This window comes from Rathayibacter sp. Leaf296 (assembly GCF_001423045.1).
GTDB lineage: Bacteria > Actinomycetota > Actinomycetes > Actinomycetales > Microbacteriaceae > Rathayibacter > Rathayibacter caricis.
In genome coordinates this window covers 1,579,735-1,635,743 of the sequence record NZ_LMNR01000001.1, presented here as the reverse complement: position 1 = coordinate 1,635,743, position 56,009 = coordinate 1,579,735, and the positions used below count along the sequence as shown (strand labels likewise).

The following is a 56,009-nucleotide window of genomic DNA, read 5'->3' as shown; positions in this document are numbered from 1 at the left end:
AGGACGAAGCCGCCCTTCGCGGAACCGTCGAGCTTCGTGATGACGAGCCCCGTCACTCCGGCGTGCTCGATGAACGCCTCGGCCTGACTGAGCCCGTTCTGACCGGTCGTCGCGTCGAGCACGAGCAGGATCTCGGAGATCGGCGCCTGCTTCTCGATGACGCGCTTGATCTTGCCGAGCTCGTCCATCAGCCCGCCCTTGGTGTGCAGGCGTCCGGCGGTGTCGATGATGACCATCTCGATGCCGTTGTCCTTCGCGAACTGCACGGTCTGGAACGCGACCGAGGCGGGGTCCTGGCGCTCCTGCTGCGGGCGCACGATCTGCGCGTCGGCGCGCTGTGCCCAGGTGGCGAGCTGGTCGACGGCGGCGGCGCGGAACGTGTCGGCGGCTCCGACGACGACGCTGCGGTCGTAGTTGCGGAGGAACTTGGCGAACTTGCCGATGGTCGTGGTCTTGCCCACGCCGTTGACGCCGACGACGAGGATCACGGCCGGGCGCTCGCTGAGCTTGAGGGTCGTGTCGTACTTCGACAGCCGCTCCTCCATCGACTCGCGGAGCATGCGCTGCAGGTCGCGCGGATCGGTCGTGCTGTACCGCTCGACCTTCGCCCGGAGGTCCTCGACGATCTCCTCGGTGATGTCGGGGCCGAAGTCGGCGGTGATGAGCGCCGTCTCGAGGTCGTCCCACGTCTGGTCGTCGATCGTGCGCTTCTCGAACAGGCCGCGCAGTGCGCGACCGAGCGACCAGGAGGTGCGTTCAGCCATGTGCTCCAGGGTACCGGCGGCGGCTCCGCCCCACGGCCCGCGCCGAGGGAACCCCGAACCGTCGAGGGAACCAGTCGCAGCGGGCTCCCTCGACTGTCGGGGGTTCCCTCGCGGACGGGGCGAGGGTCAGTCGGCGGGGGCCGCGACGCGCTGGCCGACGACGGCCGAGACTCCGTCCTGGCGCATCGAGACGCCGTAGAGGGCGTCGGCGATCTCCATGGTGCGCTTCTGGTGCGTGATGACGATGAGCTGGCTGGAGGTCCGCAGGTCCTGGAAGATCGACAGCAGACGGCCGAGGTTCGCGTCGTCCAGCGCCGCCTCGACCTCGTCCATGATGTAGAACGGGCTCGGCCGCGACTTGAAGATCGCGACCATGAACGCCACCGCCGCGAGCGAGCGCTCGCCGCCCGAGAGCAGCGACAGCCGCTCGATCTTCTTGCCCGCGGGGCGCACCGCCACCTCGATCCCGGTCGTGAGCAGGCTGTCGGGGTCCGTCAGGCGGATGCTGCCCGTGCCGCCGGGGAACAGCACCGGGAACACGTCGGCGAAGGCCGCCTGGGTGTCGGCGAAGGCCGAGGCGAAGACCGTCTGCATGGTCTCGTCGAGCTCCTCGATGATGAGGAGCAGATCGCGGCGGGTGTCGGTGAGGTCGGTGAGCTGCTCGGTCAGGAACGCGTGCCGCTGCTCCAGCGCCGCGAACTCCTCGAGGGCCAGCGGATTGACGCGGCCGAGCTGCGCGAGCTGCTTCTCGGCCTTCTCGAGCCGGCGGCGCTGCTCCTCCCGCACGAAGGGGCGCGTCGGCGCGTCCTCCTGCTCGCTCGTCTCGTCCGGCACGCTGACGAGCGGGCCGTACTCGGCGACGAGCACGTCCTCGACGAGTCCCAGCTCGGATCCGGCGCGCTCGAGCAGCCCGGAGAGCTGCAGGCGCTTCTCGTAGATCTGCAGCTCGAGCCCGTGCACGGTCTCGGTGACCGACTGCAGCCGCTCGCGCAGGGCCGACTCCTGGCGGCGCAGCCCCTGCAGCTCCTCGTCCTGCTGCGAGCGGGCGGCCTCGGCCTGCACGAGCTCGGCGCGCGCCTGCTGCACCGAGCGGTCGACGGAGGCGAGGACCGCGGGGATCGCGGAGGTCACGTCGGCCGCCGCGTCGTGCTGCCGACGGCGGATCACGGCGCGCCGTGCGGCCTCGTCGGCCGCGGCGCGGTCGGCGGCGAGCTGACGCTCGAGCGACTCGCCCCGGGACTGCTCGGCGCGCACGCGCTCCTTGGCGGTCTCGACTCCGAGCCGCGCCTCGATCTCGTGCTCGCGGGCGGCGTCGACCGCCTGCTGCAGCGCGTCCCTGCCGCTCACGTCGAGGATCGGCCGCGGACGCGAGCGCGCGGTGTCGAGCTCGCTCTTCGCCGTGGCCGCCGCGCGCTCGGCGTCGCCGACGCGCTCCGCGGCGATGGCGAGCGCCTTCTGCCCGCGGCCGGACTCGGCCACCGCGGCCTCGTGCTGGGCGCGGACGCGGCCGAGGCGCTCGGTGTGCGCGGCCCGGGCGGAGTCGTGCTCGCGCAGGGCGGCGAGGGCGAGTCGCGACTGCTCCTTGGCGCCCTTCAGGGCTCCGCTCTGCTCGGCGAGGTCGAAGCGGAGGCGGTCGATGCGTCCCACGATCTCCTCCAGGGCGGAGTCGGCCGCGTCGCGCTCCGAGACGAGCTCGATCCGGCTGCGCTGCCCGCCGGAGCCGCCGCTCACGACGAGATCCGAGAGCGCGGCTCCGTCGCGGGTGACGACGGTGATCGGGTGCGCGTGCCCGGCCAGGGCGGGCCAGACCGCGCGCGCTGCGGCGAGGTCGTCGACGACGACGACCTGCTCGAGCAGGGCGAGGACGGCGGGCGGACCGGTGACGAGGTCGCGGGCGCGCAGCGCCGGGTCCGGCAGGGTCAGCTCGAGCTGCGGCCGCGAGGCGCCGCCCACCAGCAGCTCGACCCGCCCGAGGTCGCGGCGGACGGCCTCGTCGAGCGCGGCCTCGGCCTGCTCGGAGGTGCCGGCGAGAACCGCGTCAGCGAAGGTACCGAGTGCGGCGGCGACCGCGGCCTCGTACCCGGGCCGCACCTGGATCCGCTCGGCGACCCGGCCGTCGACACCGTCGAGGCGCGCGGCGAGCAGCTCGGACGAGCCGTCCGAGACGTCGAGGGCCAGCGAGAGGGCGCTGGTGCGCGCCGCGAGACCGTCGCGCTCGCGCTCGTGGGCGTGCAGCTCCTCCCGCAGGCGCTCGATCTCGCCCTCGGCCTCGAAGACCGCGGACTGCGCCAGCTCGTAGCTCTCGTCGAGCGACCCGTCGGTGCCGCCGCCCGCCTCGCGGATCTCGTCCTCCAGTGCGTCGAGCTGGCGCTCCGCGGCATCCCGGCGCTGCACGGCGGAGTCGAGGGTGTTCTGCGCGCGGAGCACCTCGCCCCGGACGGCCGCGAGCCGCGACGCCGCCGAATCGGCCTTCCCGGTGAGCTGCGAGATCTCGAGGTCGTGCCGCGAGACGAGGGCGGACTGCGCCGCGATCTCGTCGTCGAGCGCGTCGAGCACCTGCCGCGCGCGGACGGTGCCCTTCTGCGAGGCGGCCCACGCCGCCTCCGCGTCGAGCACGCCCTGCCTCAAGCGCTCGAGCTCCTCCCGCGCCTCGGTGATGTCCCGCGGGGTGACGCGGGGCTGCACCTGCGGCTGCTCCGACTCCGCGTCGAGCAGCGCCAGGCGCTGGCCGGCGAGCGCCTGCAGGTTGCGCAGCCGCTCCTGCACCGACTCCAACTCGAACGTCGTGCGGCGCGCGTCGTCGACGGCGTCGCCCACCCGCTCGGACTCGATGCGCGCCATCCGCAGGGTCGCCTGTTCGAGCTTCTCCTGCAGCACGATGCGCTCGCCGTGCCGCTCGCTCTCGGAGCGCGCGAAGCCGTCGAGGGCGGTGCGGAGGGTCACGACGTCGTCGGCGAGCAGGCGCGCGCGGGCGTCGCGGACCACCGCTGCGATCGTCTGCGCCTGGCGGGCCACTTCGGCCTGGCGGCCGAGCGGCTTCAGCTGCCGCCGGATCTCGCCCGCGAGGTCCGACAGACGGGTGAGGTTCGTCTGCATCGCCTCGAGCTTGCGGAGCGTCTTCTCCTTCCGCCGGCGGTGCTTGAGGATCCCGGCGGCCTCCTCGATGAAGCCGCGCCGCTCCTCCGGGGTCGCGTGCAGCACGGCGTCGAGCTGCCCCTGCCCGACGATGACGTGCATCTCCCGGCCCAGACCGGAGTCGCTCAGCAGCTCCTGCACGTCGAGCAGGCGGCAGGAGCGCCCGTTGATCGCGTACTCGCTGCCGCCGTTGCGGAAGAGCGTCCGGGTGATCGTCACCTCGGTGTACTCGATCGGCAGGGCGCCGTCGGTGTTGTCGATGGTGAGCGCGACCTCGGCCCGGCCGAGCGGACCGCGGGTGGACGTCCCGGCGAAGATGACGTCCTCCATCTTGCCGCCGCGGAGGGTCTTCGCGCCCTGCTCCCCCATCACCCAGGCGAGCGCGTCGACGACGTTGCTCTTGCCCGAGCCGTTCGGGCCGACGACGCACGTGACGCCCGGCTCGAAGGCGAACGTGGTCGGCTGAGCGAAGGACTTGAACCCCTTGAGGGTCAGGCTCTTCAGATGCACCCGCCGGCCTCGCTCCTGTCGAAAAACGCTCCCCACGGTACTGGACGACCATCGCCGATCCGCGGAGGCGGCCATCCGGCTCCGCGTGGCGTGCACACTGGGGAGGTGACACCTCCGCTCTCCCCCGTGACGCTCCCGGTCGAACCGGGGCCCCCGCTCGACGCCGCGGAGCGGGAGCGCTTCGCCCGGCAGATCCGGCTCTCCCCGATCGGCGAGCTCGGGCAGCGGCGCCTGCGGAACGCAGCGGTGCTCGTGCTCGGGGCGGGCGGCATCGGCTCGCCGGTGATCACGGCGCTCGCCGCGGCAGGAGTCGGGCGGCTCGGCGTCGTCGACGCCGACGTGGTCGAACCGTCCAACCTATCGCGGCAGACCGCCCACGACGATTCGTCGGTGGGCCTCTCGAAGGCGGAGTCGGCGGTCGCGACCGCCCGGCGGCTCTCGCCCGGGATCGACGCCCGCGCCTTCCCGGTGGCGTTCACCGCGGCCAACGCCGATGCGCTCGTCGACGGCTGGGACGTGGTCGTCGACGGCTTCGACACGTTCGGCTCCCGCTACCTCGCCTCAGACGCGACGACGCGCGCGGGAGTGCCGCACGTCTGGGGTTCTGCGCTCGGCTTCGACGGCCAGCTCTCCACGTTCTGGTCGCACGCTCCCTGCGGCGGAGTGACACTGCGCGCACTGCATCCGGAGGCCGAGGACGCTGCGGACAGCTGCGCGACAGTGGGCGTGCTCGGTTCGCTCTGCGCGACGATCGGCTCGGCCATGGCGAGCGAGGTCGTGAAGCTCGTGACGGGTGTCGGCACTCCGCTGTTCGGACGGATCGTCGTGCACGACGCGCTCGACGGGTCGTGGTCGGAGCTTCCGCTCGAGCGGCGGGTGCCGGAGCTCCCCCAACGGATCGGAGTCGCCGGGGCGATCACCGCCGACGAGCTCCGCTCCCGGCTGGCGGCGCACGAGCCGCTGACGGTCGTGGACCTGCGCGAGGACTCGGAGGACCGCTCCGTGTCGGTGCCGGGTGCTGTGCGGATGCCGATGTCGGGCTTCGACCCGGCGCTGCTGCCCGCCGGCCCGCTCGTGCTGCACTGCGCGTCGGGAGTGCGCTCGCGGATCGCGGCCGACCGGGCGGCGGCCGTCGGCATCAGCGTCGACTCGCTGGTCGGCGGGGCCGCGGCGCTGCGGGTCTGAGGCTCAGCCGCCCGCGAAGGGCGGCAGCACGTCCACCGAGGAACTCGCGGCCAGCGGAGTCGCGCGATCGGTCGTCGAGACTCCGTCGACCAGGTAGCTGCAGCGGCCGAGCACCGCGGCGGACTCCGGCGAGTCCTCCACGAGGCGCGCCTCGAGTGCTGCGACGTCGGGCAGCTCGTCGAACTCGTCCGAGGCGCGCCCCAGCGCGGCCTTCGCCGCGGCGAAGTAGCGGACCCGCACGCTCATCCGCCGATCGCGCTCATCGTGCGCTCGGGCTGCACGAACCCGACGCGGTTCATCTCGTGCCCGGCGGGCTTCGCCCACATCGCGCCGCGCCAGAGCTGGGCCACGTGGTGGTCGTCGACGCCGGCGCGCATCGGGCCGAGCAGGTCGGTCTCCTCGTTCGAGAAGAGGCAGCTGCGCACGCCGCCCTCGGCGGTCAGGCGGGTGCGGCGGCAATCGGCGCAGAACGCCTCCGTCACGGACGCGATGATGCCGACCTGGCCCAGGAGCGGACCGCCCTCGCGATCGCGCACGTCGAACAGCTCGGCGGGCGCGCCGTCGCGGGGGGCCGCGTGCGGGCTCAGCACGAACCGCTCCGAGAGCAGCTCCCGGATCCGCGCGGCCGTGATCATGGTCTCCCGGTCCCACCCGTGGTCGGCGTCGAGGGCCATCTGCTCGATGAAGCGCAGCTGGTGGCCTCCGGCGAGCGCCCAGGCGAGCAGCTCGGGCGCCTCGTGGTCGTTGATCCCCGGCAGGAGCACCGCGTTGATCTTGGTCTGCGCGAGGCCCGCGGGCGCCAGGGCGTCGATGCCGGCGAGCACACGGTCGAGGAACGGGCGTCGGGTCACCTTCGCGAAGGTCTCGGCGCAGATGGAGTCGAGCGAGACGTTCACGCGGTCCAGGCCCGCCTCGGCGAGCGCCGTCGCCCGGCCCGAGAGGCCGATGGCGTTGGTGGTCAGCGAGATCTCGGGGCGGGGCTCGAGGGCCGCGACGCCGCGGATGATCTCGACGAGGTCCTTGCGCAGCAGCGGCTCGCCTCCGGTGAAGCGGATCTGCCGGACGCCGAACTGCTCCACCGCGATGCGCGCGAGGCGCACGATCTCGTCGCGGGTCAGCAGGGCGGCGGGAGGGAGGAACGGGAGTCCCTCGGCCGGCATGCAGTAGGTGCAGCGCAGGTTGCACTTGTCGGTCAGCGAGATGCGGAGGTCGTCGGCCGCACGTCCGTGGGTGTCGACGAGCAACGGGGTCTCGGGCCGGTCGGCCGGGAGCTCCGCCCCCCGCTGTCGAGGTCGGATGCCGGGCATCCCGAGTACGGTGCTCATCCGGTCAGACTACGCGGCGGAACCGTGTGCGACCCGGCAAGATAGGGAACCCGCCCACCCCTCGTGGGGGACCCGCCGAGAGGACCCGATGACCTCGATCGACATCCACGCCGCCCGGGTGCGCGCTCTGCTGGCCCCGCTCGCGACGCGCGGTGCCCGCGAGGCCCTGTCGCTCGATCCGAGGAGCGTGGCGGCGGATCCGGGTGCCTACGACCGGCGCGTCCTCGCCCGCACCGTGCACTCGCCGCTGGACCTCCCCCGCTTCGACAACTCGCAGATGGACGGCTACGCCGTGCGGGCGGCGGACCTGGACGAGGCGTCCGCCGACGCTCCGGTCGTCCTACCGGTCGCTGCGCCGGTCCCCGCCGGCGAGAGCGCGCCGCGGCACTCCCCCGGCACCGCCGTGCCGATCATGACCGGCTCGCCCCTCCCGGTCGGCGCCGACGCCGTCGTGCCGATCGAGCGGGTCGACCCGCCGCGCTTCCCCGACGCGTCGGCGACCGGCGCCCGCGTCGCGTTCGCGGCCCCCGTCACTCCGACGACCTTCGTGCGCGCGCGGGGCAGCGATTCCGCGGCGGGCTCCGTCGCGCTGGCGGCCGGCACCGTGCTCCGCGCCGCGCACTACGGTCTGCTCGCCTCGCTCGGTCTCGTCGAGGTCGAGGTGCTGCCCAGGATCCGGGTGCTGATCGTGCCGACCGGCAACGAGATCCGGCCGGCGGGGACGGAGCTCGAGGCCGCCCAGATCTACGACGCGAACGGCGCGCTGCTCGCCGAGGCGGTCCGCGAGGCGGGCGCGCTGCCCGTGGTGGCCCCCTGCGACAGCGACCGCGCCGAGGACCTGCTGGCGATCCTCCGCTCGCGGGCGGGCGACGCCGACCTGGCGATCACGGTCGGCGGAGTGAGTGCCGGCGCCTACGAGGTGGTGCGCGACGCTCTCGGTCCCGCGGGGTCCGAGTTCGGGCACGTCGCCATGCAGCCGGGCGGCCCGCAGGGCCTGGGCCTGGTCGCGGTGTCGCCGGACGCGCACCTGCCGATCGTCTCGCTCCCGGGCAACCCGGTGAGCGCCCTCGTCTCGTTCGAGGTGTTCCTGCGCCCGGTCCTCCGCTCGCTGGCGGGCCGCTCGCCGGCCGAGCGGCCGCGGCTCCGGGCCCGGCTCGGCACCGCGCTCGACTCGCCCGCCCACCTGCACCAGTTCCGGCGGGGAGCTCTCGATGACGAGGGCCTCGTGCACCCGGTGGGAGGCCCGAGCTCGCACCTGCTCGCGTCGTACGCGCGCTCGAACGTCCTCATCCACGTCCCGGTCGGGACCGAGCACGCCGCGACCGGCGACACGGTCGAGATCTGGAGGATCGATGACTGAGAACCTGACCCACGTCCGAGGCGACGGGGCCGTGCACATGGTCGACGTCGGAGCGAAGGACGTCACCTCGCGGACCGCCGTCGCCGAGGGCGTCGTCGTCACGACCCCCGAGGTCGTGCGGCTGCTGCAGCAGGGCGAGCTGCCCAAGGGCGAGGCGCTCGGTGTCGCGCGCATCGCCGGGATCATGGGCGCCAAAGCCACCTCGACCCTGATCCCGCTCTGCCACCCGCTCGCGCTCGACGGGGTCGACATCGACCTCGAGACGCTCGAGGACCGGGTGCGGATCGAGGCGCGGGTGCGCACGAGCGGGCGCACCGGGGTCGAGATGGAGGCGCTCACCGCCGTCAGCGTCGCGGCGCTGACCGTCTACGACATGATCAAGGCCGTCGATCGCGGCGCCGTCATCTCCGGCATCCGCGTACTGGCGAAGGACGGCGGGAGGAGCGGATCGTGGAGCAGGGAGTGACGCGCCGCGCCGTCGCGGTCGTGGCCTCCACCCGCGCCGCGTCCGGCGTGTACGAGGACCGCACGGGCCCGGCGCTGCTGGCCTGGTTCGAGAGCCGCGGCTGGAGCGGCGAGGTGGTCGTGGTGGCCGACGGGGACGCGGTGGGCGAGGCGATCGGCGACGCGCTCACCTCCGGCGCCGACGTGATCGTGACGACGGGCGGCACCGGCGTGGCGCCGAGCGACGTCACTCCGGAGCAGACCGCACCGCTGCTCGAGCGGACCCTGCCGGGCCTCGCCGAGGCGATCCGCGCCCGCGGAGCGGCCAAGGTGCCGACCGCGGTGCTGAGCCGCGGGACCGCGGGGGTCGCCGGTCGCAGCGTCGTGGTGAACCTGCCCGGCTCGCCGGGCGGCGTGCGCGACGGCATCGACGTCCTCGATCCGGTGATCGGGCACCTCCTCGACCAGCTGGGAGGCGGCGACCATGTCCGATGACGGCGTCGCCCTCGCCCGCATCGCCCGCGAGGCGATCACGGTCGACGAGTGCGAGCAGGCGGTCGACTCCCCCGCCCACGGCGCGGTCGTCACCTTCGCGGGCGTCGTGCGCGATCACGACGAGGGCCGCGGAGTGCTCCGGCTGGTCTACGAGGCGCATCCGGACGCGCCTGCCGCGCTGGCCGACTCCGCCCGCCGGATCGCCGAGCGCTTCCCCGAGGTGCGCGTGGCCGCAGTGCACCGGGTCGGCGACCTGGTCGTCGGCGATCTCGCGCTCTCCTGCGCGGTCGCCTCCGCGCACCGCGCCGCCGCCTTCGAGGCCTGCGCGGCGCTCGTCGACGACATCAAGGCGTCCGTGCCGATCTGGAAGGAGCAGTCGTTCGTCGACGGCAGCTCGGAGTGGGTGGCGTCGCTGGGCTGAGCCCCTGGCGGATCCGCCAGGGCGCGGCTCCGGACGCCGGTGGAGCGCCGAGCGCGGGTAACACGGGTGTCACACGCGTGCTGTTCACTGGAGGAGCGCGCATCCCGCGGGCACCGGCGAGAGGCGGAGCATGGACCTCAGCACGATCCAGCGCGTGCGCGTGGTGCGCGAGCGCGGCGAGCTGGCGGCGATGGGACCGCGCACGGCGGTCATCGGAGGCGGCTCCTGGGTCTTCTCTCTCCCTCACGACCACCTCGACGAGCTGCTCGACCTGCAGGGCTTCGGCTGGGAGTCGCTGCGCTCGAGCGCGGACGGGCTCTCGGTCGCCGCGACGTGCACCTTCGCCGAGCTCGCGGCGATGCCGGACGCGGGCCGCACCGCCCACCGCCTCTTCTTCCAGTGCTGCACGGCGCTGCTCGGCTCGTTCAAGATCTGGAACGTCGCGACCGTCGGCGGCAACATCGCGAACGCGCTGCCGGCCGGGCCGATGATCAGCCTCGCGGCGGCGCTCGACGCCCGCGCGCTCGTCTGGCGGGCCGACGGCTCCGACGATCTCGTGCCGGTGGCCGAGCTCGTCACCGGGAACATGGCGACGCTGCTCGAGCACGGCGACGTGATCCGCTCGATCGAGTTCCCGGCGCACGCCCTGGACGCCCGCACCGCGTACCGCAAGACCGCCCTCTCGCCGCTGGGCCGCTCCGGAGCGGTCGTCATCGGCCGGCTCGACCGCGACGGCGCGGTCGTGCTCGCGGTGACGGCCGCGACGATCCGGCCCGAGGTGCTGCGCTTCCCCCGGCTGCCGTCCGCCTCCGAGCTGACTGCGGCCATCGACGGGATCGTCACCTGGTTCACCGATCCGCACGGAGCGGCGGACTGGCGGCACGCGGTCGTCGGAGTCCTCGCGGAGGAGATCCGCGAGGAGCTCGCCCGGACCGAGCCCGACGGAGGCGTCGCATGAGATTCACCGTGAACGGCGAGCAGGTCGACGCGACCCCGCGCCCCGGTCAGGTCCTCCGGACCCTGCTGCGCGACCACGAGCATTTCGAGGTGAAGAAGGGCTGCGACGCCGGCGACTGCGGCGCGTGCTCGGTGCTCGTCGACGGGACGCCCTTCCACTCCTGCCTCTACCCCGCGCACCGCGTCGAGGGCCGCTCGGTCACGACCGCCGCGGGGCTGGGCACCCCGGAGGAGCCGGGCCCGGTGCAGCAGGCGTTCGTCGACTCCGGCGCGTTCCAGTGCGGCTTCTGCACCGCCGGGATGGTCGTCACGGCCACCGCGATCCAGGGAGCCGACCCCGCCGACGTGCCGCGCCTGATGAAGGGCAACCTCTGCCGCTGCACGGGGTACCGGGCGATCGGCGAGGCGATCGCGAGCTGCGATCACGAGCATCCGACCGGGCTCACCCCCGTGCGCCGCACCGGCAGGCCCACTGCCGACGAGTCGCGGGTCGGCCGCTCGCTCGGCGCCCCCGCGGGCCGGCGCATCGTCTCGGGGCAGGAGCCGTACACACTCGACGTCGCCGTCCCGGGGCTCCTGCACCTGAAGGTCCTGCAGAGCCCGCACGCCCACGCGCGGATCGTGTCGATGGACACCCGCGCCGCGCGGGAGCTGCCCGGCGTGGTCGCCGTGCTGACCGCCGACGACGTGCCCGACGTGCTCTACTCCACCGCCCGGCACGAGTCGCGGCTCGACGATCCCGACGACACCCGGATGCTCGACACCGTCGTGCGGTTCCGCGGACAGCGGGTGGCGGTCGTCGTCGCGGAGTCGGTCGCGCAGGCCGAGATCGCCTGCCGCGCGATCGAGGTCGAGTACGAGGTGCTGCCGGCCGTCTTCGATCCGGAGGAGGCCCGCGCGCCCGGCGCGCCCCTCCTGCACGGCGAGAAGGACCCGATCGCGTCGCGCATCGCGAAGCCGGAGTCGAACGTCGTCGCGGAGCTGCACGGCGAGTACGGCGACGTCGAGGCCGGCTTCGCCGAGGCGGACGTCGTCGTCGGCGGCACCTGGACGACCTCGCGCGTCGCCCACACCGCGCTCGAGACGCACGGCACGATCGGCTGGCTCGAGGGCGACGAGCTGGTGCTGCGCACCTCGACGCAGGTCCCGTTCCTCGTCCGCGACGAGATCGCGCGCCTGTTCGACCGCGATCCCTCCAGCGTCCGCGTCTTCACGGCGCGGGTCGGCGGGGGCTTCGGCGGCAAGCAGGAGATCCTGACGGAGGACGTCGTCGCCCTCGCCGTCCTCGCGACCGGGCGCCCGGTGCAGTTCGAGTTCACCCGCTCCGACGAGTTCACCATGGCGCCGTGCCGGCACCCCATGCGGGTCGGCGTGCGCCTCGGCGCGCGGCGCGACGGCCGGTTGACCGCCCTGAGCGTCGACGTGCTGTCCGACACCGGCGCCTACGGCAACCACGGTCCCGGAGTGATGTTCCACGGCACCTCGGAGTCGATCGCCGTGTACAACGTGCCGAGCAAGCGGGTGGACGCGCAGGCCGTCTACACGAACAACATCCCGTCGGGCGCCTTCCGCGGCTACGGCCTGGGCCAGGTGATCTTCGGCATCGAGTCGGCGATGGACGAGCTCGCGCGCGAGCTCGGGATCGACCCGTTCGAGCTGCGGCGGATCAACGCGGTGCGCCCCGGCGATCCGCTCGTCGTCACGCACGTCGAGGGCGACGACATCGGCTTCGCCTCGTACGGGCTCGACCAGTGCCTGGATCTGACCGAGCAGGCGCTCGCGCGCGGGAACGGAGTCGCAGCACCCGAGGGTGAGGACTGGCGCGTCGGCGAGGGGATGGCCGTCGCGATGATCGCGACGATCCCTCCGCGCGGACACTTCTCGGAGGCGACGGTCACCGTCGACGCCGACGGGATCCTGACGGTCGGCGTCGGCACGTCCGAGTTCGGCAACGGCACGACGACGGTGCACACCCAGCTCGTCGCGAGCGCGTTCGGCGCCTCGGCAGACCGGGTGCGCATCCGGCAGTCGGACACGGCCGCCGCGCGCTACGACACCGGCGCCTTCGGGAGCGCGGGCACGGTGGTGGCGGGCAAGGCCGTCTACTCGGCCGCCGTGCGGCTGCTCGCCGACCTGCGCTCGCTCGCCAAGCGGATCACGGGGCACGACGACTTCGAGCCCGACGACTCCGGGCTCCTCGCGCCCGACGGCACGCGCGTCACGTTCGACGACCTGGTGCGCGCCGCCGGCGGTCCGATCACCGCGACCGGAACCGAGGACGGAGCGAAGCGCTCGCTCGCCTTCAACGTCCACGGCTTCCGCGTCGCGGTGCACGTGCCGACGGGAGAGGTGCGGATCCTGCAGTCGGTGCAGGCGGCCGACGCCGGCTACGTGCTGAACCCCGACCAGTGCCGCGGCCAGGTCGAGGGCGGCTCGGCGCAGGCGATCGGCTCGGCGCTGTACGAGGAGGTGATCCTCGACGGCGAGGGCACGGTGACGACGGCGATCCTGCGGAACTACCACATTCCGCAGATGGCGGACGTGCCCGTGACCGAGGTCTTCTTCGCCGACACGGCGGACGACCTCGGGCCGTTCGGGGCGAAGTCGATGAGCGAGGCGCCGTACAACCCGGTGGCTCCCGCGCTCGCGAACGCGGTGCGCGACGCGGTCGGCGTGCGTCCGTTCGCGCTGCCGGTGTCGCGCGACCGCGTCTGGCGGATGCTGCACCCGGACGCGGCGCCGGTCCGCACGGTGGACGCGCAGGCCCCGCAGGGCTGAGCCCGCCCCCGCGGAGGCGGCGTACCGAGACCCACCGCTCCCGAACGAGGTGGATCTCGATACGCCCGCTCCGCGGGCTACTCGATCAGCAGGCACGGGTCGCCGCCGCTAGTGGCACACCGCCCTGCTGGTCGAGTAGCCGCCGCAGGCGGCGTATCGAGACCCACCTGCTCCCGGCGGACGGGGATCTCGATACGCCCGCTCCGCGGGCTACTCGATCAGCAAGCACGGCCCGATCAGCAGGCACGGGCAGCCGCCGCGGGGCTCGATCAGCAAGTGGGCGCGGTCAGACGCGGGCCGCGAGGTCCGCGCTCGCGCGGGCGACCTCGCGGGCGATCGCGTCCTCATCGGCGTTCACGAGGCGGCCCTCCGAGACCGTCGGGCGGCCGTTGATCAGCAGGAGCGAGAGGGGCGGCTGAGAGCCGAGAGCGAGGGCGGCGACCGGGTCCGCGATGCCCGAGTGCTCGATCCCGTCGACCTTCCAGAGCGCGAGGTCGCCGAGCTTGCCGACCTCGATCGAGCCGATCTCGTCCTGCCGGCCGAGGACCCTCGCGCCTCCGATCGTGGCGATCGAGAGCGCCTGACGGGCGCTCATCCGATCGGCGCCCGCGCGCAGCCGGTTCATCAGCACGGCCTCACGGATCTCGATGCCCAGCTGCCCCGACTCGTTGGAGGCGGCTCCGTCGACCCCGAGACCGACCGGCACCCCGGCCGCCAGCAGCTGCGGCACGGGGGCGATGCCCGCGGCGAGCCGGCCGTTCGAGGACGGGCAGTGCGCCACTCCGGTGCCGGTCGCGGCGAACTTGGCGATCGCGTCGTCGTCGAGGTGCACGCAGTGCGCCATCCACACGTCGTCGCCGAGCCAGCCGAGCGACTCGAGGTAGTCGGTGGGCGACATCCCGAACGCCTCGCGGGTGTAGGCGTCCTCCTCGATCGTCTCGGATCCGTGGGTGTGCAGCCGGACGCCCAGCTGCCGGGCGAGCACGGCCGACTCGCGCAGCAGATCCGGAGTGACCGAGAACGGCGAGCACGGGGCGATCGCGACGCGCACCATCGAGTCGAACGAGGCGTCGTGGTAGCGCTCGACGGCCGCTCCGCTCGCCTCGAGTGCTGCCGCGGTCGTCTCGACGGCGAAGTCCGGCGGCAGCCCGCCCTGCGACTCGCCGAGGTCCATCGACCCGCGCGTCGCGTGCAGCCGCACTCCGAGGGTCGACGCCGCGTCGACGATGCCGCCGACGATGTCGCCCGAGCCGCGCGGGAAGACGTAGTGGTGATCGCCGACCGTCGTGCAGCCGGAGCGGGCGAGCACGCCCATCGCGCCGAGCGAGGCCGACCGGGTGAGGTCGGCGTCGATGCGGGACCAGGCCGGGTAGAGCGCCACGAGCCAGTCGAAGAGGATCGAGTCCTGCGCCCAGCCGCGGGTCAGCCACTGGTACAGGTGGTGGTGCGTGTTGATCAGGCCGGGGGTCAGCAGGTGGCCGCGTCCGTCGACGCGGGTGATCGCCACCGGCTCCTGCGCGGGCAGCCCGGTCGGCGCGCGGCCCTCGACGGCCCAGGCAGGAGCCTCCCCGGCCCCGACGGCGACGATCCGCGGGCCGTCGACCACGACGTGTCCGCTCGGATGCTCGGTGCCCGCGGCGTCGACGGTCGCGACGTGGGCTCCGGTGATGATGTGGCGCTGCATCCCCCGAGCATGCCAGCGGAGTGTTTCGCTCCCGTTTCCCGTGGTGGGAGGACCGGTCAGGCGGTCTCCGCGTGGATCGGACCGGCGCCGGCGCGCAGCGGCGCTCCCGAGGCGCCTGCCCGCGTCGCCAGCACCTCGGCCAGGATCGACACCGCGGTCTCCTCCGGTGTCGAGGCGCCGATGTCGAGGCCGATCGGCGAGTGCAGCCGCGCGAGAGCCTCCTCAGCCACCCCCGCCTCGCGGAGGAGGGCCAGCCGCCGCTCGTGAGTCCGGCGGGACCCCATCGCGCCCACGTAGCCCACAGGCAGTGTCAGGGCGAGCTCCAGCAGGGGGATGTCGAACTTCTCGTCGTGGGTGAGCACCGCGACGACCGTCCGCTCGTCCACCGCCGTCTCCGCGAGGTAGTCGGAGGGCCACTCCACGACGACCTCGTCGGCGGCGGGGAAGCGCTCGGCCGTCGCGAACACCGGGCGGGCGTCGCACACGGTGACGCGGTAGCCGAGCAGCGATCCCGCGGCGCACAGGGCGGCCGAGAAGTCGACGGCGCCGAAGACGAGCAGGCGCGGCTTCTCGGCGCTCACGATGAGGGCGACCTCGAGCTCGCGGCCCCGGCAGTCGATCTCGATCGTGGCCGAGCGGCCCGAGTGGAGCCGTGCCTCGCGCTCGGCGAGGATCCGGCGCACCGTGGCGTCGTCGAGGGAGGGGCCGACCACGTCCTGCGCGCGGGTGGCGCCGGTCAGCACCAGGCCGACGAGCTCCTCCGGCCCGCCGACGATCATCGCCAGAGCAGCGGGGCGGCCGGCACGCGCGGCCCGCAGCTCGGCGAGCACGGCCCCGGAGCCGGCGTCGATCGCGTGGCCGAAGACCCGCAGCTGCCCGCCGCAGGAGAGGCCGGCCGAGAACGCGGCCTCGTCGTCGAAGCCGAAGTGGTCGGCCGCCCAGGCGCCCGTGCCGAGCACCTCCTGCGCGAGCGCGTAGGCCTGCGCCTCGACGCAGCCGCCCGAGATCGAGCCGATCGCGGCTCCGCTCCCGTCGACCGCCATCGACGAGCCGAGAGCGCGCGGAGCCGACCCGAACACGTGCGTGACGGTCACCACCGCGAGCCGCTCGCCCGCGTCGACGCGCTGCAGGATCGGGACGGCGAGCTCGAGCATGGCGGCCTCCTCAGGCAGCGGGTGGGAGGCGGCGCTGCCGGGGCGCGGGGTCGGCCGGGAGGGCTCGTCCGCACGAAACATGCCGAGTATAAGGTCGATCCATGCCTTCGGACTCCCCCTCCCTCGACCTCGTGATCCGCTCCTCCGCCGTGCTGACGGAGCACGGGTTCCAGTCGGCCAGCGTGGCCGTGGCCGAGGGGCTGATCGTCGCGGTGAGCGCGATCGACGCACCGTGGGAGGCGCGCGAGGTCGTCGAGCTGCCCGCCGGCCAGGTGCTGATCCCGGGAATCGTCGACACGCACGTGCACGTGAACGAGCCGGGCCGCACGGAGTGGGAGGGGTTCGCGTCCGCCACCCGCGCCGCCGCCGCCGGGGGCGTCACCACGATCCTGGACATGCCGCTCAACTCGATCCCGCCGACGACCACCGTCGCCGGTCTCGAGGCGAAGCGCGCCGCCGCCGGTCCGCAGTCGCTGGTCGACGTGGGCTTCTGGGGCGGGGCGGTCCCCGGCAACCTCGGCTCCCTCCGCGAGCTGCACGACGCGGGCGTCTTCGGCTTCAAGTGCTTCCTGTCGCCCAGCGGTGTGGACGAGTTCCCGCACCTCTCGACCGATCAGCTCTTCGAGGCGATGCACGAGATCGCCGCGTTCGACGGCCTGCTGATCGTGCACGCCGAGGACCCGGACGAGCTCGACGCGCACACGAACGACGGAGGCACCTCCTACGACGCGTTCGTCGCCTCCCGCCCCGACGCCTCCGAGAGCAGCGCGATCCTGCACGTGATCGAGGCGGTCCGCGAGACCGGCGGGCGCGCGCACATCCTGCACCTCTCCTCCGCGAAGGCCCTGCCGCTGCTGCGCGAGGCGAAGGCGGAGGGGCTGCGCATCACCGCGGAGACCTGCCCGCACTACCTGACCTTCGACGCCGAGACGATCCCCGACGGCGGCACGCAGTACAAGTGCTGCCCGCCCATCCGGGACGAGCGCAACCGCGAGCTGCTGTGGAAGGGCCTGCTCGACGGCACGATCGACATCATCGCCTCCGACCACTCCCCCGCCACGAAGGAGCTGAAGTTCGCGCACGACGGCGACTTCGGCCGCGCCTGGGGCGGCATCTCGGGCCTCGAGCTCAGCTTCCGCGCCGTCTGGACCGGAGCCCGCGAGCGGGGGATCCCGCTCGAGCAGGTCGTGGCGTGGATGTCGACGGGAACGGCGGCGTTCGCGGGCCTCGGCCAGAAGGGCCTGCTGCGGGCGGGCGCCGACGCCGATCTGGTGGCGTTCGATCCGGAGGCGCAGTCGCGCGTCGACGTCGAAGCCCTTGCGCACAAGAACAAGGTGTCGGCCTACGACGGCCGGACGGTGCGCGGAGCCGTCACCGGGACCTGGGTCGGCGGCCGGCGGATCGACGCGGCTACGGAGTCACCGGTCGGCCGTCTGCTCGACCGCCCCTGATCACCGTGTTCCGGTCGCGTTTCGGGCGTGTGAACGCCCGCGGGTCCGAGGCGGGATCCGGGCGGATCGCACAAGACTGGGCCGCGAGGAGCGCGTGATGCTGAACGCTCCGACGAAGCGGCGCCGTGCCCCGGAGCGGCATCCTGGCAGACGGGCACCCGCCGCCGCCCATCCTCGAACGCGAACAGGAGCGGACATGTCGATCATCCTCGGAGACCACCAGTACGGGAAGGCCGAGAACCGCGTCGTCAGGATCTACCGCGACTCGCCGCGCCACGAGATCCACGACGTCAACGTCTCCACCGCGCTGCGCGGCGACTTCGAGGCCGCGCACCTCGAGGGCGACCAGTCCGCGGTGCTGCCGACCGACACGCAGAAGCAGACCGCCTACTCCTTCGCCAAGGAGAAGGGGCTGCGCTCGATCGAGGCGTACGGTCTCGAGCTCGCCCGGCACTTCGTCGACGGTTACGCGCCCGTCCACGGCGCGCGCGTCGAGATCGAGGAGTTCGCGTGGGAGCGCGTGCTCGTCGACGGGCAGGAGCACGACCACACCTGGGTCAGGAAGGGTCAGGAGGTGCGCACCGCCTCGGTGACGGTCGAGGGCGTCGGCGACGACCAGCGGATCTGGATCACCGGCGGCTTCAAGGACCTCACGATCCTCAAGTCGACGGGGTCGGAGTTCCACGGATTCCTGACCGACCCCTACACGGTGCTGCAGCCGACGAACGACCGCGTGATGGCCACCTCGCTGGTGGCGAGGTGGCGCTTCGCGCTCACTCCGGACGAGCTCGCCGCGATGGACTGGGAGGCGGTCTACTCCGGCGTGAAGGCCCTGATGATCAGCCGCTTCGCCACCGTGCACTCGCTGGCGCTGCAGCAGACGCTGTTCGAGATGGGCAAGGCGGTGCTGGAGGAGTTCCCGCAGATCGTCGAGATGCGCCTGTCCGCCCCGAACAAGCACCACTTCGTCTACGACCTCTCGCCGTTCGGAGTGACGAACGACAACGAGGTCTTCCACGCGGCCGACCGCCCGTACGGACTCATCCAGGCCAGTGTCGTGCGCGACGACGCCCCCGACGCCGGCCCGGCCTGGTACGCCTACACGGGACTGGTGTGACCGCCGCCGTCCACCGCGGGCACCTCCTGCACATCGCCGGCCGGCCCGCGCTCGAGCAGGCGCGCGCGTCCCTCGTGTCGATCCCGGACGGCGCGCTCGTCGTGAACGACGCGGGCGTCATCGCCTGGACCGGCCGCTACGCCGACCTGCCCGACGCGTACGGCGCCCTGCCGGTGACGGGCGACTCCTCCGCGATCCTCGTGCCCGGGTTCGTCGACGCGCACGTGCACTTCCCGCAGACGTACTCGCTCGACGGCTACGGCGGCGGGCAGCTGCTCGAGTGGCTCGACGGCACGATCTTCCCGGCGGAGGCGCGCCTCGCCGACGTGGCGTTCGCCACCCGCATCGCCCGCGACTTCACCCGCCGCCGGATCGCCGCCGGCACGACCGCGGCGATGGTCTTCGGATCCGCGTTCCCGCACGCGCAGGACGCCCTGTTCGAGCGCAGCCGGGACGCGGGCCTGCGCCTGGTCTCGGGACGCGGCGTGCAGACCGTCGGACCCGACTCCGCGGCGCCGCTGCTCACCGGCGAGGCCGAGGCGATCGACCTGGTCTCCGACGAGATCGAACGCTGGCACGCCGTCGACACCGGCGATCCCGCGACGGCGCTCCTGCAGGTCGCGATCGTGCCGCGGTTCTCCCTCTCCGTCACTCCGACGACCCTCGGCGCCCTCGGCGACCTGTACGACGACGTGCGCGGCCGCGGCGTGTACGTGCACACGCACCTGAACGAGAACGACCGTCCGGGCGACGGAGAGATCGCCGCGGTGCTCGCCTCGTTCGGCACTCGCAGCTACCTCGACACCTACGACGGGCTGTTCCTCCCGGGATCCGCACGCGGCGGCTCGTCGCTGCTGGGTCGGCGCACGATCCTCGCGCACGCGGTGCACTGTCAGGACGCGGAGCTGCACCGGATGGCCGAGACGGGCACCTCCATCGCTCACTGCCCGACGTCGCAGCAGTTCCTCGGCTCGGGCACGATGCCCTGGCGGCGCACCGTCGCGAGCGGAGTGACCGTGGCGCTCGGGAGCGACGTGGGGGCCGGCGACGAGTGGCTCCTGCCGCGCGTCGCGAACGACGCGTTCAAGGTGCACCTGTCCGAGCCCGGCGACGCGTCGGTGGCGCTGCACCCGGCCGAGCTGCTGTTCTCGGCGACCCTCGCGGGCGCCCGCGCGCTCGACATGGAGGACCGCTTCGGCAACCTCGACGTCGGCAAGGACGCCGACTTCCTCCGGATCGAGCCGTTGCGCTGGGAGCCGCTGGCGGACGTGCTCGCGCACGGGATCCGCGCCGACGACGAGGAGACGGCGACGGCGCAGCTGCTCTTCGCCCTGCTGATGGGGATCCGCGAGCCGGCGATCGCGGCGGTGCACGTGCAGGGCCGCGAGGTGCGAGCTCCGGAGTAGCGCGGGCGCGCTCAGCGCAGCTGCAGCGCCAGGAACAGGTCCGCGCGGTCCGACGTGTTCGAGAGGTCCCGCTGCGTCAGCTCCTCGACCCGCGCGATCCGGTACCGCACCGTGTTGAGGTGCAGGTGCGTCTGCTCCGCCGTGCGCACCCACGACCCGCCCGACTCCAGGAACGCCGCGAGGGTCGCGACCAGCGCGGAGTTGTAGCGCGCGTCGTGCTCGATCAGGCGGCCCAGCACGAGCTCCACGAACACCGTGCGCAGGTGGTCCGGCACCGCGGTCAGCAGCTGCACCGCGGAGGTCACCTCGCCCGCGTCGTTGATGCGCACGCGGGAGCCGTCGCCGGGGACGCCCGGCAGCAGCATCCCGTAGCGCGCCGACCGCAGCGCTCCGCCCAGTGCCGCGAGCGAGGTCGCCGCGCTGGTGCCCACCCGCAGGACCTGGCCGTCGAGTCCCGGTCCCACGCGCCGCAGGGCGGCGGTCACGACGGCCAGCGGATCCGCTCCGGTCGGGATCGCGTCGGTCGCGTCGACCGGCAGCACCGCCACCACGCGCCCCTGCGCGTCGCGACCCACGACCGCCCGACCCAGGTGCGAGGCGGCGTCGGTCAGCAGCCGGCGGGCGAGATCCGCGGAGGAGTCGTCGTCGAAGCCCGCGGCGATCACCGCGCAGCGCCCGACCCCGCCGAGCCCCAGCTGACGGAGGTAGACGGCCGTCTCGGGCTGCTCGCTGTCCTCCTCCACCAACTCGAGCAGCCGGTCGGCGAGCGCGGTGTCGGCGAGCGTCTCGGCGTCGCGCTGCAGCCGGTAGAGCCCGACCACTCCGGTGAGCTCGGTGACGGCGTCGAGCAGGGACGGGTGCCATCCGTTCCAGTCGCCGGCGACCACGACGAACCAGGCCGTGGCGCGGTGCTCGTCGGCGCCGGTGACGGCGAAGACCGACAGGGTCCCGCCGTGCGCGTCGGGCACCGTGACCGGGTTCTGCCGCGCGGTCAGTCCGGCGTGGACCACGCGCTCGATCTCGGTCAGTCCGAGCGGCTCGGCCGCCGCGGCCGCGCGCCCGGTCCCGGTGAGGACGCGGACCGGCCGGCCGAGCTCGCTCGACGTCCGCGCGATCAGCTCGTCGAGCAGCTGCCCGCGGTAGACGTCGGTCAGCAGCTGGCGCTGGCGCGCGAGCCCCGCCGTGAGCCGGGCCACCCGGTCGCCCGCCAGGGCGTTCGAAAGGTGCGCCGTGATCGATGCGAACGAGACGTCCGCCGGCACCGCGAAGAGCGCGACTCCGTGCGCACGGCACGCCTCGATCACGTCGTCGGGCACGAAGCCGTAGAGGCCCTCGCCCGCGAGCAGTGCCACCGCTCCGGAGGCGGCGACCGCCGAGACGAACGCGTCGCTGTCCTCGGGGGTGCGGCGCCACATCATGCCGGTCAGCACGAGCTGGTCGCGGGCGAGGTAGCGGCGCGGGTCGAGCAGGTCGGTGGTGAAGGTCCAGTTCACGGGCCGCGCGAGCGCCTCGGAAGTGGTGTACACGGCCCGGATCCGCAGCTGCGGCGCGTCGAGGACGTCCTGGAGCTGCACGCTCAGCTCCCCCGGTAGGTCGAGTAGGCGAACGGGCTGAGCAGCAGCGGCACGTGGTAGTGGGCGCCCTCGTCGGCGAGCCGGAACGCGATGACGACCTCGGGGTAGAACGACTCCACGTCGCCGAAGTAGGCGGCGGTGTCGAAGACGACGCGGTAGACGCCGGCCGGCAGCGCCTCCGGGCCGAACGCGGAGACCCGCCCGTCGGCGTCGGTGCGCGCGTCGGCGAGGCGCTCCCAAGCGGAGTCGGCGCGCGCCTCGAGCACGACGGGCACCCCCTCGGCCGGCCGGCCCCGCACGGCGTCGAGCACGTGGGTCGTGACGTGGCTGGCGTGCGCGCTCATCGGGCGGCCCCCTCGATGACGGCGCCCGACTCGGAGCCGAGGGCGCGCACGCGCAGCACCGTGATCTCGCGGAGCTGATCGGCGACGATCGTCCGCTCGGCGGCGTCGTCGAGAGTGAGTCGCCGTTCGAGCTCGGCGACGATCTCGGCCCGCGAGCGCCCGGCCGCGCGGATCAGGAACACACGGTCGAACCGCTCCTCGTAGGCGCGGTTGCCGGCGATCAGGCGCTCGGCGAGGTCCTCGTCGCTCGACGCGCTCGCGGCCTGCTCGGCGGCCGAGAAGGCGGAGGCGCGCCCTGAGGCGGCGTGCCGCTCGCCGATCCGCGGGTGGTCGGCGAGGGCGGCGTCGATCTCGTCCGTCGTCAGCGTGCGCGCGACGCGGTCCGCGGCCTCGGCGAGCTCCTCCGTCGAGGCGTAGGGCGCTCCGTGGGCGACCTCGTCGGCCCACCGGGGCACGGCGAGGCAGGCGAGCAGGGCGTCCCGGAGCGGGGCGGGGGCGGGAGTGGTCATGGTCTCTCCTCGTCAGGCGGCGGGGTGGGGCACGATGGTGGGATGGATGCGGCCGTCGTCACCGGGATCGTCCTCGCGGCGGGCGCGGGGCGTCGCGCGGGCGGCCCGAAGGCTCTGCGGCGGGATGCGGACGGCACTCCGTGGGTCGAGCTCGCCGTGCGGCGGCTGCGGGCGATCGGCTGCGGCCGGGTGCTGGTGGTCCTGGGGGCCGGAGCCGACGACGCGCGCCGTCTCGTTCCTCCGCAGGCCGGGATCGTGGTCGCCGAGGACTGGGAGGACGGGATGTCCGCGTCGCTCTGCGCAGGACTCGCGGCCGCGACCGGAGTAGCCGCCCTGGTGACGCTCGTGGACCTGCCGGAGGAGCCCGCCGCGGTCGGCGCGCGCGTCGTCGCGGCGGCTCCCCCGGGTCCGGAGGCACTCGCTCGAGCCGTGCACGACGGCCGGCCCGGTCATCCCGTGCTGATCGGACGCGCGCACTGGGCGGCGATCCGCGCGGAGGTCCACGGCGACTCCGGAGCGCGCGACCACCTCGAGGAGCACGGAGCCCTGGCCGTCGAGTGCGGCGACCTCGCCGACGGCCGCGATCACGACGGCCCCGCCTGAGCGAGAGCGTCGCGCAGCGCGCGCCAGGCCAGCGTGGCGCAGACCGAGCGCACCGGATTCGCGGCCACCGCGAGCAGGGCCGCCTCGTCGCCGAGCACCGGATCCGCGACCCGCAGGCTCATCGAGGTCAGCAGCGCACCGACGCGACCGGCCAGTGCCTCCGCCCCGAGACCGTCGAGCTCGTCGACGAGCATCGACGCGGAGCCCTGCGACAGCTCGCAGCCCCGCCCCGTCCAGCGCAGCGACAGGCCGCCGTCGACACGGACGACGCGCAGCGCGAGCCGGTCGCCGCAGGTCGGCGTGAGCAGCTCGACGCGTCCGAGCACGTCCTCGGACGCGTCCTCGCCGACCCGCCCGACCGGGTGACGGGCGTGCAGCCGGATCAGATCGGCGGCCTCGACCGCGTTCACGCCCGGTCCTCGATCTCGGACAGCTCCGCGTAGACGGTGCTGATCCCGGCGATCCGCTCGCGGGCGTCGCGCGGACGCGCCCCGAGCACCCCCGAGGCGAGCAGTGCGACGGCGCTCATCGCCGCGGCGTAGCTGTCGAACGCCGAGTCGCTGTCGACGGGGCACTCGAGCCAGACCGCCGCCCGATCGGCGAACCGGCGGGCCTGCGCATCGGCGAGCAGCACGATCGGCACCCCGCGCGCGGCGAGCACGTCGAGGAGCGCGGCGAAGGAGGAGGGGCGCCGGCGGAAGCCGACCAGCACCACGACGTCCTCGGCGCCGAGCCCCACGACCTCCTCGCCGAGCGACTGGCCGGGCTGCGGCGCCACGCGCACGCGAGCGCGGGCCTGAGCGAGCTGCTGGCGCAGGTGCAGCGCCACCGGGTAGCTGTTGCGCATCCCGACGACCACGACCTCGCGGGCGTCCGAGACGAGGCGCACGGCGGCGTCCAGCCGTCCGTCGCCGAGCGACGCGGCGAGCCGCTGCAGATTGGCGCGCTCGCTCTCGAGGTGCGCTGCGATCGGGTCGTCGGCGGTCGAGGCGGGGCCGACCGGGACGCCCGAGCTGCGCAGAGCGCGGGCGTGCTCGCGCACCTCCTGCGAGTTCGAGAACCCGAGGCGCCGGAACAGCCTCGACACCGTGGCCTTGGACACTCCGCTGTGCTGCGCGAGCTCGGTCGCCGTGTAGATCGCCAGATCGCCGAGGTGGTCGAGGATGAAGTCGGCCGCCCGCTGCTCCTGCCGCGAGAGCGAGGCGTAGCCCGCGTCGATGCGATGCCCGATGCTGGGCGGCGCCTCGGCGTCGGAGGGGGCGGCCCCGGTCACGCGCGCGACCTCGCGAACACGTGCACCGCCGCCTCGAAGGCGTCCAGCGCCACGGCCACGTCGGCCTCGGTGACGTTCTCCTCCGGGTGGTGGCTGACGCCGCCCTCGCAGCGGAGGAACAGCATCGCGTACTCGGTGAGCTCGGCGATCGCCATCGCGTCGTGGCCGGCCTTCGAGAAGAGCACCATCGGCTCCTCGTCGCCGGTCGCGCGGATGCCCTCGCGGATCACGTCCTGCAGCCGGTCGGAGGCGACGACGGCGGGGGCGCCGTGGGTCTCCTCGACGGTCAGCGAGAGGCGTCGGCGGCGCGCCGTCTCGGACATCGCGTGCTGGATCTCGTCCCAGACGCGGTCGCGCACGTCGTCGAACTCGGCGCGCAGATCGAGGCTGAAGTCGACCCGGCCCGGGATCACGTTGACCGCGCCGGGGAACGCCTCGAGGCGCCCGACCGTCGCGATGCAGTCGTTGTCGCGGGCGATCCGCTCGACCGCGAGCACCGCCTCCGCGGCCCCGGTCAGCGCGTCGCGGCGGCGGTCGAACGGCACTCCGCCCGCGTGCCCGGCCTTGCCGGTGAGCGTGAGGGCGAACCGCCGGGCGCCGGCGATGGAGGAGACGACGCCGAGGGCGCGGTCGGCCTCCTCGAGGTAGGGGCCCTGCTCGATGTGCGCCTCGAGGTAGCCGAGCAGGTCGTCGGCTGCGCGGGCGGCGGTCGAGATGCGGGAGGGGTCGAGCCCGAACTCGTGGAAAGCCTCGACGAGAGTGATGCCCTGCGCGTCCTCGAGCTCCCACCAGTGCTCGTCCCAGGTGCCGGCGACGGCGCGCGATCCGAGCAGTGCGGTGCCGAAGCGGGTGCCCTCCTCGTCGCCGAACGCCACGACCTCGATCGCGAACGGCAGGCGGACGCCGGCGGCGTTCAGCCGCGAGACGACTCCGATCGCGAGCATCACGCCCAGGATCCCGTCGTAGCGCCCCGCGTCGATCACGGTGTCGAGGTGGGACCCCAGCATCAGGGCGGGCTGCCCGGCACTCGCGCCCTCGTAGCGGCCGCACTGGTTGCCGGCGGCGTCCTGCCACGTCCGCATGCCCGCCTCCTCCATCCAGGCGGCCGCCATCGCGTTGACACGGGCGTGCTCCGGAGAGAGGTAGACGCGCTCGATCGCCCCGCGCGTGCTCGAGACCGCCGCGAGCAGGTCGCAGCGCTCCATGATCAGGGCGGCGTCGACGGCGCTCACGCCGCGCTCCCGTAGACGCCGTAGGCGCCGTCCACCCCGCCGCCCGGAGAGACGGAGGCGCCCGCGCGTCGCAGGACCGCCTCGAGCGCGGCGAGCGTGGTCAGGACCGTGTCGGTGCGGGCGTTGTAGCCCATGGTGCCGATGCGCCACACCTTGCCGTGCAGCGGCCCGAACGACGTGCCGATCTCGATGCCGAAGTCCTCGAGCATCGCACCGCGCACCGCGTCGCCGTTCACTCCCTCCGGGATCCGGACCGCGACGACGTTGCTCATCTTGTGGGAGACGTCGCCGAACACCTCGAGCCCGAGGCCCTGCACGCCGGCGAGCATCGCCGCCCCGTGCACCCGGTGCCGGGCGATCGTGTTCTCGAGGCCCTCCTCGACGATGATCCGGGCGCACTCGCGCGCCCCGTAGAGCATCGTGGTCGCCTCGGTGTGGTGGTTGAGCCGGCGCGGACCCCAGTAGTCGAAGACCATGCCGAGGTCGAAGTAGTTGGAGCGGACGGGGTGCGCGCTGACCGCGTCGCCCTCGTCGCGGATTCCCGCCTCGATGCTCTTGCGCGACTCGATCACGGCGACGGCGCGCTCCGAGAAGGTCACGGGCGCCGAGCCGGAGGGACCGCCGAGGCACTTCTGCAGCCCCGCCGAGACCGCGTCGAGCCCCAGCTCGTCGGCGCCGAACGGGTTGCCCGCGAGGGACGCGGTGACGTCGGTGTAGAAGAGCACGCCGTGCTTCTCACAGATCGCGCCGAGCTCCTCGAGCGGCTGCGCCATCGTCGTGGAGGTGTCTCCGTGCACGACCGCGAGCACCTTCGGGCGGACCCTCTCGATCGCCTCGGCGATCACCGACACGGGGAACACCTGCCCCCACTCCGCCTCGATCACGTGCACCTCGGCGCCGCAGCGCTCGGCGATCTCGCGGAGGAGGTGGCCGAACCGGCCGAAGACCGGCACGAGCACGCGGTCGCCCGGCTCGAGCATCGAGACGAGGGCGGCCTCGATGCCCGCGCGGCTGGTGCCGTCGACGAGCATCGTCTTCTCGTTCTCCGTGACGAAGACGCGGCGGTAGAGCTCCTGCGTCTCGGTCATGTACGCGGTCATGGAGGGGTCGTACTGGCCGACCAGCTGCGCCGACATGGCGCGCAGCACGCGGGGGTCCGCGTTGATCGGACCGGGGCCCATCAGGAGCCGCGGGGGCGGGTCGATCGGCAGGAACGTCGAGATCGCGGGCGCGGTCGGAATGGGAACCACCTCTTCACGGACGGGGAACGCAGGCGGAAGACCTGTTTCAGTCGGTCATTCTACGGAACAGACGTTTCACCCGTGTTTCGGGGAGCCGAACGCGGCCGCCCTCTCGAGGAGGGCGAGGTCCGCGCCGCGCGGGCCGACCAGGCACAGTCCCACCGGAGCATCGGCGACCGAGAGCAGCGGCGCCGACAGAGCCGGGTAGCCGCCGATCCCCGCGACGCAGGTCATGCTCAGCGTCGCCGTGCGCACCGCGTCGATCCGCTCCGCTGAGGCGTCCAGCGGTGGGGCGGGCGAGGAGGCGGACGGGAGGAGCATCACCCGGTCGCCGAGAGCCGAGTCGAGGGCGGCGCGGTAGCCGTCGAGGCGCTCCCGCGCGGCGGCGACCGTCGCCGCATCCAGCCGGGACGCCGCGTCGAAGCGCCCCTGCACGTCCGGAGCGAGGGCTCCCGGATGCGCCGACACCCACTCGCCGTCGGCGGCCCACGCCTCCGCCGCCTGCACGGTACGGAAGTCGGCGAACATCTCGGCCACGGGCGGCAGAACGACGCTCTCGGGCTCCTCGAGCGCCCCGGAGGCGACCAGCGCGTCGACGCGGCGCGCGAACGCCTCCTGCACCGCCGGGTCGGCCGTCGCGAGCAGTGCGGGCGCCGTGACGACTCCACGATCCGGAAGACGCTGCTCGGCTCGCGCGAGCCCGACCCGCGCGACGCGCTGCAGCGTCCGGAGGTCCCGCGTCAGCCAGCCGACGGTGTCGAAGCTCGGCGCCAGCGGCAGCAGCCCCGCCACCGGCACGGCGCCGTGCGTCGTCCGCAGTCCCCAGAGCCCCTGGTACGAGGCAGGCACGCGGATCGAGCCCGCCGTGTCGGTCGCGAGCCCGACGGAGGCCTGCCCGAGCGAGACTGCGGTCGCCGGTCCGCTCGAGGAGCCGCCGGGGATCGCGCCCGGCACGGCCGGATTCGGCGGCGTCCCGTAGCCGGAGTTGCGGCCCGCGATGCTGTACGCGAACTCGTCCGTCTGCGCCAGACCGCGGACGGACGCCCCCGCCTCGAGCAGGTCCGCCACGGCCGGAGCCGTCCCGGTCTCGATCGCGGCCTCGGCGAGGCGCGCGGGCACTCCGGCGCCGATCCGCTGCCCCTCGATCGCGAAGAGGTCCTTCACCGCGACGTCGAGCCCGTCGAGCTCCCCTGCGCCGGACGGAGGCACGAGCGGTGCGCCGACGACCCGCCAGACCCGCGCATCCAGGGCCGGCGCGGGAGCCTGCACCTGCGCAGCGCGCACCCGCCACACTCCGTCGTCGAGCGACCACAGCTGCGTGACCAGACCGCGCCCCCCGCGGGCCGGCGTGTTCACCGTGACCACCAGCGCCGTGCCGGCGTCCACCGCCCGCACGTGCAGCTCGGCCAGGCCGCGCGGAGGAGTCCCGCCGCGCCGTCCGCGGAACCCGGTGATCGCATCGTGGCCGACCAGCAGCCCCGAGGCGTCGCCCCGGAGCGTCGTCGGCGCCCGGACGAACGCGTCGGCGAGCGCCGGCACGTCGTCGGCCGAGAGCGCAGCCTCGTAGGCGAGGACCGCGTCGACCAGGCCGTCCGGCAGCTCGCCCTCGAGCGAGGTCACGCGCGGGTCAGACATCGAAGTCCGCCGTCCGCACACGGGCGTGCACGCCCTTCACGAGGTCGACGACCTGCGAGATGTTGAAGTCGGACGCGGCGCTGAGGTACGCGTAGGCGAGGCTCGCGTCCATCCCGTAGCGCGCCCGGAGCAGCGCGATGGCCGCGCGCACGCAGTTCTGCACGGCGATGTCGAGATCGGCGTCCATCCCGGTGGGCACCAGGAACTCGCGCGTCTCGCCCAGCGGCCCGACGAGCTCGCCGAACGCCTCGAGCGCGTCGGCGCGCGGCACCACCTCGAACCGGACCCGGACGCGGAGACTCGCCTCCATCGCCGTCAGAGCGACCTCGCCGTCGCCCTGCGCGAAGTGCGGGTCGCCGACGTACGCGAGCGCCTCCGGCACCTGCACCGGCAGGTAGAGGCTCGACCCCGCGGTGAGCAGCGAGATGTCGATGTTGCCGCCGTGCGGTCCCGGCGGCACGGAGTGGGGCCGCTCGTCGCCCGCGACCGCGACGCCCATGATCCCGAGGAACGGGTGCAGCTCGAAGCGCGCCGAGCGCTCGCCCCCCGGCACCAGCGGCAGCACTCCGCGGCGGACTCGGTCCGCTCCGACCTCGACGTGCGCGAAGGCGCTGAAGGGCCCCGCCGCGAGCGGGTACTCCCCCGGCAGCGCACCGCGGCCGTGCCGGTTCGAGATCACTCCGTAGGGCACGCGCGGCTCGGCTTCGAGGAGGGTCATCCGCAGCAGATCGCCCGGCTGCGCGCCTCGGACGGCGATGGGGCCCGTGACGACGTGCGGGCCGTCGACCTCGACGTCCCGGAACGGACCGGCGGCGGCGAGCTCGATCGCGTCGCGCAGCACGCCCTCGGGAGCGACGCCGTGCCGACCGAAGAACGCGACCGGATCGCGGCCCTGATCCTCCAGGACCCCCTCGTGGCTGAGGGTGTCGATGACGACCTCGGTGCCGGAGTCGATGCTCAGCACCGCGCGGTCGCTCGCGCAGGGCAGCCGCCCCCAGAGCACCGAGTCGGGGCTCGCGGGCAGGTACTCCGCGCCCTCCGGGATCGACTCACCGGGCTGCACCGCCCACTCCGCCAACCGCATGCGCCGCCCGCCTTCCCGCGCGGGAGCCTCCCGCGACCGTCCGACAGTACCGAAGCCGTGTTTCGTCTCTTCGCGCGCATCCGTGGCAGGATCGGCGGAGCTCAGCCCCTGCTCCACCCCGCGAGACGGCACTCCCGCACGAGACACGCCGGTGCGAGCGTGCCGACGTGGCGTCTCGCGGGCGCCTCCCCCTCCCTCCGACGACAGGACCCCCGTGTTCCGACGCCTGCGCACGCGCACCGACAACGTCCACCTCGGCCTCATGCTCGCGCTGACCTTCTCGACCGGCATCATCGACGCCGTCGGCTACCTCGGCCTCGACCGCGTCTTCACCGGCAACATGACCGGCAACGTCGTGATCCTCGGCATGGCCCTCGCGGGAGCCGACGACCTGCCCGTCATCGGCCCGATCATCGCGCTCGTCGGCTTCATGCTCGGCGCCGCGCTCGGCGGCCGCGTGCTCCGTCCGGTCAAGACCGGCTGGACCACCCGCTCCACCTGGCTCTTCACCGTCGTCGGCCTGCTGATGGCCGCGCTCGCGATCGTCCTCGGAGTCGTCCCCGAGCACCCGGAGCCCCTCGCGCTGACCGTCACCGGAATCCTCGGACTCGCCATGGGTCTGCAGGCGGCGACCGCCCGCCACATCGCCGTCAAGGACGTCACCACCGTCGTGGTCACCTCGACCATCACCGGGCTCGCGGCCGACTCGTGGCTCGGCAGCGGCAAGGGCCAGCCCTGGTTCCGCCGCCTCGCGGCCGTCGTGTTGATCGGGGCCGGTGCCGGCGTCGGCGCGCTGGCCCTCGACGTCGGCCTCTGGCTCGGTCTCGCCATCGCCGCGGCGATCACCCTGATCGCCTCGCTCTTCGGCCACCTCGTCGCGCACGTGAAGCACGCTCCGGCGCCCGAGAAGGCGACGGCCTGACTCTCGTCTCACGAGCTCGGCCAGGAGAGGGGTCGATCGGCTGTCAGGGCCTGCGCCCCACTCGCAGCAGACGTTCTGCCCCTACGCCACGCGCGGCAGCAGCTGGCAGTGCGGGCACAGGTGCGACGAGCGGTTCATGAACGGCACCCGCACGATCGCCTCACCGCATCGTGGGCACGGCTTCCCGGTCTGCCCGTACGCGTTCAGGCTGTGCGAGAAATACCCCGACGCCCCGTTCACGTTCACGTACTGCGCGTCGAAGCTCGTGCCGCCCTCGGCCAGCGCGCGCTCGAGCACCGAGCGCACCTCCGCGAAGAGGCGACGGATGCGCGGCTCGCTCAGCGATGCGCTCGAGCGCTCCGGATGCAGCTCCGCCGCCCACAGCGACTCGTCCGCGTAGATGTTGCCGATCCCGCTGACCAACGTCTGATCGAGCAGTGCCCGCTTGATCCCGCTGTTCCGGCGCCCGAGCGCCGTCACGATGCCGGGCAGATCGAAGAACGGGTCGAGCGGATCCCGCGCGATGTGCGCCACCTGCGAGGGAACGCGAGCGGTCCAGTCGCCGAGCGGCCCGTCACCTGAGTAGCCGCCCGGTGCGCCGTCGGGGGTGGGCTCGAGCGTGTCGATCGCCATCGAGCCGAAGATCCGCTGATCCACGAAGTGCAGGGCCAGTTCTCCGTGCTCGGGGTGTTCGATGCCGATCCGGATGCGCGTCAGCCTGGCCGGCGGCGCATCCGCGGCGCGCAGCAGCACCTGCCCGCTCATCCCGAGGTGCACCAGCAGCGCCTCGTCGCGGCCCACGGGCATCCAGAGGAACTTCCCGCGGCGCACGGCACCGGCGAGTCGGCGCCCGACCAGCAGCCGCTCGAACGTGCCGTGCGGATGCACGTGCCGCTTCAGCGAGCGCTCGTCGACGATCTCGACCCCGGTCACGAGCGATCCGGTGACGGCCGGGGCGAGGCCGGCGCGCACCACCTCGACCTCGGGCAGCTCGGGCACGTCAGGCTCCGGAGGCGGGCGGCAGCGCGGCCAGGCGCGTCCAGGCGTCCAGCGCCGCGGCCATCTCGGCCGCCTTCTTGCTCGTCCCCTCGCCGCGGGCCGTGACCAGGCCGCCGACGATCACGGTCGCCACGAAGACCTTGTTGTGGTCGGGCCCGGTCGCGGCGATCTCGTAGCGGGGGGCGGGAGCGCCGTGCTCGGCGGCCGCCTCCTGCAGGCTCGTCTTCGGGTCCATCGAGACGCCGAAGCGACCCGGGTCGGCACGCAGCGGAGCGATGAGGCGCAGCACGAGGTCGCGCGCCGCGTCGGGGCCGGTGCCGAGGTAGACGGCTCCGATGATCGCCTCGACCGTGTCGGCGAGGATCGACGCCTTCTCGCGGCCGCCGGTCAGCTCCTCGCCGCGGCCGAGACGGAGGAACTCGCCCAGGCCGATGCCGCGGGCGATCTCGGCCAGCGCGACCGTCGACACGAGGCTCGCCCGACGCTTGGCCAGGTCGCCCTCGCTCAGAGCGGGGTACTCCGTGTAGAGCATGACGGTGACGGCCTGCCCGAGGATCGAGTCGCCGAGGAACTCGAGGCGCTCGTTGTGCGGGATGCCGCCGTGCTCGAAAGCGAACGACCGGTGCGTCAGGGCGAGCTCGAAGAGCTCACCGTCGAGGCTCACGCCGAGCGTGGCCTCCAGACGCGACCGGTCGTCGCTGGAGGGTGTTGCGGAGGTCTGGTTCACCATGGACCACTCGACGTCCGTCGCGGAGCGACGGCTCGCCGGAGGAGTCGGATCAGACGTCGGCGACCTTGCGGCCCTTGTACTCGAGGAACAGCGCGGTGCCCGCGGAGTCCTCGACGACCTTGGCGCGGTGGGGGAGGCTGTAGACGACCTTGCCGTTCTCGACGGTCTTGACCAGGGTGGGGACCTCGGCCTTCCACTGCGAACGACGGGCGTGGGTGTTCGCGCGGGACTTCTTCCTCTTGGGAACAGCCATGATTCTCTCTTCTCTACGTGTGTCCCGTGTCGGGGCTAGTCGGTTTCGGTGCCGGCCTGACGGCCTGCACCGCTGTCTGCGGAAGCTCCGGGCGCTGCGGCCCCACCGTTCCCCGTCTCGCTCAACCCGGCGAGCGCGGCCCACCTGGGGTCGTGCGGCGCATCGGGTTCGCGCTCGGAGGAATCGGCCAGCCGCTCCCCCGTGACGGGGTCGAGGCCCGGACAATCCGGCCGGCAGACCGGCTGGAACGGCAGCGACAAAACCACCGCATCCCTGACCAGAGGTTCAAGATCCACGTGGTCGTCGTGAACCTCATAGTCGAAAGCTTCGTCAGAAGAGTACGCGAAAAGTTCCTGGAACTCGACATCGACAGGCAGGGAGATGTCGGTCAGGCACCGGCTGCACTCGCCGACGGCCTCCGCCGAGACCTCGACGCTGGCCAGGATCCCCTCGTGCACCGACTCCACGCGCACGTCGAGGTCGATCGGCGCGCCCTGTCGGACCGCCACGATCCCCTCGCCGTACTGCTCGGGCGCGTCGATGTCGAGACGGTGCTCGCGCATCTCCCCCGGACGGCCGATGAGATCGCGCACGTGCACGGTGAACGGCGTCTTTCGGAAAGTAGTCACGAGGGTCCATCTTACGCGCGACGGCGCCGAGCGGGCGGGAGAGCCCCAAGTCGCGGACCGGCCGAGGACGACGGTCCCCGCACGACGACGGGCCGGAGCCGTCGCGGACGACGACCCCGGCCCGGGGAGCACGGATCAGGCGCCGCCCTCCTGCAGCGTCACCTCGATCGGCTCGAAGTCGGCGCCGCTCGTGTCGACGCCCTCCTCCTCGAGCTCGGCCAGCGCCTTCTCGACGTACTCGTTCGAGTACGCCGTCTCCGGCGGGTCGTCGCTGATGATCGTCGCGCCGGTCTCGTTCTGCGTCTCCTTCGCGATGTCGACCGTCTGCTGCCAGGCGGCCTCGTCGATCATGCCGATGCCTCCCGTGGAGGGCCAGATCAGCTTGTTGACCTCGTTGGTCATCCAGAGCTGGTGACTCGTGCCGAGCGTCGAGCCGGCGGCGGTGACGATGTCCGCCGCCTCCTCCGGGTTGTCCTTCGCGTAGATCCAGCCCTTGATCGAGGCCTTAACGAAGGCGACGGTCTGCTCCGCGTACGCGTCGTCGCTCTCGAGCTTCTCGGCGTCGGCCCAGATCGCGTCCTGCAGCATCGCCGTGCCGACGTCGTTCCAGCTGATCACGTTCAGGTCGTCGGGCGTGTACAGCTCCCCCGTCTCCGGGTTCACGCTCTCGAGCACCTGCGCGTACTCGTTGTAGGTCATCGCCTGCGCCGCGTCGATGTCGCCGGCGAGGAAGCCGTTCATGTCGAACTGCTGCTGCACGAGCGAGATGTCGTCGAGCGACACTCCGTCCTGCTGCATGCCGGCGAAGAGCTCCCACTCGTTGCCGTAGCCCCAGCTTCCGACCGTCTTGCCGGACAGATCGGCGGGCGAGGTGATGCCCTTGTCCTTGAACGAGATCTGCGTGGTGGCGCTGCGCTCGAAGATCTGCGCGACATCGGTGATCGCCGCGCCCTGCTCGATCGAGCCGAGCACCTTCGGCACCCACGAGATCGCGTAGTCCGCGTCGCCGGAGGCGAGGACGTCCTGCGGCACGATGTCGCCGCCGCCCTCGGCGATGGTGACGTCCAGGCCCTCGTCCTCGTAGTAGCCCTGGTCCAGGGCGGCGTAGTACCCGGCGAACTGGGCCTGGGCGACCCACTGCAGCTGCAGGGTGACCGGAGTGAGGTCGCCCGAGCCGCCGCCCGAGCCGCCGTCGTCGGTTCCGGATGCGCTGCATCCGGTGAGCGCGAGACCGACGGCGGCGAGCCCCGCCGTCGTGGTCGTCGCGATGCGCGTGCGTCTGTTCACTGTTCCTCCAGATGGTGTGGTGCAGGACGTGCCCGTGCGGGCGGTGCTGTGGAGCGACGTGCCGTGGTGCGGGTGGAGCGCCGGGCGGACCCGGGTGGAACGGTGGAGCACCGGGCTGGCCCGGGGGCGGCTGGGATCAGCGCGCGCGACTGCGCCGGAGCGCGAAGGCCTCGAGCCCCGCGGTGGCGCAGTAGAACAGGAGGCCGACGAGCACGGCGCCGAGCACGTAGGCGTAGGCGAGCGCGTAGTCGCTGCCCGAGGCCGCCGTCGTGATCGACTTGCCGAGCCCGCCGACCGGCCCGCCGAAGTACTCGGCGACCAGAGCCGAGATGACGGCGAGCGAGGAGGCGATGCGCAGTCCCGTGAAGAAGAACGGCACGGCGGCGGGGAGCGTGACGGCGAGCGTGCTCTGCCACGGCGTCGCGGCGTACGCCCGCATCAGGTCGCGGTGCACCGGAGTCGCCTGCCGCAGCCCCCGCAGGGTGTTCACGTAGACCGGCACGAAGACGGCGAGTGCCGCGACGAGCTGCCGCGCCGTCTCGACGCTCGCGCCGAACATCGTGTACAGCACGGGCGCCAGCGCCACGATCGGCACCACGGCGGCCGCCGCGACGATCGGAGCGACGAGACCGTCGAAGACCCGCAGCAGCGCCGACAGGCTCGCGACGACCACGGCGACCACCGCTCCGACGACGAGGCCGATCAGCGCGTTCCCTCCGGTGACGCGACTCCCGGACGTCACCGAGCCGAGGTTCTGCGCGAACTCCGCGCCGATCGAGATCGGCGACGGCAGCACGAACGGCTTCACGTCGAACGCCGTGACGCCGACCTGCCACAGGATCAGGGCCGCGAGCCCGAGCAGCAGCGGCGCGAGGACGGTGCGCGCGAGCGCCGGCGTCGTCATCGGTTCTCCACCCCGCGCGGCAGCGCCGCGGCCTCGCCGTGCAGGAGTTCGCGCACGGCGCTGACGTCGCGGAAGAACGACTCGTCCTCGCGCACGCCCTCGTCGCGCGAGGCGGCGTCGGGCAGGCGGACCGGGAGCACGTCGCGGATCCGCCCCGGGCGGGGCGACATCACGACGACGCGGTCCGAGAGGAACACCGCCTCCGGGATCGAGTGGGTGACGAAGACGACGGCCGCTCCGGTCTCGGTGCGGATCCGCAGCAGCTCCGTCTGCATCCGCTCGCGCGTCATCTCGTCCAGCGCTCCGAAGGGCTCGTCCATCAGGAGCAGCCGCGGGCTCTCGGCGAGCGCCCGCGCGATGGCGACGCGCTGCTGCATGCCTCCCGAGAGCTGGTCGGGGTAGGAGTCGGCGAAGTCGCCGAGCCCGACCAGCGCGAGGAGCTCGTCGACCCGCGAGCGCCGGGCGGCCGCTCCGACGCCGTGCAGCTCGAGCGGCAGGGCGATGTTCGCGCGGATGCTGCGCCACGGGAGCAGCCCAGCCTGCTGGAACGCGATGCCGTAGTCCTGGTCGCGCCGCGCGCGCCGCGCGGTCTTGCCGAAGACGGAGATCCCGCCGGATGTCGGCTCGTCGAGGTCCGCGATCAGTCGCAGCAGGGTCGACTTGCCGCAGCCGGAGGGTCCGATCAGCGAGACGAACTCCCCCGCCGCGATCTCGAGCGACACGTCCTGGAGCGCGACGACGCTCGTGCCCTTCTTCGTGCTGAACGTCTTGGTGACGGCGTCGACGACGACGGCGGACTCGGCAGCGCTCATGCGGGCTGCTCCCCTCTGCGGAACGGACGGAGGGCGACCCCGATCAGCGCGACGGCGCCGGCGGCTGCGAGGCCGACGAGCACCGCGCCCAGGATCGGCGCCCAGGGCTTGGCGGGGTCTCCGCCGGCGGCGGAGGCGAATTCGATGATCATGCGACCGATGCCGCCGCGCAGGCCGATCGAGACCTCGGCGACCACGGTCCCGATCACGGCGCTGACCGCTCCGAGGCGCAGGGCGGGGAGCAGATACGGCACGCTCGCCGGCAGGCGCAACCGCACGAGCGTCTTCCACCAGCCCACCCCGTAGACGTGCATCAGTTCGATCTGGTGCGCGGCCGGCGAGCCGAGTCCGCGGAGCGCGCCGATCGACACGGGGAAGAAGGCGAGGTAGGAGGCGATCAGCGCCACCGACATCCAGTTCTCCCAGGTGAACGCGCCGAGCTCGAGCTGCGAGCCCCAGCGGCGCACCAGGGGCGCGATGGCGATGAGCGGCACCGTCTGGCTGAGCACGATCCAGGGCAGCACCGCCGACTCCGCGGTGCGGAACCGCTGCATGAGCAGCGCGAGCAGCATCCCGACGACGACGCCGACGATCCAGCCGACGGCCGCGATCCCGAGCGAGAAGGCGCTGGCCTGCAGCACCGCGAGCCAGAGCGCCGGAGCGCCGCGGGCTCCGGTCACCGGCTCGACGAGTCGCGCCGTGATCTCCCAGAGGTGCGGCATCGCGATCGCGCTGGTGCGAGGGAGCACCGTGACGCCGCCGACGACCACACCGGTCTCGGGGCCGAGCGCCTTGTACGCCTCCCAGACGAGAGCGAGCAGGAGCAGGCCGGCCGCGCCGAGCAGGATCCCGCGCGCCGCGGCCGGAGCCCTCATGCCTTGGCCGTGATGTGCGGGCCGAGAGCCGGGATCACGCGCTCGCCGTAGACGCGCAGCGTCTCCTCCTTGTTGTCGTGCTGGAGGTAGCCGGCGAACTGCGTGACGCCGATCGCGGCGAGCGCCTCGAGCTTGGCGATGTGCTCGTCGGCCGTGCCCAGCACGCAGAAGCGCTCGACGATCTCGTCCGGCACGAAGGAGGTGTGGCTGTTGCCCGCGCGACCGTGCTCGTTGTAGTCGTAGCCCTCGCGCCCCGCGATGTAGTCGGTGAGCGCCTGCGGCACCGCGCCGCTGCTCCCGTACCGCCCGACGATGTCGGCGACGTGGTTGCCGACCATCCCGCCGAACCAGCGGCACTGCTCGTACATGTGGGCGCGGTCGGTGCCGATGTACATCGGCGCCGCGATGCAGAACTGCAGCGACTCGGGGTCGCGGCCTACGTTCGCGGCCGCCTCCTTGACCGTGCTGATCATCCAGCGCGCGATGTCGATGTCGGCGAGCTGCAGGATGAAGCCGTCACCGATCTCGCCCGCGAGCTTCAGCGCGAGCGGGCCGTACGCGGCCACCCACATCTCGAGCGAGGAGCCGCGGCTCCACGGGAACTGCAGGGTCGAGCCGTTGTACTCGACCGAGCGGCTGTTGGCGAGCTCGCGGATGACGTGGATCGACTCCCGCAGCGTCTTGAGCGTGGTCGGCGCCCCGCCCGTCACGCGCACCGCGGAGTCGCCGCGGCCGATCCCGCACACGGTCCGGTTGCCGTACATCTCGTTGAGCGTCGCGTGCAGGGAGGCGATGACCGTCCAGTCGCGGGTCGCCGGGTTGGTGACCATCGGGCCGACCGTGATGCGGTGCGTCTTCTCGAGGATCTGCGAGTAGATCACGTAGGGCTCCTGCCAGAGCAGGTGCGAGTCGAACGTCCACGCGTAGTCGAAGCCGTAGGTCTCGGCCAGGACGGCGAGGGCGACGGTGCGCGAGGCGGGCGGGTTGGTCTGGAGGACGACTCCGAAGTCCATGGGGTTCCTTCTGAGGTGCGGTGGGGCGGCGGACGGATCGATCGGAGCTCAGATCAAGTACTGACTCAGCCCCCGCTTGATGTACTTGCCGTCGCCCTTGGAGCCGACGTACTGCCCGTCGTCGACGACGACCTTGCCGCGGGAGATCACGGTGTCGACGTGCCCGTCGATCTCGAACCCCTCCCATGCGGAGTAGTCCATGTTCATGTGGTGGCTGCGCCCCTCGCCGATGCCGATCGAGGTGTGGCCGTTCGGGTCGTAGACGACCACGTCGCCGTCGGCACCGGGCTGGATCACGCCCTTCTTCCCGTACATCCCGAACATCCGCGCCGGGGTGGTCGAGGTCAGCTCCACCCAGCGCGGCAGCGAGATCTGCCCGGACACCACGCCCTGGTACATCAGGTCCATCCGGTGCTCGACGGAGCCGATGCCGTTGGGGATCTTCGAGAAGTCCCCGACGCCCATGTCCTTCTGCCCCTTCATGCAGAACGGGCAGTGGTCGGTGGACACCATCTGGATGTCGTTCGTGCGCAGCGACTGCCACATGTGGTGCTGGTGCCCCTCCGCCTTCGACCGCAGCGGCGTGGAGCACACCCACTTCGCGCCCTCGAACCCGGGAGCGCCGAGCTGCTCCTCGAGCGAGAGGTAGAGGTACTGCGGGCAGGTCTCGCCGAACACGTTCATGCCGCGGTCGCGGGCCTGCGCGATCTGCTCCACCGCCTGCTTCGCCGACACGTGCACCACGTACAACGGCGCACCGGTGAGGTCGGCGATCATGATCGCCCGGTGCGTGGCCTCCTCCTCCGCCTGCCACGGACGCGACGTGCCGTGGAAGTAGGGAGACGTGTTCCCGGCGGCGAGCGACTGCTTCACGAGCTCGTCGATGATCGCGCCGTTCTCGGCGTGCATCATCATCATCGCCCCGTTCGACGCGCCCTTCTGGAACGCGCGGAGGATCTGCCCGTCATCCGAGAGGAACACGCCCTTGTAGGCCATGAACAGCTTGAAACTCGTCACGCCCTCGTCCATCAGCTCGTCCATCGCGACGAGTGACGAGTCCTGCACGTCCGAGAGGATTTGGTGGAAGCCGTAGTCAATGGCGCACTCGCCCGCCGCCTTCGCCTGCCACGCCTGATACCGGTCGACGACGCTCTCCCCGGGGTACTGGACGACGAAGTCCACGATCGACGTGGTGCCGCCCCAGGCCGCAGCCCGGGTCCCCGTCTCGAACGTGTCCGACGCGAAGGTGCCGCCGAACGGCATCTCCATGTGCGTGTGCGCGTCGATCCCGCCGGGGATCACGTACTTCCCGGTCGCGTCGACCACACGATCGACGTTCGCCGCGAGATCGAAGCCGAGCAGCGTCGAGCCCGGCGCGAGGACCGCCGCGATCGTCTCTCCGTCGATCAGCACGTCGGCCGTGCCGGTGCCGGTCGCATTCACGACCGTGCCGTTGGTGATGAGGGTCTTCATCGTCGCTCCTGGGTGGTTCGGGCGGTCACGGCTTCGGGATGCTGGTGTACGACTCCGGCCGGCGGTCGCGGTAGAACTGCCAGTCGTCGCGCATCTGCTGCACCATGTCGAGATCGAGGTCGCGGAGGAGGATCTCCTCGCTGTCCCCCGAGCCGCGCTCGCCGACGAACTCGCCGCGCGGATCGATGACCTGGCTCGTGCCGTAGAAGTCGACGGCGAGGTCGCCGTACTCGTTGTCCTCGCGGCCCACCCGGTTGGGCTGCAGCACGAAGTACCCGTTCGCCACGGCGGCGGCCGGTCCCTCGACCTCCCACAGGCGGTTCGAGAGCCCCGGCTTGGTCGCGTTCGGGTTGAAGACCATGTGGGCCCCGTTCAGACCCAGCTCGCGCCAGCCCTCCGGGAAGTGCCGGTCGTAGCAGATGTGCACGCCCACCTTGCCGACGGCGGTGTCGAAGACGGGATAGCCGAGGTTGCCCGGGCGGAAGTAGAACTTCTCCCAGAACCGGTCCAGGTGCGGGATGTGGTGCTTGCGGTACTTCCCGAGGATCGTGCCGTCGGCGTCGACCACCACGGCGGTGTTGTAGTAGACGCCGGTCTGCTCCTCCTCGTAGATCGGGAGGATCATCACCACCCCGAGCTCCTTCGCCAGCGCCGCGAAGCGCTGCACGATCGGCCCGTCGGCCGGCTCGGCGTAGCGGTAGTACTTCTTGTCCTGCGTGATGCCGAAGTACGGACCGTAGAACAGCTCCTGGAAGCAGACGATCTGAGCGCCGTCGGCGGCGGCGTCCCGGGCCATCTGCTCGTGCTTGTCGAGCATCGACTCCTTGTCGCCGGTCCAGGTGGTCTGCGTGATCGCTGCGCGGACGATGGTCATCGGTACCTCCATGACAGTGGGGTCATCCGCCAGCGGGGCTTCGACGGCGGAACTCCTCGGGTGCCTCGGCACCGTGCGGATGCGGAGTCGGGGGACCGTGGTCCCACTGTGGTGGGCCGAGCGCCCGAAGGCAACGACCCGCCCGACTCCGTGGACAGGGGTTCATCGTCGTCCTCCGACGTTTCCCGCGTGTTTCGAGTGGGAATCCGTGGGATTAAGGGATCGGCTCCACCGATTCCGTCGCCGCTCGACGAGCGCGGTACCGTGAGCGGATGCGCATCACGATCCTCGCCGGCGGCGTCGGAGGAGCCCGCTTCACCTCGGCCGTGCGGGAGCACCTCCGCGACCTCGAGGCCGCGGGCGGCGGCCCGTCCGAGATCACGGTGGTCGCGAACACGGGCGACGACATGTGGCTCACCGGTCTCAAGGTCTGCCCCGACCTCGACTCCCTCACCTACGCCCTGGGCGGAGTGAACGACACCGAGCGCGGCTGGGGCCGGGCCGGCGAGTCGGAGCGGGTCTCGGCCGAGCTCACCGCGTTCGGCGTCGGCTGGCCCTGGTTCACCCTCGGAGACCTCGACCTCGGCACGCACATCGCCCGCACCTCGATGCTGCGCGACGGTCTCACCCTGTCGGAGGCGACGGAGCGGATCACCGCGCGCTGGCCGCTCGGCGTCCGCCTGCTGCCCATGTCCGACGACGACGTCGAGACGAACGTCGAGGTCGAGATCCCCGGTGAGGGCGTGCGGCTGCTGCACTTCGAGGAGTGGTGGGTGCGGCTGCGCGCCTCCGTGCCCGCTCGCCGCTTCGTGCAGAAGGGGGCCGAGACCGCGCGTCCCGCTCCCGGCGTCCTCGAGGCGATCGCCGACACGGATGCGGTGCTCGTCGCACCGTCGAACCCCGTCGTGTCGATCGGCACGATCCTCGGCGTGCCCGGTCTCGCCGACGCCCTGCGCACGACGTCGGCGCCGGTCGTCGGAGTCTCCCCTGTGATAGGCGGAGCCGTCGTGCGCGGCATGGCCGACGTCTGCCTCGCCGCCATCGGCGTCGAGACCTCGGCCGAGGCTGTCGGCCTCCACTACGGTTCCCGCTCCTCGGGCGGGCTGCTCGACGCGTGGCTGGTCGGCGAGGAGGACGCCGCGGCCGTCCCCGCGCTCGAGGCCGCCGGGCTGCGGACGCGCTCGGTGCCCCTCTGGCTCCGCGACCGCGAGACCTCCGCCCGCCTGGCCGCCGACGCGATCGCCGCCTCCCGCGGCTGAGTCGTGGTGTCTCCCGCGCGGCCCGCCGTCGCCCGATCGGGCCGATTGCTTGTACCGTCGTCCCGGATCGACTTCCCGGGCGACGAGCGCCGGAACCGGAGTCGCACGACCGCCCGTCCAGGACCGCCCCCGCGGATCCGCCGCTCGGGCCGCAGGGCGCGCGCGCTCGCAGGAGGACTCATGCAGCATCGCACCCGCATCGGAGCGGACGCCGTCCGCGGTGCCGGCGGTGCGCGCCGTGCCTGAGCGCTCCTTCGTCCTGCACACGCCCCCTGACGACGGCATGACCGCGATCCACGAGGCGCTCGACGAGCTCTGGGCCGAGAGCCCGGGACTGGGCTCGTGGGACCGCATGTCCTTCACCACCGCCCTCGTCGAGGTGACGTCGAACGTCGTCCAGCACGCGCGCTCCTCCCGGCCCGTCGTCTGCCGCGTCGAGATCCGCGTCGACGACCTCGAGATGCGCGCCGTTCTGAGCGACTCGGGCGAGGCGGCCGACATCGACGTGGCCGAGCGCCGCGACATGCCCGACGAATGGGAGGAGGCCGGCCGCGGCATCCCGTTCATCCAGGCCCTCGTGACCAGCTTCGAGCACCGCCGCGTCGACGGGCAGAACGTCTGGACGATCGTGCGCGAGCGCAAGCGCTCCTGAGCGCTCCCCCCGGCAGAGGGAGCCGACGCCCAGGACCGTGTGCCAGCGTGGGAGGAACCGCGTCCGGACCACAGGCGCGGACCCCCTGCGGAAGGAACTCGTCCATGCCTGGTGCCCTCGTCCTCGCCGGAGGCGGACTGGCCGGTATCGCCTGGGAGCTCGGCGTCGTGCGCGGCATCGCCGACGCGTCCCCCGAGGCGGCCCGTCTCCTGCTCGACCCCTCGACCACGTTCCTCGGCACGTCCGCGGGTTCCGCCGTCGCGGCCCAGCTGAGCACCTCCGTCGGCCTCGACGAGGCCTACGCGTCGCAGCTGCGCGAGGAGTCGGCCGAGATCGGCGCCGTCATCGACTCCGAGGCCCTGCAGGCGAGCTTCGCCGCCGCGATCGAGGGCGCGACCTCGCCCGAGGACGCCCGTCGTCGCATCGGCGTGCTCGCCCTGTCGACGTCGACCCTGTCGGAGGAGTCGCGACGGGACGTCATCGCCGCTCGCGTCGCCGACGCGGACTGGCCCGATCGGCGCCTCCTGATCACCGCCGTCGACACCGCCACCGGCGCCCTGGTCGTCTTCGACCGCACGAGCGGCGTCCCGCTGGTCGACGCCATCGCCGCGAGCTGCGCCGTCCCCGGCGTCTGGCCGCCGGTCACGATCGACGGCGTGCGCTACATGGACGGAGGCGTGCGCTCGGGGAGCAACGCCGACCTGGCCGCCGGAGCCGACTGGGTCCTCGTCGTCACTCCGCTGCCCGGCGTCGGCGTACCCGGAGCGGGCACCCTGCCCACAGCGGAACTGGACGCCCTCGCATCCTCGCGGGTCGAGGTCGTCTACGCCGACGGCGCGTCGATCCGGGCCTTCGGACCCAACTCGCTCGACCCCGCGGTGCGCGCCGCCTCGGCCGACGCCGGTCGCGCCCAGGGTGCCCGGATCGCGAGCAGGATCGCCGAGCTCGTCGGCGCCTGACGCGTCCTCAGCGCACGACGCCGTAGCGGAGGAAGAGCGTCCCGTCGCTGAAGCGCCGCTGCTCGCGCAGCTCGAGCGCCGTGCGGAACCCGGACGGCAGGAACCGCGACCCGCCTCCGACCGCGACGGGCACCACGTACCAGCGGATCTCGTCCACGATGCCCGCGCGCAGAGCCTGAGCGGCGAGGTCGGCCCCTCCGATCGAGGCGTCGTGGTCGAGCGCGTCCACCTGCTCCCGCACCGCCTCGGGGTCGAAGCGCCGCTCGAGCCGGGTGCGCTCGGTCCGGACGTCGTTCAGGGTCCGCGAGTAGACGACCTTGTCCGCCGCCCGCCACATCTCCTGGAAGTCGCGGATGAAGGCGAACTGATCGGCGAGTGCGTATCCCGGGCCCCAGCCGCTCATGGTCTCGTACATCCGCCGGCCGTAGAGGTAGGTGCGCACCTCCGCCTCGGTCTGGTTGATGAAGCGGTGCACCTCGGGACGCGGCTCCGCCCAGGTGAAGCCGCCGGCCTCGTCCTGGGTGTACCCGTCGACCGAGGCGATCCCGCTGTAGACGAGCGCGCCCACGTCGGCCTCCTCCGCGGGCGGCTTCGGGTTCCGCCCACCAGCGCAGGCTAGGGGCGAGAGCGCTCTCACGCAACATCGGGCGGAGGGATCGGCGGCGATCGACGGGTCGGCGCCTCCTCCCCCGACCGCGTAGGGTTCAGGAGGCCGTGTCCGCGGCCGCGAAGGGTTCCGGATGAAGATCAGCCAGCTGCGTCACTTCGTGGCGGTCGCCGAGGAGCTGCACTTCGTGCGCGCCGCCGAGAAGCTCGGCATCTCGCGGAAGAAGCTCGACTCCTCCGTCGCCGCCGTCGAGTTCGACCTCGGGCGCCCGCTCTTCGAGCCCGGCGCGTCCCGCACGGTGCTCACCGCGGCGGGCCGCGAACGGCTCGCCTCCGCCCGCGCGGAGCTCGCGGCCCTGGGCGACGAGCCCGAGGCGGCTCCCCCCGCCGGCGGCAAGGCGAAGGCCTCGAAGGGCACCGGCCGCGCCCCGATCGTCAAGGGCCAGCCCAAGCCCTACAAGCGCCGTCAGACGCGCTGAGAACGGATCCGCCGGGCCTGCCGAGCACGATTCCGGAGTGGGCCCTACCGGGCTCGAACCGATGACATCCACGGTGTAAACGTGGCGCTCTACCAACTGAGCTAAAGGCCCCCGTCGCGGCCTGGCCGCCGACGAGCGTCCCCATCGTACGACACCCTCTCCCGCGTCCCCGGCCGTCGGGCGCCGCTAGCCTCGGCACATGACCGACGCACCCGGCGACCGGGCGAGGCGGCGCGCCGAGAGCCGCTGGCCCGCCTCCGCCGCCATCCTCGTCGCCGTCGCTCTCAACGTCGTCGGCCACGACGACCGCACGTCGGCGGTCAGGCTGGCCGCGGCGGCGCTCACCCTCGCCCTCCTGGTCCCGCTGTTCGTCGTCAACCCGCGCCGCCTCGACACCGAGACGAAGTGGTCGCGCGTCGTCTCGATCTCGCTGGCCGTCGTCCTCGCCGTCGCCAACCAGGTGAACGTCGTCGCCCTGGTCCTGGCGCTGGTCGACGGATCGACGGACGGGCCGCTCCTGCTGCTCACCGCTCTGCAGGTCTGGGTGACGAACGTGGTCGCCTACGCGCTGCTCTACTGGGAGCTCGACCGAGGTGGCCCCGTCGCCCGCGGAACACTCACGCGGAACGAGCTGCCCGCCGCGGACTTCGCGTTCCCGCAGGACGGCTACCGGGACACCGTGCGGGAGGTCTCGGCGACCTCCTCCGAGCGCGCCGACTGGCGGCCCGGCTTCGTCGACTACCTCTACGTCTCGACGACGAACACCATGGCGTTCAGCCCGACCGACACCATGCCGCTCTCGAGCCGGGCGAAGCTCCTGATGGCCGTCGAGGGCGTCACCGGATTCGTCCTGCTCGCGCTGGTCATCGCCCGCGCGGTCAACATCCTGAACTGACCCGCAACCCGAACACTCGGGCTGCGCCTCCGCGAGATGCCACTCCGGTGCGCGACACGCTGCAGGAGCCGTACCGAAGTGGCATCTCGCGAGGAGCGTCAGGCGTGCGCCGGCTGGAGCGCCTCGATCGCGGCGCGGTACGCGTCGATCGAGCGCGGCTCCCCGGGCTCGGTGATGAAGGTGTCGCGGATGACGCCCTCCCGGTCGATGAGGAAGGTCGCGCGCGTCGCGTAGCCCTTGCTCTCGACGAAGACGCCGTACTGCTTCGCCACGTCGCCGTGCGGCCAGAAGTCCGACAGCAGCGTGAACTCGTAGCCCTGCTTCTCGCCCCAGGCGCGCAGCGTGTGCTTGGAGTCGACCGAGATGCCGATCACCTCGACGTCCGCGTGCTCGAAGAGCGACAGATTCTCGCGCAGAGCGCAGAACTCCCCCGTGCAGGTGCCCGAGAAGGCCAGGGGGAAGAAGACGAGGGCGACGTTGCGCCGCCCGTGGAAGTCGCCGAGCTGGATCCGCTCGCCGTACTGGTTGGCGAGTTCGAAGTCGGGAGCGAGCGTCAGCTTCTCGAGAGCCATCGGTCCGATGTCCTTCCGTGCGCACGAGATTCGCGCGAGCACGAGGGGCAATGCTAGACCCGCTTCGAGCCCCCACCAAGGGGGATCGGCGAACCGGGGACCGGAGCCGGCTCCCCCGATGGCCGCGGAGGGCCCTCCCGATGGTGGAACCCCACAGACCGCTGAACGCTTCCGTCGTGGATCGCCACAGTAGGCGGGAATCGCTAGGCTTGCCCAGGTGCCTGCGCGCAGCTCGTCATCCGTAGCACCCGCGCGTGGATCCGCACCGCTTCATGAGAATGATGTCTCGGGCACGATCTGCCCCCAGAGAGAGGTCGAGGGTGACTGTTAACGATCAGGACCCGTATTCCGTCGGTCACGTGGACTCGGACCCCGAGGAAACGTCGGAGTGGAACGAGTCGCTGGACGCGCTCGTGCAGGAGCGGGGTGCGGGTCGCGGACGCGACGTCGTGCTCAGTCTCCTCAAGCGCTCCAAGGAGCTGCACCTCGGTGTGCCGATGGTGCCGACCACGGACTACATCAACACCATCGCGCCCGAGAACGAGCCCGAGTTCCCCGGTGACGAGGACGTCGAGCGCCGCTACCGCGCCTGGATCCGGTGGAACGCCGCGATCCTCGTGCACCGCGCGCAGCGTCCCGGCATCGGCGTCGGCGGCCACATCTCGACGTACGCGTCGAGCGCGTCGCTCTACGAGGTCGGCTTCAACCACTTCTTCCGCGGCCAGGACCACCCCGGAGGAGGCGACCAGGTCTTCATCCAGGGTCACGCCTCGCCCGGTCCCTACGCCCGCGCCTACCTCGAGGGACGCCTGACCGAGCACCAGCTCGACGGCTTCCGCCAGGAGCGCTCGCACAGCGGCGGAGGGCTCTCGAGCTACCCGCACCCGCGCCTCATGCCGGAGTTCTGGCAGTTCCCGACCGTGTCGATGGGCCTCGGGCCGATCAACGCGATCTACCAGGCCCAGGCCAACAAGTACCTCACCAACCGCGGCATCAAGGACGCCTCCGACCAGCAGGTCTGGGCGTTCCTCGGCGACGGCGAGATGGACGAGGTCGAGTCGCGCGGTCAGCTCCAGGTCGCCGCGAACGACGGCCTCGACAACCTGAACTTCATCGTCAACTGCAACCTCCAGCGCCTCGACGGACCCGTCCGCGGCAACGGCAAGATCGTGCAGGAGCTCGAGTCGTACTTCCGCGGAGCCGGCTGGAACGTCATCAAGCTGATCTGGGGCCGCGAGTGGGACGACCTGCTCGCCCGCGACACCGAGGGCGCGCTGCTCGACCTCATGAACAAGACGCCCGACGGCGACTTCCAGACCTACAAGACGGAGGACGGCGCCTACGTCCGCGAGAACTTCTTCGGCCGCGACGAGCGGGCCAAGAAGCTGGTCGAGGACTACTCCGACGAGCAGATCTGGGGCCTTCGCCGAGGCGGCCACGACTACCGCAAGATCTACGCGGCCATGAAGGCCGCGACGGAGCACAAGGGCCAGCCCACCGTCATCCTCGCCCACACCATCAAGGGCTACGGTCTCGGCCGCAGCTTCGAGGGCCGCAACGCGACCCACCAGATGAAGAAGATGACGCTCGACAACCTGAAGGGCTTCCGCGACACCATGCGGATCCCGATCACGGATGCGCAGCTCGAGGAGAACCCCTACCTCCCGCCGTACTACCACCCCGGTCAGAACGACGAGGCGATCGAGTACCTGCAGGAGCGCCGTCGCGCGCTCGGTGGCTACCTGCCCGAGCGCCGCTCGAAGTACACGCAGCTCAACCTCCCGGACGACTCCGCGTACAAGATCGGCAAGAAGGGCTCCGGGACGCAGGAGATCGCCACCACCATGGCGTTCGTCCGCATCCTGAAGGACATCCTCCGCTCGAAGGACTTCGGCAACCGCGTCGTCCCGATCATCCCGGACGAGGCCCGCACCTTCGGCATGGACGCGTTCTTCCCGAACGCGAAGATCTACAACCCGCGCGGGCAGCACTACACCTCCGTCGACCGCGAGCTGCTGCTGGCGTACAAGGAGAGCCCCCAGGGTCAGATCCTGCACGTCGGCATCAACGAGGCGGGCGCCCTGGCGGCGTTCACCGCGGTCGGCACCTCGTACTCGACGCAGGGCGAGCCGCTCATCCCGGTCTACGTCTTCTACTCGATGTTCGGGTTCCAGCGCACCGGCGACGCGATCTGGGCGGCGGGCGACATGATGGCCCGCGGCTTCATGATCGGAGCGACCGCCGGCCGCACCACCCTGACCGGCGAGGGCCTGCAGCACGCGGACGGGCACTCCCCGATCCTCGCGGCCACCAACCCGGCCGTCGTGAGCTACGACCCGGCGTACGGCTACGAGATCGCGCACATCGTGCAGTCCGGTCTCGAGCGGATGTACGGCGGCAAGCACTCCGACCCGAACGTCATGTACTACCTCACGGTGTACAACGAGCCGATCGTGCAGCCCGCCGAGCCCGAGGACGTGGATGTGGACGGCATCGTCCGCGGCATCCACCGCGTGTCCTGGGGCCAGTGGGACGGCCCCAAGGCGCAGCTGCTCGCCAGCGGTGTCGCGGTGCCGTGGGCGATCGAGGCGCAGAAGCTCCTCGCGGAGGACTGGGGCGTCTCGGCCGACGTCTGGTCGGTCACCTCGTGGAACGAGCTGCGCCGCGACGGCATGAAGGCCGAGCAGCACAACTTCCTCCACCCCGAGGACGCTCAGCAAGTGCCGTACGTCACCGAGAAGCTCGCCGACGCGAAGGGCCCCTTCGTCGCCGTCTCGGACTTCTCGCACCAGGTGCCCGACCAGCTGCGCCAGTTCATCCCGGGCGACTTCGCAACGCTCGGAGCGGACGACTTCGGCTTCTCGGACACCCGCGCGGCCGCTCGTCGCCACTTCAAGATCGACGGCCCGTCCGTCGTGGTGCGCACGCTGCAGCTGCTCGCCAAGCGCGGCGAGGTCGACCCCTCGCTGTCGGTCCAGGCGATCGAGAAGTACCGGCTGCACGACGTGAACGCCGGCACCACCGGCAACGCGGGCGGCGAGAGCTGACGGACAAGTCGGTGCTCTCCTCCGACGCGTCGTCGTCGTCGACCACGCGAGGGTCTGCTCCCGCAGCCCCGGCCTCACGGCCGGGTGCTGCGCGCACCAAGGAGCAGACCCTCGCGTGGCTGCGCACCATCGCCGGTGAACTCGCGACGCAGACCATCAAGCGCCTCGACGACACGCTCCCCTGGTACGGAGCGATGCCTCCGGGTCGGCGCTCGGCCGTGGGCCTGGTCGCCCAGGCGGGCATCACGTCGTTCATCTCGTGGTTCGACGATCCGCAGGCGACCCCGTGGATCGCGGCCGACGTCTTCGGCGCGGCCCCTCGGGAGCTGCTGCGCTCGGTGTCGCTGACCCAGACGCTGCAGCTGATCAAGGTCACCGTCGAGGTGGTCGAGGACCGGGTGCGCAACGGCAGCGAGGACCTCCGCGAGGCGATCCTCCTCTACTCCCGCGAGGTCGCGTTCGCGGCGGCCGACGTCTACGCGCGCGCCGCCGAGGCGCGCGGACTCTGGGACGCGCGCCTCGAGGCCCTCGTCGTCGACTCGATCCTCACGGGCGAGGCCGACGACGAGCTGCCCAGCCGCATCGCCGCTCTCGGCTGGCACGGGCACGGCGAAGTCGCGGTCCTGGTCGGCACGGCGCCCAAGATGCTCGACGTCGACCAGCTGCGGCGCACCGCCCGGCACATGGACGCCGATGTGCTGATCGGCGTGCAGGGCAGCCGGCTCGTGCTGGTGATCGGCCGCGCCGAGCCGAGCGAGAACGCGACGGAGGAGACCGGTCCCCCGGTCGCGTTCCTCGAGATCGCGGAGGCGCTCGAGCCCGGCTTCGGCACCGGCCACCTGGTGCTCGGCCACGAGGTCCCGACGCTGGTCGAGGCCTCCCGCAGCGCCCGGGCCGCTCTCGCCGGCTTCGCGGTCGCCCGCTCCTGGCGGAACGCACCGCGCCCGGTCAGTGCCGACGACCTCCTGCCCGAGCGCGCCCTCGCCGGCGATCCGCTCGCCCGGCAGAGCCTCATCACCCAGATCTACAAGCCCCTGCAGAAGCACTCGACCGAGCTGCTCACCACGCTGTGGGCCTACCTCGACAACGGGCGCTCGCTCGAGGCGACCGCCCGGGAGCTGTTCGTGCACCCCAACACGGTCCGCTACCGGCTCAAGCGCGTCGCCGAGGTGATCGGCTGGGACGCGACGGGAGCCCGCGAGGCGCTCATCCTGCAGTCGGCGCTCATCCTCGGGTCGATGAGCGACCCCGACGGAGCAGTCCGCCGCCGTCCCGCGCGCAGCTGACCTCCGCTTCTTGTAGACCCGCCACAAGCTCTTTGTGGTTTCTCCGTACGAACAAGCGGCGCCGACAGCGGCGCGGATCGGAAGACTGGACACGTGATCGTCGTCGTCGCCCCGGGTCAGGGCTCCCAGACCCCCGGATTCCTCGCACCCTGGTTGGCCGTCCCGTCCGTCGCCGAGCAGGTGGCGGCCCACTCCGAAGCCGTCGGCATCGACCTCGCGGCGCACGGCACCGAGTCGGATGCGGACGCCATCCGCGACACGGCCGTCGCCCAGCCGCTCATCGTCTCCGCCGGACTCGTCAGCCTCGCCGCCCTCCTCGAGGGCGGACGCCGCGACCGGATCGCCGGCATCGCCGGCCACTCGGTGGGCGAGATCACCGCGGCCGCCGGAGCGGGAGTCCTCTCCGAGGCCGACGCCCTGGTCTTCGTCCGCGAGCGCGCCCGCGCCATGGCCGCGGCCGCCGCCGCGGAGCCGACCGCGATGAGCGCCGTCCTCGGCGGCGACGAGCAGGCGCTCCTCGCCCGCCTCGACGAGCTCGGCCTCGAGCCGGCCAACTACAACGGCGGCGGGCAGATCGTGGTCGCCGGAGCCGTCGACGCCCTGCAGGCTCTCAAGGACGAGCCGGTCGCCGGCACCCGCGTCATCCCCCTGCAGGTCGCCGGAGCGTTCCACACCCGCTACATGGCGCCCGCCCGCGACTCGCTCGCCGGGATCGCCACCGGCATCACCCCGGCCGACCCGACCCTGCGGCTGTGGACCAACCGCGACGGCTCGGTCGTCGAGTCCGGCCCGGCCTTCCTGGACCTCCTCGTGGGCCAGGTCGCGTCCCCGGTGCGCTGGGACCTCTGCATGGCGGCGTTCGCCGACGCCGGAGTCACCGGCCTCATCGAGCTCGCCCCGGCCGGCGCCCTGGTGGGCCTCGCCAAGCGCGGCCTCAAGGGGCTGCCGACCCTCGCGGTCAAGACCCCCGACGACCTCGACGCCGCCCGCGCCTTCATCGACGAGCACGCCGCCTAGCAGGAGAGACCCATGACGACCCCTTCCCTCACCCAGTCCAGCGGCACCGCCTACACCAGGATCCTCGGCATCGGAGCGGCGCGCGGCGACCGCGTCGTGCCGAACGACGACCTGATCGAGCCGATCAACTCCTCCGACGAGTGGATCCGCCAGCGCACCGGCATCATCGAGCGCCGCCGCGCCTCGACCGACGTGCAGGCGGTCGACCTCGCGACCACCGCCTCCCTCGAGGCGATCGAGAAGGCCGGCATCCGCCCCGACCAGATCGGCGTCGTCCTCGTCTCGACCATCAGCAACACGGTGCAGACCCCGTCGCTCGCGGCGCTGCTCGCCGACCGCATCGGAGCGAACCCCGCTCCGGCGTACGACATCTCGGCCGCCTGCGCCGGATACACGTACGGCATCGCCCAGGCCGACTCGTTCATCCGCTCGGGCCTCGCCGAGTACGTGCTCGTCGTCGGCGCCGAGAAGCTCTCGGACCTGGTCAGCCCCACCGACCGCAGCATCTCGTTCCTCCTGGGCGACGGCGCGGGAGCGGCGGTCGTCGGGCCGAGCGACTCGGCCGGCATCTCGAAGACCGTCTGGGGCTCGGACGGCTCCCGCTGGGACACCGTCGGCATGGACAACCCGATGCTCGCCTACCGCGAGGGCCGCGCCGAGTGGCCCACCCTCCGGCAGGACGGCCCCTCCGTCTTCCGCTGGGCCGTCTGGGACATGGCGAAGGTCGCGAAGCAGGCGCTGGCGGAGGCGGGCGTCGAGCCCTCGGACCTCGCCGCGTTCATCCCGCACCAGGCGAACATGCGCATCATCGACGAGTTCGCCAAGCAGCTCAAGCTGCCGGACACCGTGATGATCGCCCGCGACATCGAGACGACCGGCAACACCTCCGCCGCGTCCATCCCGCTGGCGACCCACCGCCTGCTCGAGGAGCACCCCGAGCTCAGCGGCGGACTCGCCCTGCAGATCGGGTTCGGCGCCGGACTCGTGTTCGGCGCGCAGGTCGTGGTGCTCCCTTAGGGGGCACCGCCCCACCCCTAAACTGACTCACGGTCACTCGACGACAACCCGAACCGAACCCCTCAAGGAGAGCACCATGGCACTGTCCACCGAAGAAGTCCTCGCCGGCCTGGCCGAGCTGGTCAACGACGAGACCGGCATCGCGACCGATTCCGTCGAGATGGACAAGTCGTTCACCGACGACCTCGACATCGACTCCATCTCGATGATGACCATCGTCGTCAACGCCGAGGAGAAGTTCGACGTGAAGATCCCGGACGACGAGGTCAAGAACCTCAAGACGGTGGGCGACGCGGTCACCTTCATCGTCAAGGCGTCCGAGTAGCACTTCCGCGCCCCTGAGGCGGACACCCCGGCCCGGCATCCGCCCGGCCGGGGTGCGCCCGGCACCCACCCCGTCACGGAACAGAGATCGTCGTCATGAGCACCAAGAAAATCGTCGTCACCGGCATCGGAGCCACCACGCCCCTCGGCGGGACCGCCCGGGACTCGTGGAACGCCCTCCTCGCGGGGGAGTCCGGCATCAGCACCATCGAGGCCGAGTGGGTCGCGAAGCACGAGCTGCCCGTGACGTTCGCCGGCCAGGCCAAGGTCCGTCCCGAGGACGTCCTGCCCCGTGCCGAGTTCAAGCGGCTCGATCCCTCCGCCCGTTTCGCCGTCATCTCCGCTCGCGAGGCCTGGGCCGACGCGGGCATCACCGACGTCGATCCGCTGCGCGTGGGCGTCGACTACTCCACCGGCATCGGCGGACTCTGGACGCTGCTCGACGCATGGGACACCCTGCGCGAGCGCGGACCCCGCCGCGTCCTGCCCATGACCATCCCGATGCTCATGCCCAACGCGGCCGCCGCGGCGATCAGCATGTCCATCCCCTCGCGCGCCTACGCCCGCACCGACGTCTCGGCCTGCGCCTCGAGCACCGAGGCCCTCGCGAACGCCTACGAGCACCTCCAGCGCGGCCTCGCCGACGTCGTCATCGCCGGCGGCACGGAGTCGGTCATCCACCCGCTCCCGCTCGCCGCCTTCGCCGCCATGCAGGCCCTCTCCCGCCGCAACGACGATCCCGCCACCGCCTCCCGCCCCTACGACGTGAGCCGCGACGGCTTCGTCATGGGCGAGGGAGCCGCCTCGCTCGTCCTCGAGACCGAGGAGCACGCACTGGCCCGCGGCGCCCGCATCTACGCCGAGCTCGCCGGCGGCGCGGTCACCAGCGACTCGTACCACATCACCGCCCCCGACCCCGAGGGCTCCGCCGCCGCCCGCGCGATGATCGCCGCCCTCGAGCAGGCCGGCGCCGACCCCATCGACGTCGTCCACGTCAACGCCCACGCGACCAGCACCCCGGTCGGCGACATCGCCGAGTACCGCGCCCTCGCCCGCGTGTTCGGCGACCACCTCCCGAACATCGCCGTGTCGGCGACGAAGGCCGCCACCGGCCACCTCCTCGGCGGCACCGGCGCCCTCGAGGCGATCTTCACCGTCCTCGCCCTCCACGAGCGCACCGCCCCGCCGACGATCAATCTCACCGAGCAGGACCCCCAGATCCCCCTCGACGTCGTCACCAGCCCCCGCGCCCTCGGCGACGGCCCCCTCGTCGCCCTCTCGAACTCCTTCGGGTTCGGGGGGCACAATGCTGTGGCCGCGTTCCGGTCGGTCTGACGGGGCTTCGCCCCGTAGACCGTCCGGAACGCGGGCTTCGCCGCGCGCAGCGCGGCGAAGGCGCGTCCGCTCCCTAGGGGGCTGAGTTCCCGGGGGCCGGTGCGGTGCGGCGACGGAGATCCGCTGGGACGCGGATCTTCGGATACGCCTTGCGGCGCTCGGGTGGGGTGCGCGCTGCCCTCCGGGCATCGGCGCGGTGCTCGCCCTGCCGGGCATCGGCACACAGTTCGCCCTACCGGGCATCGGCGCACAGTTCGCCCTACCGGGCATCGGCAGACAGCCCGCCCTACCGGGCATCGGCGCGGTGCTCACGCTTCCGCGCATCGGCGCTCAGCTCGCCTCATCGGGCATCGAGTACTTCTCGTTCGCCCTGCCAGACGGAGACGCACAGCTCCTCCGTCGGGCTTCAGTAACCGGGGTCGCCGAGAGGGCATCGACGCACTGCTCGCCGTGCCGGGCACCAGCACTCTCGCCGAATTCCGCCGATGGTGCCGCGGGCTCGCAGAACCGCGCCGGGCTCACAGGAACTCCGGCATCCGACGAGCCCGACCCGATCCGACGAGCCGAACCGTGGGGAAGATACCCCCAGGCACCTCCGACCGGCACTGCTTCTCCCGTCGAGCAGACAACCCGGTCAGAACGAACTCAACTGCTTTCCCGCAACCCGCGGCGGTCTCCGAACTCCTGGCGTCGTCTCCGACCCGCAGAATCACGCACTCGGCTCGCGGAAACACCCGATCCCAACGAACCCGACCGCTTGCCACGAGCCGAAGGTGCTGCCCCGAGCCGGATCCGACCGGTCGCATATCCCGAGCTCGCCTCCGCACCCCGATCGCCGAGCCCCGCAAGGCGTATCCGGCGATCCGCGTGCCAGCGGATCGCCGTCGCCGATCGCACCCCGCTCTGCGAAACGCGACCCCGTCGCGAAGCCGACCGCGCGACGCCGCACAGGGGGCGGCGTCGACATCGAGTCGGCGTCAGCCGACTCGATGCAGCCACACCACCGGCGCGAAGTCGCTCGCGTACCGGAACGGCTCGAGTTCGTCCTCCCACGCCTGGCCGAGGGCGAGGCGGAGTTCGCGGTGCAGCTCGATGGGGTCGGCGCCAGCGGTCTCCATCGCGGAGCGGACCCGATCCTCGGGGATGACGGTGTTGCCGACGCTGTCGGTCTGGGCGAAGAAGATCCCGAGGCCGGGGGTGTGCATCCAGCGGCCGCCGTCGACGCCGGGGGACGGCTCCTCGGTGACCTCGTAGCGGACGTCCTCCCAGCCGCGCAGAGCGGAGGCGATGCTCGCGCCGGTGCCGGGGGCACCCTCCCACGCGAACTCGGCGCGCTGCGTTCCGCGCAGGACCGGCTGATCGATCCACTCGAAGTTCACGGCACGACCGAGGGCGCGCCCGGCTCCCCACTCGAGGTGGGGGCAGAGCGCGCGAGGGGCGGAGTGCACGAAGAGCACACCCCGAGTCTGCTGCGCCACCATGCTGTCCTCCGTTCGTCCCGGTGCGTCTTCCCCAACGACCCGGACCACGTACGACTAGCGGTGCATTCTTCGATTGTGCGGTGGACGAGCCACCACGTCAGAGTATGCATCAGCCGTCCCGCGCCGACAAGGCGGCTCGCCGCGCCCGCCCGGGGCGCGTCCGGATCCCCTGCCTATACTCGGCATGTCCGGTGCCTGCTCCCGCTCGGGCCCGTCCGAGAGGAGTCCCGTGTCGGTCCGCGACGGTCTCCTGGCGCTCCTCACCCTCGGTCCCGCCTACGGTCTGCAGCTGCACTCCGAGCTCCTCGATCGCGCGGCGCACCGCCGCCGGGTGAACGTGGGTCAGATCTACTCGACGCTCGAGCGCCTGCGCGAGCGCGGTCTCGTCGTCCCGGCCGGAGCGACGGAGGACGGATTCCCTCTGCACGCACTGACCGACGGCGGACGGGCGGAGGCGTCCGCGTGGCTCCGAGGCGACGGCGCCTCGGCGCAGGAGGACTGGGACGACGTCCTCGACCGCATCCTGCTCGCGTCGACCCTCGAGGAGGCCGACCTCGACGCGGTCCTGGCCGCGTACTCGGTCGCTCTCCCGGAGGACGAGGAGCCGGTCGACGACCACCCGCAGCGC

53 protein-coding genes and 1 tRNA gene (2 of these 54 only partly in view) are annotated in these 56,009 nt (G+C 72.5%); 24 read left to right on the top strand and 30 right to left on the bottom strand.

The features are described from left to right. A protein-coding gene (gene ftsY / locus ASF46_RS07575) for a signal recognition particle-docking protein FtsY (protein WP_055792633.1) crosses the window boundary here: on the bottom strand, positions 1-764 show its 5' portion. It extends 112 nt beyond the left edge of the window; only the first 764 of its 876 coding nucleotides appear in the window; its start codon is at positions 762-764; its stop codon lies off the left edge, out of view. Between the two features lie 126 nt (positions 765-890). Further along, positions 891-4,409, bottom strand: coding sequence for a chromosome segregation protein SMC (gene smc, locus ASF46_RS07570; RefSeq protein ID WP_056866991.1), 3,519 nt, complete (start codon positions 4,407-4,409; stop codon positions 891-893). A gap of 105 nt (positions 4,410-4,514) precedes the next feature. Between smc and ASF46_RS07565 the strand changes: the two genes are divergently transcribed. Beyond that, the gene (locus ASF46_RS07565) at positions 4,515-5,594 is read left to right on the top strand and encodes a ThiF family adenylyltransferase (protein WP_162240168.1); all 1,080 of its coding nucleotides are present in this window, start codon (positions 4,515-4,517) and stop codon (positions 5,592-5,594) included. A 3-nt stretch (positions 5,595-5,597) separates the two neighbouring features. Here the strand turns inward: ASF46_RS07565 and ASF46_RS07560 are convergent, their stop codons facing one another. Together ASF46_RS07560 and moaA are read right to left on the bottom strand one after the other, a co-directional pair. Beyond that, a complete protein-coding gene (locus ASF46_RS07560; RefSeq protein WP_056866989.1) occupies positions 5,598-5,840 on the bottom strand; it encodes a MoaD/ThiS family protein in 243 nt (80 codons plus the stop codon). Further along, positions 5,837-6,919, bottom strand: coding sequence for a GTP 3',8-cyclase MoaA (gene moaA / locus ASF46_RS07555; protein WP_056866988.1), 1,083 nt, complete (start codon positions 6,917-6,919; stop codon positions 5,837-5,839). The genes ASF46_RS07560 and moaA overlap by 4 nt, the downstream gene beginning before the upstream one ends. 88 nt (positions 6,920-7,007) lie before the next feature. On the opposite strand from moaA, the gene glp reads away from it, so the two are divergent. From glp to ASF46_RS07525, 6 genes are all read left to right on the top strand, one after another. Then, the gene (gene glp, locus ASF46_RS07550; protein ID WP_056866987.1) at positions 7,008-8,279 is read left to right on the top strand and encodes a gephyrin-like molybdotransferase Glp; all 1,272 of its coding nucleotides are present in this window, start codon (positions 7,008-7,010) and stop codon (positions 8,277-8,279) included. Beyond that, a complete protein-coding gene (moaC, locus tag ASF46_RS07545) occupies positions 8,272-8,745 on the top strand; it encodes a cyclic pyranopterin monophosphate synthase MoaC (protein WP_056866986.1) in 474 nt (157 codons plus the stop codon). The genes glp and moaC overlap by 8 nt, the downstream gene beginning before the upstream one ends. Continuing rightward, the gene (locus ASF46_RS07540; RefSeq protein WP_235576878.1) at positions 8,730-9,218 is read left to right on the top strand and encodes a MogA/MoaB family molybdenum cofactor biosynthesis protein; all 489 of its coding nucleotides are present in this window, start codon (positions 8,730-8,732) and stop codon (positions 9,216-9,218) included. Before moaC ends, ASF46_RS07540 begins: the two co-directional genes overlap by 16 nt. Beyond that, positions 9,208-9,639, top strand: coding sequence for a molybdenum cofactor biosynthesis protein MoaE (locus ASF46_RS07535; protein ID WP_056866985.1), 432 nt, complete (start codon positions 9,208-9,210; stop codon positions 9,637-9,639). The genes ASF46_RS07540 and ASF46_RS07535 overlap by 11 nt, the downstream gene beginning before the upstream one ends. A 130-nt stretch (positions 9,640-9,769) precedes the next feature. Beyond that, entirely contained in the window at positions 9,770-10,597 is an 828-nt protein-coding gene (locus ASF46_RS07530) for an FAD binding domain-containing protein (protein ID WP_056866984.1), read from the top strand. Continuing rightward, the gene (locus ASF46_RS07525; protein WP_056866983.1) at positions 10,594-13,374 is read left to right on the top strand and encodes a molybdopterin-dependent oxidoreductase; all 2,781 of its coding nucleotides are present in this window, start codon (positions 10,594-10,596) and stop codon (positions 13,372-13,374) included. Before ASF46_RS07530 ends, ASF46_RS07525 begins: the two co-directional genes overlap by 4 nt. Positions 13,375-13,660: 286 nt before the next feature. Here ASF46_RS07525 and ASF46_RS07520 read toward each other — a convergent pair whose 3' ends face one another. Both ASF46_RS07520 and ASF46_RS07515 read right to left on the bottom strand, forming a co-directional pair. Beyond that, positions 13,661-15,058 carry an 8-oxoguanine deaminase gene (locus ASF46_RS07520; protein ID WP_056866982.1) on the bottom strand — a complete coding sequence of 466 codons (1,398 nt, stop codon included), beginning with the start codon at positions 15,056-15,058 and terminating at the stop codon, positions 13,661-13,663. A 56-nt stretch (positions 15,059-15,114) separates the two neighbouring features. Then, positions 15,115-16,212 carry an XdhC family protein gene (locus ASF46_RS07515; RefSeq protein WP_056866981.1) on the bottom strand — a complete coding sequence of 366 codons (1,098 nt, stop codon included), beginning with the start codon at positions 16,210-16,212 and terminating at the stop codon, positions 15,115-15,117. A gap of 101 nt (positions 16,213-16,313) precedes the next feature. Here ASF46_RS07515 and allB point away from each other — a divergent pair, with 101 nt between their 5' ends. The 3 genes from allB (at position 16,314) to ASF46_RS07500 (ending at position 20,186) form a co-directional block, all read left to right on the top strand. After that, the gene (gene allB / locus ASF46_RS07510) at positions 16,314-17,663 is read left to right on the top strand and encodes an allantoinase AllB (RefSeq protein ID WP_056866980.1); all 1,350 of its coding nucleotides are present in this window, start codon (positions 16,314-16,316) and stop codon (positions 17,661-17,663) included. Positions 17,664-17,859: 196 nt separating this feature from the next. Next, on the top strand, positions 17,860-18,780 hold the full coding sequence (gene pucL / locus ASF46_RS07505) for a factor-independent urate hydroxylase (protein WP_056866979.1): 921 nt from the start codon (positions 17,860-17,862) through the stop codon (positions 18,778-18,780). Continuing rightward, on the top strand, positions 18,777-20,186 hold the full coding sequence (locus ASF46_RS07500; protein ID WP_056866978.1) for an amidohydrolase family protein: 1,410 nt from the start codon (positions 18,777-18,779) through the stop codon (positions 20,184-20,186). The genes pucL and ASF46_RS07500 overlap by 4 nt, the downstream gene beginning before the upstream one ends. 11 nt (positions 20,187-20,197) lie before the next feature. Here ASF46_RS07500 and ASF46_RS07495 read toward each other — a convergent pair whose 3' ends face one another. The 3 genes from ASF46_RS07495 to uraD are packed head-to-tail and all read right to left on the bottom strand — an operon-like array spanning position 20,198 to position 22,613. Beyond that, positions 20,198-21,760: a helix-turn-helix domain-containing protein gene (locus ASF46_RS07495; protein ID WP_162240167.1), complete on the bottom strand. Its 1,563-nt coding sequence runs from the start codon at positions 21,758-21,760 to the stop codon at positions 20,198-20,200. A gap of 2 nt (positions 21,761-21,762) precedes the next feature. Next, complete coding sequence (uraH, locus tag ASF46_RS07490; protein WP_056866977.1) at positions 21,763-22,104, bottom strand: hydroxyisourate hydrolase; 342 nt, start codon at positions 22,102-22,104, stop codon at positions 21,763-21,765. Further along, entirely contained in the window at positions 22,101-22,613 is a 513-nt protein-coding gene (uraD, locus tag ASF46_RS07485; protein WP_056866976.1) for a 2-oxo-4-hydroxy-4-carboxy-5-ureidoimidazoline decarboxylase, read from the bottom strand. The genes uraH and uraD overlap by 4 nt, the downstream gene beginning before the upstream one ends. Positions 22,614-22,655: 42 nt before the next feature. Between uraD and ASF46_RS07480 the strand changes: the two genes are divergently transcribed. Then, positions 22,656-23,216, top strand: coding sequence for a nucleotidyltransferase family protein (locus ASF46_RS07480; protein WP_056866975.1), 561 nt, complete (start codon positions 22,656-22,658; stop codon positions 23,214-23,216). On the opposite strand, the gene ASF46_RS07475 is transcribed toward ASF46_RS07480, so the two are convergent. The 6 genes from ASF46_RS07475 to ASF46_RS07450 all read right to left on the bottom strand — a co-directional run bounded on the left by ASF46_RS07475 (position 23,198) and on the right by ASF46_RS07450 (position 29,681). After that, the gene (locus ASF46_RS07475) at positions 23,198-23,626 is read right to left on the bottom strand and encodes an iron-sulfur cluster assembly scaffold protein (RefSeq protein WP_056866974.1); all 429 of its coding nucleotides are present in this window, start codon (positions 23,624-23,626) and stop codon (positions 23,198-23,200) included. The two genes, ASF46_RS07480 and ASF46_RS07475, sit on opposite strands and share 19 nt — an antisense overlap. Further along, on the bottom strand, positions 23,623-24,489 hold the full coding sequence (locus ASF46_RS07470; protein WP_056866973.1) for a MurR/RpiR family transcriptional regulator: 867 nt from the start codon (positions 24,487-24,489) through the stop codon (positions 23,623-23,625). The genes ASF46_RS07475 and ASF46_RS07470 overlap by 4 nt, the downstream gene beginning before the upstream one ends. Then, a complete protein-coding gene (locus ASF46_RS07465) occupies positions 24,486-25,721 on the bottom strand; it encodes an allantoate amidohydrolase (protein WP_056866972.1) in 1,236 nt (411 codons plus the stop codon). Before ASF46_RS07465 ends, ASF46_RS07470 begins: the two co-directional genes overlap by 4 nt. Next, positions 25,718-26,902, bottom strand: coding sequence for a pyridoxal-phosphate-dependent aminotransferase family protein (locus tag ASF46_RS07460; RefSeq protein ID WP_056867501.1), 1,185 nt, complete (start codon positions 26,900-26,902; stop codon positions 25,718-25,720). The genes ASF46_RS07465 and ASF46_RS07460 overlap by 4 nt, the downstream gene beginning before the upstream one ends. A 135-nt stretch (positions 26,903-27,037) precedes the next feature. After that, positions 27,038-28,597, bottom strand: a complete 1,560-nt coding sequence (locus ASF46_RS07455) for an AtzH-like domain-containing protein (protein WP_056866971.1) — start codon at positions 28,595-28,597, stop codon at positions 27,038-27,040. Continuing rightward, on the bottom strand, positions 28,590-29,681 hold the full coding sequence (locus ASF46_RS07450) for an acetamidase/formamidase family protein (protein WP_056866970.1): 1,092 nt from the start codon (positions 29,679-29,681) through the stop codon (positions 28,590-28,592). The genes ASF46_RS07455 and ASF46_RS07450 overlap by 8 nt, the downstream gene beginning before the upstream one ends. Positions 29,682-29,895: 214 nt before the next feature. Here ASF46_RS07450 and ASF46_RS07445 point away from each other — a divergent pair, with 214 nt between their 5' ends. After that, positions 29,896-30,603, top strand: a complete 708-nt coding sequence (locus ASF46_RS07445) for a YoaK family protein (protein ID WP_327205459.1) — start codon at positions 29,896-29,898, stop codon at positions 30,601-30,603. An 81-nt stretch (positions 30,604-30,684) separates the two neighbouring features. Here ASF46_RS07445 and mutM read toward each other — a convergent pair whose 3' ends face one another. The 11 genes from mutM to ASF46_RS07390 all read right to left on the bottom strand — a co-directional run bounded on the left by mutM (position 30,685) and on the right by ASF46_RS07390 (position 40,452). Further along, complete coding sequence (mutM, locus tag ASF46_RS07440; RefSeq protein ID WP_056866969.1) at positions 30,685-31,602, bottom strand: bifunctional DNA-formamidopyrimidine glycosylase/DNA-(apurinic or apyrimidinic site) lyase; 918 nt, start codon at positions 31,600-31,602, stop codon at positions 30,685-30,687. A 1-nt stretch (position 31,603) separates the two neighbouring features. Continuing rightward, a complete protein-coding gene (gene rnc / locus ASF46_RS07435; RefSeq protein ID WP_056866968.1) occupies positions 31,604-32,332 on the bottom strand; it encodes a ribonuclease III in 729 nt (242 codons plus the stop codon). 49 nt (positions 32,333-32,381) lie between these two features. Further along, positions 32,382-32,585: a 50S ribosomal protein L32 gene (gene rpmF / locus ASF46_RS07430; protein WP_055792711.1), complete on the bottom strand. Its 204-nt coding sequence runs from the start codon at positions 32,583-32,585 to the stop codon at positions 32,382-32,384. Positions 32,586-32,620: 35 nt separating this feature from the next. Beyond that, complete coding sequence (locus ASF46_RS07425; RefSeq protein WP_235576877.1) at positions 32,621-33,214, bottom strand: YceD family protein; 594 nt, start codon at positions 33,212-33,214, stop codon at positions 32,621-32,623. 135 nt (positions 33,215-33,349) lie between these two features. Continuing rightward, complete coding sequence (locus ASF46_RS07420) at positions 33,350-34,501, bottom strand: ABC transporter substrate-binding protein (protein ID WP_235576876.1); 1,152 nt, start codon at positions 34,499-34,501, stop codon at positions 33,350-33,352. Between the two features lie 136 nt (positions 34,502-34,637). Beyond that, entirely contained in the window at positions 34,638-35,405 is a 768-nt protein-coding gene (locus tag ASF46_RS07415; RefSeq protein WP_056866967.1) for an ABC transporter permease, read from the bottom strand. Further along, positions 35,402-36,217: an ABC transporter ATP-binding protein gene (locus ASF46_RS07410; RefSeq protein ID WP_056866966.1), complete on the bottom strand. Its 816-nt coding sequence runs from the start codon at positions 36,215-36,217 to the stop codon at positions 35,402-35,404. The genes ASF46_RS07415 and ASF46_RS07410 overlap by 4 nt, the downstream gene beginning before the upstream one ends. Continuing rightward, positions 36,214-37,092: an ABC transporter permease gene (locus ASF46_RS07405; RefSeq protein WP_056866965.1), complete on the bottom strand. Its 879-nt coding sequence runs from the start codon at positions 37,090-37,092 to the stop codon at positions 36,214-36,216. Before ASF46_RS07405 ends, ASF46_RS07410 begins: the two co-directional genes overlap by 4 nt. Then, the gene (locus ASF46_RS07400; RefSeq protein ID WP_056866964.1) at positions 37,089-38,105 is read right to left on the bottom strand and encodes a TIGR03842 family LLM class F420-dependent oxidoreductase; all 1,017 of its coding nucleotides are present in this window, start codon (positions 38,103-38,105) and stop codon (positions 37,089-37,091) included. Before ASF46_RS07400 ends, ASF46_RS07405 begins: the two co-directional genes overlap by 4 nt. Before the next feature lie 48 nt (positions 38,106-38,153). Beyond that, positions 38,154-39,578: a dihydropyrimidinase gene (hydA, locus tag ASF46_RS07395; protein ID WP_056866963.1), complete on the bottom strand. Its 1,425-nt coding sequence runs from the start codon at positions 39,576-39,578 to the stop codon at positions 38,154-38,156. Between the two features lie 25 nt (positions 39,579-39,603). Then, a complete protein-coding gene (locus ASF46_RS07390) occupies positions 39,604-40,452 on the bottom strand; it encodes a nitrilase-related carbon-nitrogen hydrolase (RefSeq protein ID WP_056866962.1) in 849 nt (282 codons plus the stop codon). A 272-nt stretch (positions 40,453-40,724) separates the two neighbouring features. On the opposite strand from ASF46_RS07390, the gene cofD reads away from it, so the two are divergent. From cofD to ASF46_RS07375, 3 genes are all read left to right on the top strand, one after another. Further along, positions 40,725-41,711: a 2-phospho-L-lactate transferase gene (gene cofD, locus ASF46_RS07385; protein ID WP_056866961.1), complete on the top strand. Its 987-nt coding sequence runs from the start codon at positions 40,725-40,727 to the stop codon at positions 41,709-41,711. Positions 41,712-41,949: 238 nt separating this feature from the next. Beyond that, a complete protein-coding gene (locus tag ASF46_RS07380) occupies positions 41,950-42,363 on the top strand; it encodes an ATP-binding protein (RefSeq protein WP_157602302.1) in 414 nt (137 codons plus the stop codon). A gap of 104 nt (positions 42,364-42,467) precedes the next feature. Then, entirely contained in the window at positions 42,468-43,322 is an 855-nt protein-coding gene (locus ASF46_RS07375) for a patatin-like phospholipase family protein (protein ID WP_056866959.1), read from the top strand. Positions 43,323-43,329: 7 nt separating this feature from the next. Here ASF46_RS07375 and ASF46_RS07370 read toward each other — a convergent pair whose 3' ends face one another. After that, on the bottom strand, positions 43,330-43,890 hold the full coding sequence (locus ASF46_RS07370) for a dihydrofolate reductase family protein (RefSeq protein ID WP_056866958.1): 561 nt from the start codon (positions 43,888-43,890) through the stop codon (positions 43,330-43,332). Between the two features lie 172 nt (positions 43,891-44,062). On the opposite strand from ASF46_RS07370, the gene ASF46_RS07365 reads away from it, so the two are divergent. Then, a complete protein-coding gene (locus ASF46_RS07365) occupies positions 44,063-44,407 on the top strand; it encodes a helix-turn-helix domain-containing protein (RefSeq protein ID WP_055792740.1) in 345 nt (114 codons plus the stop codon). 38 nt (positions 44,408-44,445) lie between these two features. Here ASF46_RS07365 and ASF46_RS07360 read toward each other — a convergent pair. Continuing rightward, a tRNA-Val gene (locus ASF46_RS07360) sits at positions 44,446-44,518 on the bottom strand. 88 nt (positions 44,519-44,606) lie between these two features. Here ASF46_RS07360 and ASF46_RS07355 point away from each other — a divergent pair. Continuing rightward, positions 44,607-45,302: a DUF1345 domain-containing protein gene (locus ASF46_RS07355; protein ID WP_056866957.1), complete on the top strand. Its 696-nt coding sequence runs from the start codon at positions 44,607-44,609 to the stop codon at positions 45,300-45,302. Positions 45,303-45,400: 98 nt separating this feature from the next. Here ASF46_RS07355 and ASF46_RS07350 read toward each other — a convergent pair whose 3' ends face one another. Then, positions 45,401-45,874 carry a peroxiredoxin gene (locus tag ASF46_RS07350; protein WP_056866956.1) on the bottom strand — a complete coding sequence of 158 codons (474 nt, stop codon included), beginning with the start codon at positions 45,872-45,874 and terminating at the stop codon, positions 45,401-45,403. A 320-nt stretch (positions 45,875-46,194) separates the two neighbouring features. Here ASF46_RS07350 and aceE point away from each other — a divergent pair, with 320 nt between their 5' ends. The 6 genes from aceE (at position 46,195) to ASF46_RS07320 (ending at position 53,900) form a co-directional block, all read left to right on the top strand. Next, a complete protein-coding gene (gene aceE / locus ASF46_RS07345) occupies positions 46,195-48,921 on the top strand; it encodes a pyruvate dehydrogenase (acetyl-transferring), homodimeric type (protein ID WP_055792750.1) in 2,727 nt (908 codons plus the stop codon). 119 nt (positions 48,922-49,040) lie between these two features. Continuing rightward, positions 49,041-50,207, top strand: coding sequence for a PucR family transcriptional regulator (locus ASF46_RS07340; RefSeq protein WP_055793208.1), 1,167 nt, complete (start codon positions 49,041-49,043; stop codon positions 50,205-50,207). Positions 50,208-50,300: 93 nt separating this feature from the next. Beyond that, the gene (locus tag ASF46_RS07335; RefSeq protein WP_056866955.1) at positions 50,301-51,224 is read left to right on the top strand and encodes an ACP S-malonyltransferase; all 924 of its coding nucleotides are present in this window, start codon (positions 50,301-50,303) and stop codon (positions 51,222-51,224) included. A 12-nt stretch (positions 51,225-51,236) separates the two neighbouring features. Beyond that, complete coding sequence (locus tag ASF46_RS07330; protein WP_056866954.1) at positions 51,237-52,241, top strand: beta-ketoacyl-ACP synthase III; 1,005 nt, start codon at positions 51,237-51,239, stop codon at positions 52,239-52,241. Between the two features lie 76 nt (positions 52,242-52,317). Next, positions 52,318-52,566, top strand: coding sequence for an acyl carrier protein (locus ASF46_RS07325; RefSeq protein ID WP_055792757.1), 249 nt, complete (start codon positions 52,318-52,320; stop codon positions 52,564-52,566). A 95-nt stretch (positions 52,567-52,661) separates the two neighbouring features. Further along, a complete protein-coding gene (locus tag ASF46_RS07320) occupies positions 52,662-53,900 on the top strand; it encodes a beta-ketoacyl-[acyl-carrier-protein] synthase family protein (RefSeq protein ID WP_056866953.1) in 1,239 nt (412 codons plus the stop codon). 977 nt (positions 53,901-54,877) lie between these two features. On the opposite strand, the gene ASF46_RS07315 is transcribed toward ASF46_RS07320, so the two are convergent. Beyond that, positions 54,878-55,381: a DUF3145 domain-containing protein gene (locus tag ASF46_RS07315; RefSeq protein WP_056866952.1), complete on the bottom strand. Its 504-nt coding sequence runs from the start codon at positions 55,379-55,381 to the stop codon at positions 54,878-54,880. Between the two features lie 229 nt (positions 55,382-55,610). Here ASF46_RS07315 and ASF46_RS07310 point away from each other — a divergent pair, with 229 nt between their 5' ends. Next, positions 55,611-56,009, top strand: the 5' portion of a protein-coding gene (locus tag ASF46_RS07310) for a PadR family transcriptional regulator (RefSeq protein WP_056866951.1). It continues 183 nt past the right edge of the window; 399 of the gene's 582 nt are visible here — the first part of the coding sequence; it begins with the start codon at positions 55,611-55,613; its stop codon lies beyond the right edge, outside the window.

What these genes read in the sequence shown, in the direction of transcription:
- ASF46_RS07560 (WP_056866989.1), bottom strand. Translation starts at nt 5,840, where the DNA reads ATGAGCGTGCGGGTCCGCTACTTCGCCGCGGCGAAGGCCGCGCTGGGG.
- moaA (WP_056866988.1), bottom strand. Translation starts at nt 6,919, where the DNA reads ATGAGCACCGTACTCGGGATGCCCGGCATCCGACCTCGACAGCGGGGG.
- glp (WP_056866987.1), top strand. Translation starts at nt 7,008, where the DNA reads ATGACCTCGATCGACATCCACGCCGCCCGGGTGCGCGCTCTGCTGGCC.
- moaC (WP_056866986.1), top strand. Translation starts at nt 8,272, where the DNA reads ATGACTGAGAACCTGACCCACGTCCGAGGCGACGGGGCCGTGCACATG.
- ASF46_RS07535 (WP_056866985.1), top strand. Translation starts at nt 9,208, where the DNA reads ATGTCCGATGACGGCGTCGCCCTCGCCCGCATCGCCCGCGAGGCGATC.
- ASF46_RS07530 (WP_056866984.1), top strand. Translation starts at nt 9,770, where the DNA reads ATGGACCTCAGCACGATCCAGCGCGTGCGCGTGGTGCGCGAGCGCGGC.
- ASF46_RS07525 (WP_056866983.1), top strand. Translation starts at nt 10,594, where the DNA reads ATGAGATTCACCGTGAACGGCGAGCAGGTCGACGCGACCCCGCGCCCC.
- ASF46_RS07520 (WP_056866982.1), bottom strand. Translation starts at nt 15,058, where the DNA reads ATGCAGCGCCACATCATCACCGGAGCCCACGTCGCGACCGTCGACGCC.
- ASF46_RS07515 (WP_056866981.1), bottom strand. Translation starts at nt 16,212, where the DNA reads ATGCTCGAGCTCGCCGTCCCGATCCTGCAGCGCGTCGACGCGGGCGAG.
- allB (WP_056866980.1), top strand. Translation starts at nt 16,314, where the DNA reads ATGCCTTCGGACTCCCCCTCCCTCGACCTCGTGATCCGCTCCTCCGCC.
- pucL (WP_056866979.1), top strand. Translation starts at nt 17,860, where the DNA reads ATGTCGATCATCCTCGGAGACCACCAGTACGGGAAGGCCGAGAACCGC.
- uraH (WP_056866977.1), bottom strand. Translation starts at nt 22,104, where the DNA reads ATGAGCGCGCACGCCAGCCACGTCACGACCCACGTGCTCGACGCCGTG.
- uraD (WP_056866976.1), bottom strand. Translation starts at nt 22,613, where the DNA reads ATGACCACTCCCGCCCCCGCCCCGCTCCGGGACGCCCTGCTCGCCTGC.
- ASF46_RS07480 (WP_056866975.1), top strand. Translation starts at nt 22,656, where the DNA reads ATGGATGCGGCCGTCGTCACCGGGATCGTCCTCGCGGCGGGCGCGGGG.
- ASF46_RS07460 (WP_056867501.1), bottom strand. Translation starts at nt 26,902, where the DNA reads ATGGGCCCCGGTCCGATCAACGCGGACCCCCGCGTGCTGCGCGCCATG.
- ASF46_RS07455 (WP_056866971.1), bottom strand. Translation starts at nt 28,597, where the DNA reads ATGTCTGACCCGCGCGTGACCTCGCTCGAGGGCGAGCTGCCGGACGGC.
- ASF46_RS07450 (WP_056866970.1), bottom strand. Translation starts at nt 29,681, where the DNA reads ATGCGGTTGGCGGAGTGGGCGGTGCAGCCCGGTGAGTCGATCCCGGAG.
- rnc (WP_056866968.1), bottom strand. Translation starts at nt 32,332, where the DNA reads ATGGTGAACCAGACCTCCGCAACACCCTCCAGCGACGACCGGTCGCGT.
- rpmF (WP_055792711.1), bottom strand. Translation starts at nt 32,585, where the DNA reads ATGGCTGTTCCCAAGAGGAAGAAGTCCCGCGCGAACACCCACGCCCGT.
- ASF46_RS07415 (WP_056866967.1), bottom strand. Translation starts at nt 35,405, where the DNA reads ATGACGACGCCGGCGCTCGCGCGCACCGTCCTCGCGCCGCTGCTGCTC.
- ASF46_RS07410 (WP_056866966.1), bottom strand. Translation starts at nt 36,217, where the DNA reads ATGAGCGCTGCCGAGTCCGCCGTCGTCGTCGACGCCGTCACCAAGACG.
- ASF46_RS07405 (WP_056866965.1), bottom strand. Translation starts at nt 37,092, where the DNA reads ATGAGGGCTCCGGCCGCGGCGCGCGGGATCCTGCTCGGCGCGGCCGGC.
- ASF46_RS07400 (WP_056866964.1), bottom strand. Translation starts at nt 38,105, where the DNA reads ATGGACTTCGGAGTCGTCCTCCAGACCAACCCGCCCGCCTCGCGCACC.
- hydA (WP_056866963.1), bottom strand. Translation starts at nt 39,578, where the DNA reads ATGAAGACCCTCATCACCAACGGCACGGTCGTGAATGCGACCGGCACC.
- ASF46_RS07390 (WP_056866962.1), bottom strand. Translation starts at nt 40,452, where the DNA reads ATGACCATCGTCCGCGCAGCGATCACGCAGACCACCTGGACCGGCGAC.
- cofD (WP_056866961.1), top strand. Translation starts at nt 40,725, where the DNA reads ATGCGCATCACGATCCTCGCCGGCGGCGTCGGAGGAGCCCGCTTCACC.
- ASF46_RS07375 (WP_056866959.1), top strand. Translation starts at nt 42,468, where the DNA reads ATGCCTGGTGCCCTCGTCCTCGCCGGAGGCGGACTGGCCGGTATCGCC.
- ASF46_RS07365 (WP_055792740.1), top strand. Translation starts at nt 44,063, where the DNA reads ATGAAGATCAGCCAGCTGCGTCACTTCGTGGCGGTCGCCGAGGAGCTG.
- ASF46_RS07355 (WP_056866957.1), top strand. Translation starts at nt 44,607, where the DNA reads ATGACCGACGCACCCGGCGACCGGGCGAGGCGGCGCGCCGAGAGCCGC.
- ASF46_RS07350 (WP_056866956.1), bottom strand. Translation starts at nt 45,874, where the DNA reads ATGGCTCTCGAGAAGCTGACGCTCGCTCCCGACTTCGAACTCGCCAAC.
- ASF46_RS07330 (WP_056866954.1), top strand. Translation starts at nt 51,237, where the DNA reads ATGACGACCCCTTCCCTCACCCAGTCCAGCGGCACCGCCTACACCAGG.
- ASF46_RS07325 (WP_055792757.1), top strand. Translation starts at nt 52,318, where the DNA reads ATGGCACTGTCCACCGAAGAAGTCCTCGCCGGCCTGGCCGAGCTGGTC.
- ASF46_RS07320 (WP_056866953.1), top strand. Translation starts at nt 52,662, where the DNA reads ATGAGCACCAAGAAAATCGTCGTCACCGGCATCGGAGCCACCACGCCC.
- ASF46_RS07315 (WP_056866952.1), bottom strand. Translation starts at nt 55,381, where the DNA reads ATGGTGGCGCAGCAGACTCGGGGTGTGCTCTTCGTGCACTCCGCCCCT.